The organism is Vallitalea sp., assembly GCF_025211055.1.
GTDB lineage: Bacteria > Bacillota > Clostridia > Lachnospirales > Vallitaleaceae > Vallitalea.
Window position 1 is genome coordinate 57,672 of the sequence record NZ_JAOARO010000059.1, and the last position, 57,671, is coordinate 115,342.

62 protein-coding genes (1 of these 62 only partly in view) are annotated in these 57,671 nt (G+C 29.9%); 56 read left to right on the forward strand and 6 right to left on the reverse strand.

Features of this window, described 5'->3' with window-relative positions:
• Window positions 1-76: 76 nt before the first annotated feature.
• The 15 genes from N4A55_RS08650 to N4A55_RS08720 all read left to right on the forward strand — a co-directional run bounded on the left by N4A55_RS08650 (window position 77) and on the right by N4A55_RS08720 (window position 14,140).
• Window positions 77-952, forward strand: coding sequence for a YicC/YloC family endoribonuclease (locus tag N4A55_RS08650; protein WP_293755208.1), 876 nt, complete (start codon window positions 77-79; stop codon window positions 950-952).
• Between the two features lie 89 nt (window positions 953-1,041).
• Window positions 1,042-1,320: an extracellular matrix/biofilm regulator RemA gene (gene remA / locus N4A55_RS08655; protein ID WP_443083827.1), complete on the forward strand. Its 279-nt coding sequence runs from the start codon at window positions 1,042-1,044 to the stop codon at window positions 1,318-1,320.
• A gap of 49 nt (window positions 1,321-1,369) precedes the next feature.
• Entirely contained in the window at window positions 1,370-2,002 is a 633-nt protein-coding gene (gene gmk / locus N4A55_RS08660; RefSeq protein ID WP_293755209.1) for a guanylate kinase, read from the forward strand.
• Complete coding sequence (gene rpoZ, locus N4A55_RS08665; RefSeq protein WP_293755210.1) at window positions 2,003-2,248, forward strand: DNA-directed RNA polymerase subunit omega; 246 nt, start codon at window positions 2,003-2,005, stop codon at window positions 2,246-2,248.
• A 161-nt stretch (window positions 2,249-2,409) separates the two neighbouring features.
• Complete coding sequence (priA, locus tag N4A55_RS08670) at window positions 2,410-4,641, forward strand: replication restart helicase PriA (protein ID WP_293755211.1); 2,232 nt, start codon at window positions 2,410-2,412, stop codon at window positions 4,639-4,641.
• 51 nt (window positions 4,642-4,692) lie between these two features.
• The gene (def, locus tag N4A55_RS08675; RefSeq protein ID WP_293755212.1) at window positions 4,693-5,145 is read left to right on the forward strand and encodes a peptide deformylase; all 453 of its coding nucleotides are present in this window, start codon (window positions 4,693-4,695) and stop codon (window positions 5,143-5,145) included.
• Between the two features lie 15 nt (window positions 5,146-5,160).
• On the forward strand, window positions 5,161-6,096 hold the full coding sequence (gene fmt, locus N4A55_RS08680; protein WP_293755213.1) for a methionyl-tRNA formyltransferase: 936 nt from the start codon (window positions 5,161-5,163) through the stop codon (window positions 6,094-6,096).
• 4 nt (window positions 6,097-6,100) lie between these two features.
• On the forward strand, window positions 6,101-6,802 hold the full coding sequence (locus N4A55_RS08685; RefSeq protein ID WP_293755214.1) for a zinc metallopeptidase: 702 nt from the start codon (window positions 6,101-6,103) through the stop codon (window positions 6,800-6,802).
• A gap of 24 nt (window positions 6,803-6,826) precedes the next feature.
• Window positions 6,827-8,200, forward strand: a complete 1,374-nt coding sequence (rsmB, locus tag N4A55_RS08690; RefSeq protein ID WP_293755215.1) for a 16S rRNA (cytosine(967)-C(5))-methyltransferase RsmB — start codon at window positions 6,827-6,829, stop codon at window positions 8,198-8,200.
• A gap of 25 nt (window positions 8,201-8,225) precedes the next feature.
• Window positions 8,226-9,275 carry a 23S rRNA (adenine(2503)-C(2))-methyltransferase RlmN gene (rlmN, locus tag N4A55_RS08695; RefSeq protein WP_293755216.1) on the forward strand — a complete coding sequence of 350 codons (1,050 nt, stop codon included), beginning with the start codon at window positions 8,226-8,228 and terminating at the stop codon, window positions 9,273-9,275.
• 37 nt (window positions 9,276-9,312) lie between these two features.
• Entirely contained in the window at window positions 9,313-10,035 is a 723-nt protein-coding gene (locus N4A55_RS08700; RefSeq protein ID WP_293755217.1) for a Stp1/IreP family PP2C-type Ser/Thr phosphatase, read from the forward strand.
• Between the two features lie 11 nt (window positions 10,036-10,046).
• Window positions 10,047-11,960, forward strand: coding sequence for a Stk1 family PASTA domain-containing Ser/Thr kinase (gene pknB / locus N4A55_RS08705; protein ID WP_293755218.1), 1,914 nt, complete (start codon window positions 10,047-10,049; stop codon window positions 11,958-11,960).
• Window positions 11,960-12,838 (forward strand): ribosome small subunit-dependent GTPase A, encoded by an 879-nt coding sequence (gene rsgA / locus N4A55_RS08710; RefSeq protein ID WP_293755219.1) that lies wholly within the window; start codon window positions 11,960-11,962, stop codon window positions 12,836-12,838. Before pknB ends, rsgA begins: the two co-directional genes overlap by 1 nt.
• 1 nt (window position 12,839) lies before the next feature.
• Window positions 12,840-13,496 (forward strand): ribulose-phosphate 3-epimerase, encoded by a 657-nt coding sequence (rpe, locus tag N4A55_RS08715; protein WP_293755220.1) that lies wholly within the window; start codon window positions 12,840-12,842, stop codon window positions 13,494-13,496.
• 2 nt (window positions 13,497-13,498) lie between these two features.
• Window positions 13,499-14,140: a thiamine diphosphokinase gene (locus N4A55_RS08720; RefSeq protein ID WP_293755221.1), complete on the forward strand. Its 642-nt coding sequence runs from the start codon at window positions 13,499-13,501 to the stop codon at window positions 14,138-14,140.
• Window positions 14,141-14,447: 307 nt separating this feature from the next.
• On the opposite strand, the gene rpmB is transcribed toward N4A55_RS08720, so the two are convergent.
• Window positions 14,448-14,633 carry a 50S ribosomal protein L28 gene (gene rpmB, locus N4A55_RS08725; protein WP_293755222.1) on the reverse strand — a complete coding sequence of 62 codons (186 nt, stop codon included), beginning with the start codon at window positions 14,631-14,633 and terminating at the stop codon, window positions 14,448-14,450.
• A 278-nt stretch (window positions 14,634-14,911) separates the two neighbouring features.
• Here rpmB and N4A55_RS08730 point away from each other — a divergent pair, with 278 nt between their 5' ends.
• The 7 genes from N4A55_RS08730 to N4A55_RS08760 all read left to right on the forward strand — a co-directional run bounded on the left by N4A55_RS08730 (window position 14,912) and on the right by N4A55_RS08760 (window position 21,448).
• Window positions 14,912-15,265, forward strand: a complete 354-nt coding sequence (locus tag N4A55_RS08730; RefSeq protein ID WP_293755223.1) for an Asp23/Gls24 family envelope stress response protein — start codon at window positions 14,912-14,914, stop codon at window positions 15,263-15,265.
• Window positions 15,266-15,300: 35 nt separating this feature from the next.
• Window positions 15,301-16,977 (forward strand): DAK2 domain-containing protein, encoded by a 1,677-nt coding sequence (locus tag N4A55_RS08735; protein ID WP_293755224.1) that lies wholly within the window; start codon window positions 15,301-15,303, stop codon window positions 16,975-16,977.
• A gap of 205 nt (window positions 16,978-17,182) precedes the next feature.
• Window positions 17,183-19,237: an ATP-dependent DNA helicase RecG gene (recG, locus tag N4A55_RS08740; protein WP_293755225.1), complete on the forward strand. Its 2,055-nt coding sequence runs from the start codon at window positions 17,183-17,185 to the stop codon at window positions 19,235-19,237.
• Window positions 19,238-19,420: 183 nt separating this feature from the next.
• Complete coding sequence (locus N4A55_RS08745; protein ID WP_293755226.1) at window positions 19,421-19,609, forward strand: alpha/beta-type small acid-soluble spore protein; 189 nt, start codon at window positions 19,421-19,423, stop codon at window positions 19,607-19,609.
• 209 nt (window positions 19,610-19,818) lie between these two features.
• Complete coding sequence (gene rsmD / locus N4A55_RS08750) at window positions 19,819-20,385, forward strand: 16S rRNA (guanine(966)-N(2))-methyltransferase RsmD (protein WP_293755227.1); 567 nt, start codon at window positions 19,819-19,821, stop codon at window positions 20,383-20,385.
• Window positions 20,386-20,411: 26 nt separating this feature from the next.
• Complete coding sequence (coaD, locus tag N4A55_RS08755) at window positions 20,412-20,894, forward strand: pantetheine-phosphate adenylyltransferase (protein WP_293755228.1); 483 nt, start codon at window positions 20,412-20,414, stop codon at window positions 20,892-20,894.
• A gap of 32 nt (window positions 20,895-20,926) precedes the next feature.
• Complete coding sequence (locus N4A55_RS08760) at window positions 20,927-21,448, forward strand: ATPase (RefSeq protein ID WP_293755229.1); 522 nt, start codon at window positions 20,927-20,929, stop codon at window positions 21,446-21,448.
• 6 nt (window positions 21,449-21,454) lie between these two features.
• Here N4A55_RS08760 and N4A55_RS08765 read toward each other — a convergent pair whose 3' ends face one another.
• The gene (locus N4A55_RS08765) at window positions 21,455-22,408 is read right to left on the reverse strand and encodes a hypothetical protein (RefSeq protein WP_293755230.1); all 954 of its coding nucleotides are present in this window, start codon (window positions 22,406-22,408) and stop codon (window positions 21,455-21,457) included.
• Between the two features lie 85 nt (window positions 22,409-22,493).
• Window positions 22,494-23,756, reverse strand: coding sequence for a nucleotidyltransferase (locus N4A55_RS08770; protein ID WP_293755231.1), 1,263 nt, complete (start codon window positions 23,754-23,756; stop codon window positions 22,494-22,496).
• Between the two features lie 269 nt (window positions 23,757-24,025).
• Here N4A55_RS08770 and pta point away from each other — a divergent pair, with 269 nt between their 5' ends.
• The 28 genes from pta (at window position 24,026) to N4A55_RS08910 (ending at window position 49,407) form a co-directional block, all read left to right on the forward strand.
• Entirely contained in the window at window positions 24,026-25,018 is a 993-nt protein-coding gene (gene pta / locus N4A55_RS08775; RefSeq protein ID WP_293755232.1) for a phosphate acetyltransferase, read from the forward strand.
• A gap of 42 nt (window positions 25,019-25,060) precedes the next feature.
• Window positions 25,061-26,251 (forward strand): acetate/propionate family kinase, encoded by a 1,191-nt coding sequence (locus N4A55_RS08780; RefSeq protein WP_293755233.1) that lies wholly within the window; start codon window positions 25,061-25,063, stop codon window positions 26,249-26,251.
• Between the two features lie 133 nt (window positions 26,252-26,384).
• Window positions 26,385-26,885, forward strand: coding sequence for a YceD family protein (locus N4A55_RS08785; RefSeq protein WP_293755234.1), 501 nt, complete (start codon window positions 26,385-26,387; stop codon window positions 26,883-26,885).
• A gap of 12 nt (window positions 26,886-26,897) precedes the next feature.
• Entirely contained in the window at window positions 26,898-27,074 is a 177-nt protein-coding gene (rpmF, locus tag N4A55_RS08790; RefSeq protein ID WP_113674763.1) for a 50S ribosomal protein L32, read from the forward strand.
• Window positions 27,075-27,266: 192 nt separating this feature from the next.
• Window positions 27,267-28,268 (forward strand): phosphate acyltransferase PlsX, encoded by a 1,002-nt coding sequence (gene plsX / locus N4A55_RS08795; RefSeq protein WP_293755359.1) that lies wholly within the window; start codon window positions 27,267-27,269, stop codon window positions 28,266-28,268.
• Window positions 28,269-28,288: 20 nt separating this feature from the next.
• On the forward strand, window positions 28,289-28,525 hold the full coding sequence (acpP, locus tag N4A55_RS08800) for an acyl carrier protein (protein ID WP_293755235.1): 237 nt from the start codon (window positions 28,289-28,291) through the stop codon (window positions 28,523-28,525).
• An 87-nt stretch (window positions 28,526-28,612) separates the two neighbouring features.
• A complete protein-coding gene (gene rnc, locus N4A55_RS08805; RefSeq protein WP_293755236.1) occupies window positions 28,613-29,299 on the forward strand; it encodes a ribonuclease III in 687 nt (228 codons plus the stop codon).
• A gap of 175 nt (window positions 29,300-29,474) precedes the next feature.
• A complete protein-coding gene (gene smc / locus N4A55_RS08810; protein WP_293755237.1) occupies window positions 29,475-33,035 on the forward strand; it encodes a chromosome segregation protein SMC in 3,561 nt (1,186 codons plus the stop codon).
• Window positions 33,036-33,316: 281 nt separating this feature from the next.
• Complete coding sequence (ftsY, locus tag N4A55_RS08815) at window positions 33,317-34,279, forward strand: signal recognition particle-docking protein FtsY (protein ID WP_293755361.1); 963 nt, start codon at window positions 33,317-33,319, stop codon at window positions 34,277-34,279.
• Window positions 34,280-34,415: 136 nt separating this feature from the next.
• Entirely contained in the window at window positions 34,416-34,787 is a 372-nt protein-coding gene (gene ylxM / locus N4A55_RS08820) for a YlxM family DNA-binding protein (RefSeq protein WP_293755238.1), read from the forward strand.
• Between the two features lie 27 nt (window positions 34,788-34,814).
• Window positions 34,815-36,158: a signal recognition particle protein gene (ffh, locus tag N4A55_RS08825; RefSeq protein ID WP_293755239.1), complete on the forward strand. Its 1,344-nt coding sequence runs from the start codon at window positions 34,815-34,817 to the stop codon at window positions 36,156-36,158.
• A 64-nt stretch (window positions 36,159-36,222) separates the two neighbouring features.
• Window positions 36,223-36,468 carry a 30S ribosomal protein S16 gene (gene rpsP / locus N4A55_RS08830; protein WP_293755240.1) on the forward strand — a complete coding sequence of 82 codons (246 nt, stop codon included), beginning with the start codon at window positions 36,223-36,225 and terminating at the stop codon, window positions 36,466-36,468.
• A gap of 18 nt (window positions 36,469-36,486) precedes the next feature.
• On the forward strand, window positions 36,487-36,717 hold the full coding sequence (locus N4A55_RS08835; RefSeq protein ID WP_113674772.1) for a KH domain-containing protein: 231 nt from the start codon (window positions 36,487-36,489) through the stop codon (window positions 36,715-36,717).
• Window positions 36,718-36,780: 63 nt separating this feature from the next.
• Complete coding sequence (rimM, locus tag N4A55_RS08840; RefSeq protein ID WP_293755241.1) at window positions 36,781-37,290, forward strand: ribosome maturation factor RimM; 510 nt, start codon at window positions 36,781-36,783, stop codon at window positions 37,288-37,290.
• Window positions 37,287-38,018 carry a tRNA (guanosine(37)-N1)-methyltransferase TrmD gene (trmD, locus tag N4A55_RS08845; RefSeq protein ID WP_293755242.1) on the forward strand — a complete coding sequence of 244 codons (732 nt, stop codon included), beginning with the start codon at window positions 37,287-37,289 and terminating at the stop codon, window positions 38,016-38,018. Before rimM ends, trmD begins: the two co-directional genes overlap by 4 nt.
• 89 nt (window positions 38,019-38,107) lie before the next feature.
• Entirely contained in the window at window positions 38,108-38,458 is a 351-nt protein-coding gene (gene rplS, locus N4A55_RS08850; protein WP_293755243.1) for a 50S ribosomal protein L19, read from the forward strand.
• Between the two features lie 208 nt (window positions 38,459-38,666).
• On the forward strand, window positions 38,667-39,203 hold the full coding sequence (gene lepB / locus N4A55_RS08855; RefSeq protein WP_293755244.1) for a signal peptidase I: 537 nt from the start codon (window positions 38,667-38,669) through the stop codon (window positions 39,201-39,203).
• 98 nt (window positions 39,204-39,301) lie between these two features.
• Window positions 39,302-40,153, forward strand: coding sequence for a ribosome biogenesis GTPase YlqF (ylqF, locus tag N4A55_RS08860; protein ID WP_293755245.1), 852 nt, complete (start codon window positions 39,302-39,304; stop codon window positions 40,151-40,153).
• 124 nt (window positions 40,154-40,277) lie between these two features.
• Window positions 40,278-40,982, forward strand: a complete 705-nt coding sequence (locus tag N4A55_RS08865) for an HD domain-containing protein (protein WP_293755246.1) — start codon at window positions 40,278-40,280, stop codon at window positions 40,980-40,982.
• 74 nt (window positions 40,983-41,056) lie between these two features.
• Complete coding sequence (locus N4A55_RS08870) at window positions 41,057-41,818, forward strand: ribonuclease HII (RefSeq protein ID WP_293755247.1); 762 nt, start codon at window positions 41,057-41,059, stop codon at window positions 41,816-41,818.
• Between the two features lie 44 nt (window positions 41,819-41,862).
• Entirely contained in the window at window positions 41,863-43,428 is a 1,566-nt protein-coding gene (locus N4A55_RS08875; protein WP_293755248.1) for a hypothetical protein, read from the forward strand.
• Window positions 43,429-43,450: 22 nt separating this feature from the next.
• Window positions 43,451-43,723 carry an EscU/YscU/HrcU family type III secretion system export apparatus switch protein gene (locus tag N4A55_RS08880; protein WP_293755249.1) on the forward strand — a complete coding sequence of 91 codons (273 nt, stop codon included), beginning with the start codon at window positions 43,451-43,453 and terminating at the stop codon, window positions 43,721-43,723.
• A gap of 51 nt (window positions 43,724-43,774) precedes the next feature.
• Window positions 43,775-44,131, forward strand: coding sequence for a YraN family protein (locus N4A55_RS08885; protein ID WP_293755250.1), 357 nt, complete (start codon window positions 43,775-43,777; stop codon window positions 44,129-44,131).
• Between the two features lie 122 nt (window positions 44,132-44,253).
• Window positions 44,254-45,081 carry a peptidoglycan editing factor PgeF gene (gene pgeF / locus N4A55_RS08890; RefSeq protein ID WP_293755251.1) on the forward strand — a complete coding sequence of 276 codons (828 nt, stop codon included), beginning with the start codon at window positions 44,254-44,256 and terminating at the stop codon, window positions 45,079-45,081.
• Between the two features lie 26 nt (window positions 45,082-45,107).
• Window positions 45,108-46,421, forward strand: coding sequence for a DUF512 domain-containing protein (locus N4A55_RS08895; protein ID WP_293755252.1), 1,314 nt, complete (start codon window positions 45,108-45,110; stop codon window positions 46,419-46,421).
• Window positions 46,422-46,434: 13 nt separating this feature from the next.
• A complete protein-coding gene (der, locus tag N4A55_RS08900; RefSeq protein ID WP_293755253.1) occupies window positions 46,435-47,766 on the forward strand; it encodes a ribosome biogenesis GTPase Der in 1,332 nt (443 codons plus the stop codon).
• Window positions 47,767-48,378 (forward strand): glycerol-3-phosphate 1-O-acyltransferase PlsY, encoded by a 612-nt coding sequence (gene plsY, locus N4A55_RS08905; RefSeq protein WP_293755254.1) that lies wholly within the window; start codon window positions 47,767-47,769, stop codon window positions 48,376-48,378.
• Window positions 48,379-48,408: 30 nt separating this feature from the next.
• The gene (locus N4A55_RS08910) at window positions 48,409-49,407 is read left to right on the forward strand and encodes an NAD(P)H-dependent glycerol-3-phosphate dehydrogenase (RefSeq protein ID WP_293755255.1); all 999 of its coding nucleotides are present in this window, start codon (window positions 48,409-48,411) and stop codon (window positions 49,405-49,407) included.
• Window position 49,408: 1 nt separating this feature from the next.
• Here the strand turns inward: N4A55_RS08910 and N4A55_RS08915 are convergent, their stop codons facing one another.
• From N4A55_RS08915 to N4A55_RS08925, 3 genes are all read right to left on the reverse strand, one after another.
• Window positions 49,409-49,744, reverse strand: coding sequence for a hypothetical protein (locus N4A55_RS08915; protein WP_293755256.1), 336 nt, complete (start codon window positions 49,742-49,744; stop codon window positions 49,409-49,411).
• Window positions 49,745-49,826: 82 nt separating this feature from the next.
• Entirely contained in the window at window positions 49,827-52,184 is a 2,358-nt protein-coding gene (locus N4A55_RS08920) for a DUF3160 domain-containing protein (RefSeq protein ID WP_293755257.1), read from the reverse strand.
• Between the two features lie 41 nt (window positions 52,185-52,225).
• A complete protein-coding gene (locus N4A55_RS08925; RefSeq protein ID WP_293755258.1) occupies window positions 52,226-53,371 on the reverse strand; it encodes a BlaI/MecI/CopY family transcriptional regulator in 1,146 nt (381 codons plus the stop codon).
• A 202-nt stretch (window positions 53,372-53,573) separates the two neighbouring features.
• Here N4A55_RS08925 and spoIVA point away from each other — a divergent pair, with 202 nt between their 5' ends.
• From spoIVA to infB, 6 genes are all read left to right on the forward strand, one after another.
• Window positions 53,574-55,055 (forward strand): stage IV sporulation protein A, encoded by a 1,482-nt coding sequence (spoIVA, locus tag N4A55_RS08930; protein WP_293755259.1) that lies wholly within the window; start codon window positions 53,574-53,576, stop codon window positions 55,053-55,055.
• Between the two features lie 232 nt (window positions 55,056-55,287).
• Window positions 55,288-55,755: a ribosome maturation factor RimP gene (rimP, locus tag N4A55_RS08935; RefSeq protein ID WP_293755260.1), complete on the forward strand. Its 468-nt coding sequence runs from the start codon at window positions 55,288-55,290 to the stop codon at window positions 55,753-55,755.
• 84 nt (window positions 55,756-55,839) lie between these two features.
• The gene (nusA, locus tag N4A55_RS08940) at window positions 55,840-56,952 is read left to right on the forward strand and encodes a transcription termination factor NusA (RefSeq protein ID WP_293755262.1); all 1,113 of its coding nucleotides are present in this window, start codon (window positions 55,840-55,842) and stop codon (window positions 56,950-56,952) included.
• A gap of 57 nt (window positions 56,953-57,009) precedes the next feature.
• Window positions 57,010-57,279: an RNase P modulator RnpM gene (gene rnpM, locus N4A55_RS08945; RefSeq protein WP_113675667.1), complete on the forward strand. Its 270-nt coding sequence runs from the start codon at window positions 57,010-57,012 to the stop codon at window positions 57,277-57,279.
• Entirely contained in the window at window positions 57,272-57,580 is a 309-nt protein-coding gene (locus N4A55_RS08950; protein WP_293755265.1) for a L7Ae/L30e/S12e/Gadd45 family ribosomal protein, read from the forward strand. Before rnpM ends, N4A55_RS08950 begins: the two co-directional genes overlap by 8 nt.
• Window positions 57,581-57,598: 18 nt before the next feature.
• Window positions 57,599-57,671, forward strand: the start of a protein-coding gene (infB, locus tag N4A55_RS08955; RefSeq protein WP_293755267.1) for a translation initiation factor IF-2. Its footprint extends 1,910 nt past the window's final position; the window shows 73 of its 1,983 coding nt (coding positions 1-73); its start codon is at window positions 57,599-57,601; its stop codon lies off the right edge, out of view.

The following is a 57,671-nucleotide window of genomic DNA, read 5'->3' on the forward strand; positions in this document are numbered from 1 at the left end:
ATACCATATAAATGATATCAATAAATATGAATTAAAATATTAGATTTTAGCTCATATCTAAGAAATGAGTGATTATATGGTAAAAAGTATGACAGGCTTTGGTAGAGGAGAATATGTATCTAATGATAGAAAAATGACGATTGAAATTAAATCTGTTAATCATAGATATTGTGATATTAATGTTAGAATGCCAAAGAAAATAAGCTTTCTAGAAAATAGTATTAGAAACTTTGTCAAGAAAAAAGTATCTAGAGGAAAGGTCGATATATTTATTTCTTATGAAGATAATTCTGAAGGGAATGAATGTATAAAACTTAATGAAGATTTGATAGGACAATACCTAAAGTACTTTGATATCATCAGTAAGAAATTTAAACTTGATAATGATATAAAAGTATCTAATATTACTAGGTATCCTGAAGTCATAGCAATAGAAGAACAGGATGTTGATGAAGAGCTATTATGGAACCTAATGAAGAGGGCATTGACAATAGCTATAGAGAATCTTATTTCTACTAGAACGACAGAAGGGGAATTATTAAAAAAGGATATAATACAGAAGCTTGACACTATTAATAACTTAGTTTCCAATATCAAAACTAGAGCACCATATGTTATTGAAGAGTACAAAGTTAAATTAGAAAATAGAATAAGTGATTTATTAAATAGCTCTATTGACGAAGCAAGACTTGCTGTAGAAGTTGCTATATTTGCTGATAAATGTTGTGTGGATGAAGAAATTGTTAGACTGGAGAGTCATATTGAACATATGAGACGTACTTTGGAAAAAGGTATTCCTATTGGTAGAAAACTTGATTTTCTTTTGCAAGAAATGAATAGGGAATCAAATACAATTTTATCAAAATCAAATGACATTGAAGTTTCTACTAATGGATTAGAACTAAAAACAGAAATAGAAAAAATTCGTGAACAAATCCAAAATATTGAATAAGTATACTATACTCTATAATTATGTTGAGTTAGATAACCTAATCATATTAAATATTTAATTCAGTATATATAGTAAGGGAGATTAAAATAATGATTCAAATGGTTAATATTGGTTTTGGAAATATTATATCTGCTAATAGAATAATTGCAATTATTAGTCCAGAATCCGCACCTATAAAAAGAGTTATCCAGAATGGCAGGGATGATGGGAAATTAATAGATGCAACATATGGCAGAAAAACCAGAGCTGTTATTATAATGGATAGTGGTCATGTTATATTATCTGCTATTCTACCAGAAACAGTAGGACAAAGACTTATAAAAGATAATTCGGATTTAATTGAAGAGGATAAAAAAAGTATGCTATAGCATATATAGAACTAAAATAATAACAAAAAACATAATTAAAGGTGATTAGATGAATAAAAAGGGTATACTCATAATTATATCAGGTTTTTCAGGCGCTGGAAAAGGTTCTGTAGTTAAAGAACTTTTATCAAAAGGAGATTATATTCTTTCAATATCTTCTACTACTAGAAAACCACGTGAGTATGAAGAAAATGGAAGAGAGTATTTTTTTGATACTAGAGATGACTTTGAAAAAATGATAGATAATAATGAACTTATAGAGTGGGCATCCTATTGCGATAATTATTATGGTACACCTAGAAGATTTGTTGAAAATAATCTTGAGCAAGGCAAGAATGTGATTCTTGAGATTGAAATGCAGGGAGCTCTTGATGTGAAAGCGCAATATGACGATGCAGTATTAATATTCATAACAGCACCAAGTGTAGCTGAATTGAAAGCAAGATTAGAAAAAAGAGGAACAGAAAGTTCTGATATTATTAATAAAAGGCTTAAGAGATCATATGAAGAAGCAGAAGTTATCAATCAATATGATTATATAGTTATTAATGATGATTTGCAAAAATGTGCAAAAGATATTAATTCAATTATTAATGCAGAGCACAAAAGAGCTAATAGAAATGGTGAACTAAAAGAAAGATTAAAAGATGAATTTGCAGAGCTTTTGAAAGGAGAGATATAGATGTTACATCCATCTTATACAGATTTAATGACAACAATCAATGACAGAATGAGTAGTGATGAAGAAAAACTAAAAAGCAGATACTCAATTGTTATTGCTTCAGCAAAGAGAGCTAGGGAGATTATTGGTGGGGACGAAGTATTATCAACTAATAATTATACTAAGCCCTTATCAAATGCAGTTAATGAACTTTATGAAGGTAAAATTGATATAGTATCACATGATATAGCTGAGGATGATCAATAAAAAGGGGGATACCCCCTTTTTTTATGCACTTGTAGAGATTTTTTATACTATATATAAGTTCTTTTTTTAAGAAGGCTATTACGTTGTTATATGGTTATTCATATGTTATAATAACTAAATAATGATTATTTTATATGAGTTTTACATAAAAGGAAGATTATATGAATAAATATGCAGATATTATTGTTGATATATCTCATTCAAAATTAGATAAAGTTTTTCAATACCATGTTCCCGACAATCTGACGCAAAAGATTGTAATTGGAACTGTTGTTAATATACCTTTTGGTAAAGGAAATAAAAATTTGAAAGGATATGTAATAGGGTTTACTGATAAACCTAACTTTGACGTGGATAAGATTAAAGACATTACAGGTGTAGCGTCAATGAACATGTCCATAGAAGCTCATCTAATCAAATTAGCTGTTTGGATGAAAGAACGATATGCATGCACCATAATATCAGCTCTTAGAACATTAGTTCCAATCAATAAAAAAGTGAATGAAAAGACACAAAAAGAAATTATTAGAATAATAGATACTGACGAGCTGAAATCATATATAAAAATGTGGGATAGCAAAAATTATAAGGCTTTAAGTAGAGCTTCAAATCACTTGCTTACTTGTGAAAGATGTAAGCAAAGTGCTATAATTAAAAAAGCTGATGTATCTCCTACAGTACTTTTGAACTTAGAGAAAAAAGGAATCATAAAAATTAATTCAGAACGTATTTATAGAGAACCATATAATGTTAATAATATAAGAAGAAGTAAAAACAAATTACCTAATATGGAGCAGCAAATAGTTATTAACAAGGTATTGAGTAATTTGAATAAGGAGAGTCAGGTACATTTAATTCATGGTATTACAGGTAGTGGAAAAACCGAAGTATACATGCAGATAATAGATAAAGTTCTAGAGAAAGGGCAACAGGCTATAGTATTGATACCCGAAATAGCTTTAACTCCTCAAACAGTTAGGAATTTTATATCAAGATTTGGTAATCAGGTGGGTGTAATGCATAGTAAGCTATCCGCTGGTGAAAAATATGATGGTTGGAGAAGAGCAAGAGACGGTGATATATCTATTATGATAGGTCCGAGATCGGCGGTTTTTACTCCATTTAAAAATCTTGGCATGATAATTATTGACGAAGAACACGAAATGAGTTATAAGTCAGAGGTATCACCCAAATATCATGCAAGAGAAGTAGCCATCAAAAGAGGTGAGATGACTGGTGCTCATGTTGTACTTGGTTCGGCTACACCATCTCTGGAATCATATTATTTAGCTAAGGATGGTAAATATACTTTATTGGAATTAAAAGAGAAAGCAGCTTCAACTAATAAGTTGGATGTTAGGGTTATTGATATGCGTGAAGAATTGATTAATGGAAATAAATCAATATTTAGTGATACCCTAAGAAATGAAATACAGAGTAAATTATTCAATAAAGAACAGATCATTTTGTTCTTAAATAGAAGAGGTTATTCAAGATTTATATCTTGCAGACAATGTGGGTATGTAATTAAATGTGATAGTTGTGATATACCATATACATATCATGCTTTTGGGGATAAACTCATATGTCACTATTGTGGTAAAACAATTAGTATGGTTAGTAAATGCCCTTCATGCAATTCAAAATACATCAAGCAGTTTGGAATAGGTACAGAGAAAGTAGAATCTTATGTAAAAAAGGAGTTTCCTACAGCAAGGGTCTTAAGAATGGACCTTGATACGACTACAAGAAAAAAAAGTTATGATACAATATTAGGGAAGTTTAGAAATGGTGAAGCAGATATACTTATAGGTACTCAAATGGTTGCAAAAGGTCATGATTTCCCTGATGTGACACTAGTTGGTGTTATAGCAGCTGATTTATCTCTTTATATGAGTGATTTCAGAGCTTCGGAGAGGACATTTCAATTATTGACACAGGTAACAGGCAGAGCAGGTAGAAGCAACCTACAGGGAACAGCTATTATTCAGTCCTATACTCCAGAACATTATAGTATAGCCAAGTCAAAGGAACAAGATTACATTGGATTTTATGAAGCGGAGATTCAGTATAGGCAAGTTATGAAGTATCCACCATTCTCGAATTTGTTAGTGTTGTTAATTCAATCCACTAATGAAAAAGAGTTAATTAGAAGATCTTATGAATTAAAAAATGATATATTATTAGTTGCACCTAGACTGGGGCTGGAAGTTATTGGTCCATCACCAGCTAATGTATCTAAAATTAAAAATAATTATAGAAGAGTAATTTTGTTAAGAAGTATAGGATATAAGGAGTTGATGCAATTCATTAATAGATATATGGAAAGACTTAGTATTAAATACAAAGACATTTCAATACAAATGGATATTAACCCATTGATTTCATATTAGATAATATAACTGAATAAATATTTATAAAAATATTAAAGGAGTGTTTTTATAATGGCTTTAAGACAAATAAGAATTGAAGGCGACGAGATTCTAAGGAAAAATTGTAAAGAGATTAAAGAAATCACAAAAAATATAAAAGTGTTAGCTGAAGATATGATAGAAACTATGAAAAGCGCTAATGGAGTTGGTTTAGCTGGGCCACAAGTAGGAATTTTAAAACAAATAGTGGTTATTGATATTGGAGAGGGTCCAATGGTTCTAATTAACCCTAAGATTGTTAAAACAAAAGGTGAACAAATAAATGCAGAAGGTTGTTTGAGTATTCCAGGAAAATCCGGAGAAGTTAAAAGACCTGTATATGTTAAAGCAGAAGCTTTGAATTTAGATGGAGAAAAGATTGTTATTGAAGGAAGAGATTTATTGGCTATAGCATTATGTCATGAAACAGATCATTTAAAAGGCAGATTATTTATTGATATAGCAGAAAATATATTACAAGATTAAAAAGAGGGTGAGAATTTGAAAGTAGTATTTATGGGAACTCCTGATTTTTCAGTACCTACTTTACAGGAGTTAATCAATTCAGAACATGAAGTAGTCGCAGTTGTAACTAAACCAGATAAACCAAAAGGAAGAGGTAATAAAGTTCTTTTTACACCTATAAAAGAAGTAGCTATCAGCAATGACATAGATGTCTATCAGCCACAAAAACTAAGTGAGAAAGACTTTGTCGAAGCTATGGAACATATTAATCCAGATGTGATAGTTGTTATAGCTTTTGGTAAAATATTGCCTAAGCGTATTCTTGATTTACCTAAGTATGGCTGTATTAATGTTCATGCTTCCTTATTACCTAAATATAGAGGTGCAGGACCTATTCAATGGTCTATAATCAACGGTGAAGCTGAAACTGGAATAACAACTATGTATATGGATGTTGGACTAGATACAGGCGATATGCTATTAAAAGAAGCTGTTAAAATAGAAGACACAGATACAGGCGGTTCATTACATGATAAATTATCGAATATTGGTGCAAAATTATTGATTAAAACTTTAAAAGAAGTACAAAATAATACTATAAATAGAGTAAAACAAAATTCAGATGAATCAACATATGCACCTATGCTTGAAAAAAGCTTAGGAAATATTAATTGGGAGAACGAAGCATATAAGATAGAATTGCTTATTAGAGGCTTGAATCCATGGCCTAGTGCTTATACTTATCTAGGTAATAAGATACTTAAGATATGGGCAGGTAAAATAATAGAGCATTCATATGACGGTAAACATGGAGAGATTGTTGATATTCTAAAAGATGGATTTATTGTAAAATGTAAAAAACAATGTATACTGATAAAAGAAGTACAGCTACAAGGTAAAAAAAGAATGTCAGCTGACGCTTTTTTAAGAGGGTATAAGCTAGAAGTAGGAGAAATTCTAGGAAGGAGATGATAGCATGAGAGGAATTGGCACATATGGTCTTTTTTATGACCCTACATTCGTTATATTGATACCTGCTATGCTTTTGTCTTTGTATGCTCAATCAAAGGTAGCATCTACATTCAAAAAATACTCTGGTTATAGAAATTCACGAGGGTATACAGGTAAGGATGTTGCAGAAATGATATTGAGGCAAGCAGGAATTTATGATGTAAGAGTAGAACATGTGAGAGGTAGATTAACTGATCACTACGATCCAAGATCAAAAGTATTAAAATTATCAGATGCAGTATATAATAACCAATCTATTGCTGCAGTTGGAGTTGCGGCACATGAATGTGGTCATGCTATTCAACATAATACAGGATATACTTTTTTGAAGATAAGACATGCAATTTTCCCTGTTGTTAACATATCATCAAAACTAGCGTTTCCTATAATATTAGTTGGTTTGATTGCGAACATATTTTTCCTGAAATTAGGTATTATATTATTTGCAGCAGTAGTATTGTTTCAATTGGTTACTTTACCAGTTGAATTCAATGCTTCCAATCGTGCAATAGGAATATTGGAGTCTAGTGCTTATCTTTCTCATGAAGAGATAGTACCAGCAAAAAAAGTATTATCAGCAGCAGCCCTCACTTATGTTGCTGCAGCAGCAGCTTCAATATCTAGTTTGTTAAGATTACTGCTAATAGCAGGTAGAAGAAATGACTAAAAAGATGAGTACTCGGGGGTAGAAATGACAAAAGTGAGTAATGATAAGACAAATAAGATTAATGCTAGGAATGTAGCGTTAGAGATTATCACAAGCATATTTGAAGATAAAGCATACACTAATATTGCTATTGATAAGTATTTCAAGAATCATAATAATATATCAAAGATAGATAGAGCGTTTATAACTAGAATCGTAGAAGGTACAGTTGAACATGTAATAACTATAGATTATATAATCAATAGATTTTCTAAGACAAAAACTAGAAAAATGAAAAAAATCATATTATATATTTTAAGACTATCTGTTTATCAGATAAAATACATGGATAAAGTACCAGTATCAGCTGTCTGTAATGAAGCTGTCAAATTAGCTAAGAAAAGAAAATTAAGTGGTCTATCTGGATTTGTTAATGGTGTATCAAGGAATATAGCACGAAATATAGATTCTATACAATATCCTAATGAAAATAATGAACCAGTTAAATATCTATCCATAGTGTATTCTTTTCCAATGTGGATTATTGAATTATGGTTAGAACATTATGATTATGAAACCGTTAAAGTAATGTGTATCAATAGTAATAAAGCTGTTAAAACCAATATTAGATGTAATCTAACAAAGACTAATAAACAAGAGTTAAAGAAGCAATTACAGGATTCTAATGTAGATGTAGAAGAAGGGAAGTTGCTTAATTATGCCATGAAGATTAGTAATTATAACAATATTAGAGGTCTGGAAGCTTTTACTCAAGGTAGATTTACCATACAGGATGAAAGTTCTATGTTAGTGGCTCAGTTGGCAGATCCAAAAGAGAATAACTTAGTCATTGATGTATGTGCTGCACCAGGAGGGAAAACAACTCATTTTGCAGAAAAGATGAATAATACTGGAAGGGTTGTTTCTAGAGATATTTATCCTAAGAAATTACAGTTGATTGATGAAAATGTAAGAAGATTACAGCTATATAATGTTGATATAGAAGAGTATAATGCATTAGAGATTGATAGTTCAATGATAGATCAAGCTGATATAGTAATAGCAGATGTACCATGTTCAGGACTTGGAATAATAAGAAAAAAACCTGATATTAAATATAATGTAGAAAAAAAAGATATAGATAATTTGATCAATATTCAAAGGAGTATATTAAAAGTTGTTTGCAAATATGTAAAAACAGGTGGTATACTTATGTATAGCACATGTACTGTTAATCCAGAGGAAAATATTGAGAATATTAAGTGGTTCATTGATAATTTCCCTTTTGAATTAGTTGATTTTAAGGATAATTTCCCTAATATAATTAATAATAATAACAAAGGGTATATTCAATTATTACCTGGATTCTATGATACAGATGGTTTCTTCATAGCTAAACTGAAAAGAATAGGGAATTAGAACATAATGGAAGGAATAGTAGAATTTGAATGATAAGATTGATATTTTATCAATGTCCATGGATGAATTGATAGAATTTTTGGAAAAAATAGGTGAAAAGAAATTTAGAGCTAAACAGATATATGGGTGGTTACATGAAAAAAGAGTATCCTCTTTCTCTGAGATGACCAATATATCTAAAGTATTACAAGATAAATTAGCTGTTAATTGTAATATAGTGACACTTCGTGAAGTTAAAAAATTAGAGTCAAAAGACGGAACTAGAAAGTATTTGTTTGAATTAAATGACCATCATGTAGTTGAGAGTGTTTTCATGTCTTATAAGCATGGTAATTCAGTATGTATATCTTCTCAGGTTGGATGTAGGATGGGATGTAAATTCTGTGCATCCACTATCGGGGGATTGAAAAGGAATTTGACAGTTTCTGAGATGCTGGGACAAGTATATGAAATAAACAGAATAAGTGGTAAGAGAATATCTAATATAGTTATTATGGGGACTGGTGAGCCTTTAGATAATTATGATGTTCTGATAAAGTTTATTAAGATTATTAACTCAGAGGAAGGAATGAATATTAGTCAAAGAAATATTACTGTATCTACTTGTGGTATCATTGAAAAGATAAATGAGATAGCTGATGAAAATCTTAAGATTACTTTGGCTATATCATTACATGCTCCCAATAATTCAATTAGAAAAACTATGATGCCTATTGCTAATGCATATGACTATGATTTATTAATTAAGGCATGTAAAGATTATGTTAAGAAAACTAAGAGAAGGATTACATTTGAATATAGTTTAGTAAAAGGTGTTAATGATGGGATAGAATGTGCTAAGGAATTATCAAAAGTGTTAAAAGGAATTTTATGTCATGTTAATCTAATACCAGTTAATCAGGTAGAAGAAAGAAGTTATAGACATAGTAGCAAAGACACTATACTTGCGTTCAAAAATATATTGGAAAAACATAAAATACCTACTACTATTAGACGAGAATTGGGAAGTGACATTGACGCAGCTTGTGGACAACTTAGAAGAAGTTACACCAAAGACAAAAATATGAAAGTATAATTATTTTAATAAACTGGTAATACTTATAGGAGGTTATATGAAAGCTATAGGGAAAACCCATAAAGGGAAAATAAGGAATATAAATCAAGATAGTTTTTACATTTCTAATGAAAAAATTGGAAACCTTCCTAATCTTTATATAATTGCTGATGGGATGGGAGGACATAAAGCAGGAGAGTATGCTTCAATGTATGCTGTTGAAGAATTTGTTAGTTATGTTAAGACAAATGAATACCCACATATTTCAGATACTTTTATTAATGGTATAAATTACATAAATGAAATAATTCATAATAAATCATTGGCAGATGAGAATTTTTTAGGTATGGGTACAACATTTATTGTTTGCTCAGTTGAAGATAATAAATTATTTGTTGCTAATGTAGGAGATAGTAGATTATATTTAATCAATAATGCAATTATTCAAATTACAGAAGATCATTCATTAGTTGAAGAAATGATTAAATGTGGTAAGCTTTCAAGAGGTCAAAGTAAAAATCATCCAAATAAAAATATTATTACTAGAGCTGTTGGTGCAGATGAAACTGTAAAATGTGATATATTTACCTTGAACATAACTAGTGAGGAATTTATCCTAATGTGTTCAGATGGTTTGACCAATATGTTAGAAGATGATACAATTCTCCAAGTGGTTGGTTCTGATAAAAAACTTGATGAAAAGCTTGATGAACTGATTGAACTTGCCCTTCATAATGGAGGAACTGATAATATAGCAGCTGTATTAATAAAAGGGGAATGAGGTGACATGGTATGTTGCAGCCAGGAGTAATTTTAAGTGGTAGATATGAAATAATTGAAAAAGTTGGTTCAGGCGGTATGTCTATTGTATATAAAGCTAAATGTAATAAACTAGAGAGATTTGTAGCCATAAAAGTTTTGAGAGATGAATTTTGCTTGGATGAAGAATTCGTTAGAAGATTCAAAGTGGAGGCTCAATCAGCAGCTAGTTTATCACATAACAATATTGTGAATATATATGACGTAGGAAATGATAAAAACATTTATTATATAGTAATGGAATTATTAGAAGGAATTACTCTAAAGGAGTATATTAAGAATAATGCGCCATTGACTGATGCTGAAACTATCAAAATTGCTGCATCTATTGCTTCAGCGTTAGAACATGCACATGAAAATCATATTATACATAGGGATATCAAGCCTCAAAATATCATCATTACAAAAGATGGTATTGCAAAAGTAGCTGATTTTGGTATTGCCAGAGTAGCTACAGATAAGACTATTGTAGCCCCTACTAATGCAAGTGGTTCAGTTCACTATATATCGCCAGAACAAGCTAGAGGTGGTTTTTGTGATGAAAAAAGTGACTTGTATTCCCTAGGTATCACTATGTATGAAATGGCTACAGGAACATTACCTTATCAAGCTGAAAGTCCAGTTTCAGTAGCTCTTCTTCATATAAATGAGGATCTACCAAGTCCAAGAGAGAAAAATCCTAATATTACTAAATGTCTTGAATCAATAATAATCAAGTCTACTTTGAAGAAAACTGAATTTAGATATTCCAGTGCAGATGAGTTAATGGAGGATCTAAAAAAAGCGAATATATCACCCAAAGAAGATTTTGTTGACATAAAGATTGTTGATGATTCACCTACTCTCTTTATGTCTGATAATGATATGAAAAAGATATGGAAAGAAAAAGATAATAATACTGTTACCGAGAAAAAATCCAAACTTGAGAAAGTTGTAGTGTTTCTAGGGGTGGTTTCGGCTATTGTTTTGGTGTCAATAGTTTCATATTTTGTGTTTAATAGTATAAAAGCAAAACTACAGCCAGTAGAAGTGTTAATACCTGATGTACAAGGTATGTTGCTGTCCGATGCAAAGAAATTGTTAGAAGAGAAGCATTTAACAATTGATGTTACAGAAAGAATATATGATGATACTTATGATATGGATAAAATTATTTCACAGATTCCAGAAGAAAATACAGTTGCTGAAAAAAATCAGATTGTTAAATTAACTGTAAGCAAAGGAATCCAGACTTTTGAAGTACCTGATGTTCGGAGTGTAAAATTTACTACAGCACAAAGTATTATACAGGGAAGACATCTTACTTATAAGATAGAAAGAGAATATCATGACTCTATACCTCTTGGTATTGTTATCAGGCAATATCCGGACACTGGAACCAAATTGAAGAAAGGTGAAGTTGTCACTATCTTTGTAAGTAAAGGAAAAGAAGAAAAAACAGTTATTGTACCTAATTTGAAAGAGTTAACTGAACAACAAGCTGTAAATAAGTTAAACAAGACTAATCTAGAATTGGGAAATGTAACTAGGATTAATCATGATACAGTAGCTAAAGGTAAGATCATTAATCAGACTGTTGATCCTGGAGAAGAGGTAAAAGAAAATTATGTTATAGATATTGCTATTAGTTTAGGTAGAAAGATTAGTATTATCCATACTGAAACTATAAATAATATATTTGACCCTAATCAGACTGAAGGTCAGTTGAAAGCGGTTCTAGTTAATAAAGGCAAGGAAAGTGTTGTGTTCAACAAATTGGTTAAAAGTGAAGATTTCCCATTGCCAATTATTGTTTCTGGTGAGGGAGATGCAATCATTAAGATTTATCTTAACGATGTGTATCAGTATGAAAACCCTTTTGTTTTTACTAAAGAGGAGGCTAATTAATGGTAGGTAAAATCATTAAAGGAATTGCAGGATTTTACTATATACACGTACCTGGGAAGGGTATATTTGAATGTAAGGCCAGAGGTATTTTTAGAAATAAGAAGATAAAGCCTCTTATTGGCGATAACGTGGAGATTAGTATATTAGAAAATGAAGATATGAAGGGAAATATATTAGAGATTCTACCTAGAAAAAATAGCTTGATTAGACCTACAGTCGCTAATATTGATCAAGTTGTTATTGTTTTCGCAGTGGAGAATCCAAAACCCAACTTTAATTTACTTGATAAGTTTTTAATAACGGCAGAAAGAGAAAATATATGTGTAGTCATATGTTTTAATAAAGTTGACACTATATCTGATGAAGATTTAGATGAGATAAAAAATATCTATAAAGATACAGGATATGATGTGTTGTTGACTAGCGCAACAAAAGATATAGGAATATCACCACTCAGAGAAATATTGTATGATAAAACTACAGTGTTTGCAGGACCTTCAGGTGTAGGAAAATCATCTATACTTAATCTAATTCAATCAGTGGAGATGCTTGAAACTGGTGAAGTCAGTGAAAAAATCAAAAGAGGTAAGCATACTACCAGACATGCGACCCTTTTAGCTTTTGATAAGGATAGTTATGTTGTGGATACACCTGGTTTTAGTTCTTTATATATTGACGAGATTCAAAAAGAAGATCTAAAGAATTATTTCATTGAATTTAAAAAGTATGAAGATAACTGTAAATTCTATGGGTGTAATCATATAAGTGAACCTGATTGTGCAGTTAAACATGCACTTAAAAATGGTGAAATCAGTAAACTTAGATATGAAAGTTATAAAATGCTATATGATGAATTAAAAGATATTAGGAGATGGTAAAATGATTAAGATTGCACCTTCAATTTTAGCAGCAGATTTTGCGAATTTAGGACATGATATTAAAAGAATTGATGAAGCAGGATGTGAGTATGTTCACATCGATGTTATGGATGGGTCATTTGTTCCTAATATTTCATTTGGAGTACCTATTATTAAGAGTATAAGAGAGTATACAGATAAAGTATTTGATGTTCATTTGATGATTGATGAACCAAGCAGATATATAAAAGATTTTAAAGAAGCAGGAGCAGATATAATAACAGTACATGCAGAAGCTTGTAAACATCTTCATAGTACTATTGCTTTAATAAAGAGTTATGGTCTTAAGGCAGCTGTATCACTTAATCCTGCTACTTCTATCAGTACATTAGAATATATTATCGATGAGCTTGATATGGTGTTGGTTATGTCAGTAAATCCAGGTTTTGGTGGTCAGAAATTCATAGAATCATCATTACATAAAATAAGTACCATCAAAGATGTTATTTGTGGTAGAGGATTAAAATGTGATATTCAGGTAGATGGTGGAATATCATTGGATAATGTAAAAAAAGTTGTTAATGCTGGAGCTAATGTGATTGTTGCAGGTTCAGCAATATATAATTCAGAAGATATAAATAGTACGATTAAAGCTTTTAGAGAGGTTTGTGAGAATTAAATATGAAAACACTAATTGTTACAGGGGGAACTATAGATTTAACTTTTCTGAAGAATTGTATCACTAGTAACCAATATGATTATATAATAGGTGTAGATAAAGGGGCCCAGTACTTATTTAATGCAGGGATACAACCTAATCTAATAGTTGGAGATTTTGATTCAATTAGTCAGGAAGTTATTAATGAATTGACTAAGGAGCCTAGTATAAAAGTGAATAGATTTATTGCTGAAAAGGATGAAACCGATACACATCTAGCAATAATGGAAGCAATTCATATAGGTAGTACCCATATTGATTTGTTTGGTGGAATTGGTACTAGAATGGACCATACTATAGCAAATATTCATATTTTAATGATACCTCTTGAAAAAAGAATCAAATGCAGGATAATAAATAATAATAACATCATAAGTCTTATTGACAAGACTACTTATTTCTTTAAAAATGATTATAAATACATATCTTTGATTCCGTTAACTAATACAGTTATAGGAATTTCTACAAAAGGATTAAAGTATGAACTTAATGGCTATACTATGAAACAAGGAATTTCAATAGGTATTAGTAATGAATTTATTAAGGATAAAGCTACAGTCAGTCTTACTAATGGTATCCTAATTGTAATACGTTCAAGAGATTAATAATATATAATTACTATAGTGACTGTTGTTTCTATAGATAATTGAGAAGTTATTATAGTATTTAGTTATCAAATATATAATCTAAACATATAATGTAATAATAAGTTATGTATGGTGAAAGTAATGTGCTTCAGAACTAAATTGATAGGAGTAATCCTAGTATCTATATCTTTAGGAATGCTTTTAATATCTATATTACCTAAAGGAGCTGTAGGTGTCATTCTTTCACTTACTAGTTTATGTATAGGTATTTGGTTGTTGAAATGTTAGAATAAAATAAAAAAATAATCCCCTATCGGGGATTGTTTTATGCACGTTCTACCGCACCAGATTTTAAACACTTAGAACAAACATTAAGTCTTTTTGTTTGACCATTAACAATTGCTCTAACTCTTCTAATATTAGGTTTCCACATTTTATTAGCTCTTTTATGGGAATGGCTCACTTGAATTCCAAAAGAAACGCCTTTATCACAAATATCACACTTAGCCATACTTGCACCTCCTTATTTACGTACATGTTTACAACAAAACAATTTTAACAAAAAAGTGGACATAATGCAAGCATTAGATTATAATTATTTAAAGAAAAGAAAATAATATTGTAATAATAGTATAAAAAATGGTATAATGCTTAGTGATTTAATTAATGGATTAATTAATAATTATATTATGTGAAAGCATGTTTTAGGTTATTATTTAACTATAAAAATACTTTATGAAGATTAATAAGGGAAATTAAAATATATAATATAAAAAGGAGGTTTATTTTATGACAGGGAGATTTGGAACGAATATTGGTGATATTACCATTGATAACGAAGTAGTAGCTAAAGTTGCTGGGTTAACAGCTATTGAATGCTATGGGATAGTTGGTATGGCTTCAATAAATGTAACCAATGGCTTTGTTAGATTACTTAAGAGAGAGAGTTTGACAAAAGGTATAAAAGTAGATATAGAAAATAATGTTATTACAATAGATTTTCATATAATTATTGAATATGGAATTAATATAAGAGCAGTTGCAGATAATTTAATTAGTACTGTAAAATATAAAATCGAAAAATTTACTGGAATGGATGTTCAAAAGATTAATATCTTTGTAGAAGGCGTTAGAGTTGATTAAGCCTTATGGAAGTATTATATTAAGGAGGAAAAGTTGTGGCTATAGAATATATTGATTCAAGTACTTTAAAGAAAATGTTTGTTTCTGGAGCTAAACATTTAGAATCTAAGAAAGCATATGTAGATAAATTAAATGTTTTTCCAGTTCCAGATGGAGATACAGGTACAAACATGTCTTTAACAATATTATCAGCAGCTAAAGAAGTAAGTAATTCTAATTATAATAATATGGAAGAGGTAGCTAGGGCAATTTCATCTGGTTCATTAAGAGGAGCTAGAGGTAACTCAGGGGTTATTTTATCACAATTACTAAGAGGCTTTTCTAAAGTAATTGCAGAACACGATAAGATAGATACCCTAATACTTGCCAAGTCTTTCCAAAAAGGCGTTGAAACAGCATATAGGGCTGTTATGAAACCTAAAGAGGGTACTATCTTAACAGTAGCAAGAGAGACTGCAGAAAGAGCTGCTATGTTGGCAGTTGATTCTAATGATATTGAATTTGTTATTAGAGAGAGTATCAATTATGCAAAAGAAGTTCTTGAGAAGACCCCAGATATGTTAGATGTGTTAAAACAAGCAGGTGTTGTTGATGCAGGTGGTCAAGGATTATTATATATTTTTGAAGGTGCATTCATGTCACTTCAAGCTGGAGAAGAATTAGATTTTGATGTAGTTACTGATATTGATACAGATGATGAAGTAGATAATTCAAATCTAGCAAAAATCCCAACAGAAAATATAAAATTCGGTTATTGCACAGAATTTATTATAAACGTTAATAATCCAGATACTACTGAAGAAGATAGTTTGGTTTTTAGAAATTACTTAGAGACTATTGGTGATTCGATTGTTGTAGCAGGTTATGATGAGATTATTAAAGTCCATGTACATACTAATGACCCAGGACTTGCAATTCAGAAAGCTTTAGAGCTTGGAGAATTAGTAAACATGAAAATTGATAATATGAGACAACAACATACATCAAAGGTTATTTCAGAACAGGAAACTGTTAATGTGGAAAATAACAAAGATGTATCAGAGGAACCAAGAAAAGAAGTTGGTTTTGTAGCTGTTTCCATTGGTGATGGCTTAAAAGATATTTTTAAGAGCCTTGGTGTAGATTATATAATACAAGGTGGACAAACAATGAATCCTAGTACAGAGGATGTATTGAATGCAATAAAACAAGTAAATGCTGATAATGTATTTGTTCTTCCGAATAATAAAAATATTATATTAGCTGCTAAACAAGCAAGCGAATTATGTGAAGATAAAAATGTAATAGTTATCCCTTCAAAATCAATTCCTCAAGGTATATCAGCTATGATTAGCTATGAACACGAAAAAAGTGCCTGCGATAATATAGCCAATATGGAAGATTCAATGACGGATGTTTCCACGGGTCAACTTACTTTTGCTGTAAGAGATACCAGCATTGATGAGAAAGAGATAAAAGAAGGAGATATACTTGGAATAGGTAATGATAAAATCCTCACTGTAGAAAAAGAATTAGATACAGCTGCAAAAGAATTGGTGGAGCAGTTAGTTGATGATGATAGTGAATTAGTTATTATTTATTACGGTAAAGAAGTTGATGAAAACGTAGCAGATAATTTTGGTAAATATATAGAGGAAAAATTTGAAGACTGTGATGTTGAAGTGCATTATGGTGGTCAACCTTTATATTACTATATTTTATCAGTTGAGTAGAAGTAGAACTATTAAAGATTATAATTTAGTTAATTACAGATGGCTGTCTCACAATAAAATTTTTACAGCAATCGATTTCCATAAGATAGCAATCTATCTTACTGGCTATTGAAGTAAAATGTATTGTGGAACAGTCTCTTTTATTTAATTATAAAACTTATTCAAGTCCTATAGGATAAAAAAAGAAATTAAAGGGTGGCTTTTTATGAATACTAACTTACCTGTTGTTGTTTTGAAAGGTATAGGAGATAAAAAAAGTAAATTATTAGATAAAATGGGGATAAGAACTATAGAAAATCTATTAAACTATTATCCAAGAGATTATGAAAGAAACATGCCAATAACAAAAATATCAGAAATAATAATGGACGAGATTAATGTTATAGAGGGAACTGTATGTTTTTCTACACAAAATATTAGAAAAAGTAATATGGTATTGACTAAGACTAAGATCAGGGATAATACAGGAGAAATATTCGCAATTTGGTTTTCACAGCCTTATCTTAAAAACAAACTAAAAATAGGGGCTAAATATGTTTTCAAGGGTAAGATACAATACAAATATAATATAGTTCAGATAAGTTCTCCAGAAATTATAGAGATTAATAAATACAGTGAAAGAATTAATCATTTAAAACCCATTTACCCTCTTATAAAAGACATATCAATGAATTTTATGACTAGTAGTATTAAACAAGCCATTGATTATACAAAAAATCAATTAAAAGAATTTTTACCAAATGAAGTTCGGGAGAAATATAATCTGGCAGAATATAATTATTCTATTAGGCAAATTCATAATCCAGATAATTACGAATCATTAGAGACAGCCAAAAAAAGACTTATTTTTGATGAATTTCTATTATTTGCTTTAGGGATAAATCTGATAAAAGAGCATACTAATGAGGTAATTAATGAATTTAATATTAATGATATACCTAACGAAAAAAAACTCATTGAATCATTACCTTATAATTTAACAGGTGCTCAGCAAAAAGTCTGGAAAGAGATAAAGGATGAGCTAAAATCCAATAAAGCCATGAATAGATTAGTGCAAGGTGATGTTGGTTCAGGTAAGACAATAATAGCAGCTCTAGCACTTTTATACGTAGCAGATAATAATTATCAAGCATGTATGATGGCACCTACTGAGGTATTAGCTAAACAACATTATAATTCAATAACTAAGATATTAAATCCTATGGGTGTGAGTGTTGAGCTTTTAGTGGGTTCAATGACTAAAAAACAAAAAGATGAAATTTATAAAAAATTAAAAAATGGTGAAATAAGTATACTAATTGGTACACATACTCTGATACAAGAAAAAGTTGAATTTAATAATCTGGCACTAGCTATTACTGATGAACAACATAGATTCGGTGTGAAGCAAAGAGAAAATCTATCAGATAAAGGGAAATATCCTCATATACTTGTTATGAGTGCAACACCCATTCCACGAACTCTTGCACTAATAATATATTCAGATATGGATGTTTCAATCATAGATGAAATGCCACCAGGTAGGCAGAAAATAGAAACTTATGCAGTAAATACTTCTTATAGACAACGCATATATTCTTTTATTGAAGGAGAAATTAATAATGGTAGACAAGTTTATATTATTTGTCCTATGGTTGAAGATTCCGAAACACTAGAACTTGAATCAGTTATTTCATATACTGAAAAGATAAAAGAAAGAATTGATAATAAAATAAATGTAGAGTATATGCATGGTAAAATGAAAGCCAAAGAAAAAAATGATATAATGGAAAGATTTAGTAATAATGAAATTGATATCTTGGTTTCAACTACTGTAATAGAAGTAGGAGTTAATGTACCTAATGCTACTTTGATGATTATTGAAAATGCTGAAAGGTTTGGTTTGGCTGGGTTACATCAATTAAGAGGAAGAGTAGGTAGAGGAAAGTACAAATCATATTGTATATTGATTACTGATTCTAAGAATACGGTAACTAAGAAAAGAATGGATATAATGTGCAATTATACAGATGGTTTTGTCATATCTGAATATGATCTTAAATTAAGAGGACCAGGAGATGTGTTTGGATTAAAACAACATGGCCTGCCAGAGTTCATTATCGGAGATATATTTAGGGACATAAATATTTTAAAAGAAGCCAATGGACTAGCAAAACAGATATTGTCCAGTGATAAATATTTGGAATCAGAAAATAATAAATATCTAAACCATAAAATGAAGAGATATTTTACAAAAAGAATAGAACAAGTATCTTTATAATAGAAATTTTTTGCAATAATATAATATTATAGATAATAGATTGTTAGAAAAGATTAGATTTAAAAACAATATTTTCTAGGGTATTATTATTAAATATACACATAATAATATCGTAACCTAATTAAACAACTCTTCGAAGAGGCGTTACAAAAAACAACATTGTAAGAATTGGAGGGTCTAGTAATGGCTAAAAACGTAGTTCCAGAAGCAAGAGAAGCATTATCAAAATTTAAATATGAAGTAGCAAACGAAATAGGAGTACCTTTAAAACAAGGATATAATGGTGACTTAACATCTTACCAAAATGGTTCAGTTGGTGGATACATGGTTAAAAAAATGATCGAAAAAGCTGAACAAAATTTAATGGGTTAATAATAACAAATATTTAATATTAATCTACAATATATGAAAGATGGGCTAGTGCTCATCTTTTTGTTTTAACTTATTTTGATGAAAATTTTATTAAGACATAATACTTATTGACAATTATTGTTAATAGGGTAAAATAATAATGTGTAACTTGTTTTATAAGATAATTCCCTTTGGGGAACGAGGTACAGCCTCATTAGGAAGGATTACATATGAGAGTAATAGCAGGAAAAGCAAGAAGAATTAGTTTAATGACTCCAAAAGGTTTTGATGTTAGACCAACTACTGATAGAACAAAAGAAACTTTATTCAATATAATTAATGTTGATGTATATGATAGTAAATTTCTAGATTTGTTCAGTGGGAGTGGAGCTATTGGTATAGAAGCTCTAAGTAGGGGAGCTAGCAGTGTATCTTTTGTTGAAAAAAGTATTGATTCATTGAAATGTATAAAAGATAATTTGGAAAAGACGAGATTAAGTGATATGGCTCACATTTATAAAATTGATGTAATACATGCACTTAACAAATTTTATTCTAATAAAGAAAAATTTGATATAATTTTTTTGGACCCGCCTTATGATAAAGGTTGGGAGAGTAAAGTGATTTCACTAATAGAGCAAAATGATTTACTTGACAGAAATGGTATGATAATATGTGAAAGTTCTATAGGTACTACATTTGATTTTATTGATGATACAAAGTATGAAATATCAAAGGAAAAACTTTTTAGAACTAATAAATTTACATTTATTAAATTTAGTCATGAAGTAAATTAGAAATTATTTTAAGGAGTGGTCTAATAGTGAGAATTGCAGTATACCCAGGAAGTTTCGATCCTACAACCAATGGACATCTAGATATAATAAAAAGAAGTGCTAAACTAGTTGATAAGCTTATAGTTGGAGTTTTAAAAAATAATTCTAAACAACCTTTGTTTTCAACTGATGAAAGAGTAGAGTTATTGAAAAAATTAACAAAAGATATGGAAAATGTAGAAGTTGATAGTTTTTCAGGACTTTTAGTAGATTTTTTGAAGGAAAAGAATGCTACAATTATTGTAAGAGGTTTTAGAGCTGTATCAGATTTTGAATATGAGTTGCAAATTGCTCAGACTAATTACAGCCTAGATAACAATATAGAAACAATATGTTTAATTACCAGAGTAGAATATTCATTTTTGAGTGCTAGTATTGTAAAAGAAGTTGCTATGTATGGTGGTGATATAAGCAAAATGGTTCCAGAAGAAACAGCTGTTTATATGAATAAAAAATATAAAGGCAAATAAGTATTGATTTATATAATAGGGGGGATGATGAAGTGAGTAGTATAATGGATTTAATAAACGAGATGGAAGATTATTTTGAAAGTTGTAGTAAAGTACCTTTTTCTAATAAAATAATGGTGAATCCAGAAGTCATATATGAATTGATGACGGATATGAGATTAAAGTTACCAGAGGAAATTAAACGCTGTCAGAGAGTCATAGATGAAAAAGATAAGATAATCATGGATGCTAAGAAGAATGCTGAAAATGTTGAAAAAGAAACTGAGAATAAGATGCTTGAATTGATTAATGAGCATGAAATAATGCAGCAGGCTTATTCTGAAGCAGAAATCATACTTAGTGAAGCAAAGAATACTTCTAGAGAATTAAAACTAGGTGCTTATGAATATGCAGATGAAATAATTAGTAAGATTGAAGAAACCACGAAAGAAACATTATTTGAAACACATAAAGCATATGAACAGTTGGAAGAGTTCATGAAGATTCAGCTAGAAACATTAAATGGAAATAGACAAGATCTTCAAAATAGAAAAGTAAAGAAAAAAAGTACATAATATAAGTTAGATTATTAATGGAGTTATTAAAAGTGACAAAATAAATGTTATTATAGCATTTATTGTTTTGGATAAGATATATTTATCTATATTTAATTTTGTATCAGCAAGAACACTTGCTGTTTGAGCATGAACAGAGAAAGAACCGAAGGATACTAATGTACATAATAAAACAAAGGTAACTTGTATTGAAGAATTACAATTTACTAATATTTTAGATCCATTAGATAGTTCTATTAAACTAAACAAAAAGTCTTTAACTATGCTGTTTTTTATAGGAATAAGGTAAAAACAATTTAATATTATTGAAAAAAATATTATATAACCGCCAATTTTAACTATAAGGTTTATTGCATTCATTATACAATCATCAAAAAGAGAAAAATTTATTGATTTCTTAGCTTTTAATAATAAGGTAGATTTATTTATTATAGGTAAGCTTTTTCCATAAATTACTCTATAAATAAAAGCAGTTATTAGGTTTGCTGTATATATAGTTATCAACATAAAAATTCCAATACGAGAATTATCCAACAAACCTGTAGCTATGAATCCAATAATAAACATTGGGCTTGCATTATTACAAAAAGTTAACATATACTGTGCTTGAGTTAGAGTTATCACTTTTTTATTTAACAAGTCGGCAGTTATTTTAGCTCCTACTGGATAACCCGACAATAATCCTGTAATTAAAGCATAGCCTGCTACTCCAGGTAAATTGAACAATCTAGCCATTATTCTAGTAAATATATAGTTTATATAATTAATTATATTAGTATTTATTATCAAGTTAGATAAAAGAATGAATGGAAACAAAGTTGGGATTATAACATTAAACCATAATAATAAACCATTTTTAGCAGCTTCCATAGAGGTTTTTGGAAGTACTAGAATGGTCAATAGTAGTATTATAAGTATCATATTTATTATAAAACTTTTTGATGCTTTTTTGATTTTCATATATTACCCTTTATAATACAGTATTAATACAAATATATTTACAATATATATTTTTTAGAATAAAAATTCTCGTAAAGATTATATCTTATATTATTATTATTGGATGAGAATAATCATTATTGCATGACTTACCATATTTATCACCGATTATGATATTATATATATCGCTACACTTGATTTCATCTTTTAACATCTTAAGACCAGTATTGTTAAGAACATTAATGCTATCCTTTACATTAGAGATGATAGGCAGATTACAATTGGTCTTTAATGATTTCAATAAATCACTGCTATCTTTTCTAAAACCAAGTATTTTTACATATTGGGCAAAACCATTTTCAACAAATTCCCAAAAATCTTCTTTGTGAAGAGATAATAAAATGTGAAGTAACGTTCTTTGTATTCTGGATATTGGGTATCTCCTAGTACGTGTATAACCAATAATATCACTTATTGTACTATAATTAATAACAGCTTTCTTGAATCTGTTTTGGATTCCTTCGCTTACATCAATACAATTTTCCATCTGAGTTTTAGTTGAAACTTTAAGTTTGTAATTAATTAACGAGGAACAATCATCAAAAAATATAGGACCTTCTTGAGCACTTATTGAGCTTTCTAGTAGTTCATAAGCTGATGAAGGCATATATTTAGTAAGTGTATTTAAGTCGCCAAGTGATTTTTTCAATATTTTTCTGATAGCAGAAGCAGAAGATAAATTATCACTTATATTATCTCCATGATATGAAGCGCCAACTCTTTTAATGGCATAGGGTCTTATTTTGCTGTCTAATTTTAATAATGATTTCATATATTCAATACCCAATATATTATTCGGGGATTTGATTATTTGTGTTAATTCATCTTTTGTTAAATCTAATATATGATGGTCAGTCAGATAATCAGTTAAGGCATGAGAACGTGCAGTTGCAAAACTAAATCCTTCTTTCAGATAATTACTTAATTTTTCTTTGAAATACATTGGCTCATTGCATAGTATTGATGCTATTTCTCCTAACTCATAAGTGTTTCCAAGTTCACTTCCAAAACATAGATTATCAATGATGCCAAGATCATTTAATAATTTTACTGAAGCAAAAGAAAAGAATTCAGCACTAGATGTAGAAAAATGAACGGGTAATTCAATTACAAGATCTGCTCCATTTATAAGAGCCATTCTAGTTCTTGTCCATTTATCTACAATGGAAGGTTCTCCTCTTTGAACAAAGTTCCCGCTCATTATGATAATTGAGTATTGGGAATTGGTTATTTTTTTTGCCTGTTCTAATTGATAAAGATGACCATTATGAAATGGATTATATTCTGCGATAATACCTACTGTATTCATATATAATATCACCTACTTTTATTTTGTAATGAGAGTACTATATATAAATGAACACAAATTTTTTAAGTACTCATTTTTATATTAAAGTAAAATATGTGTTAAATCAAGCCTAATACAAAAATTAAATTGTTCACTTTCATAAGTTTTTAAGAAAAAAGCAAAAAAACTTGAAAAAACACAAAAAACATATTGTATACAATGAACAATAATATTATAATAGAATAAAGTAGATAATTTTTTAGTTAGAGAACTGAAAGGAGTTTATTAAATTGAGTTTTATAAACAACATTAAAAACAGAGCAAAAAGTCTAAATCAAACAATTGTATTGCCTGAATCATTAGAGAGAAGAACAGTAGAGGCTACAGCAAAGATTCTTGGCGAAGAAATAGCAAATGTAATTCTTATTGGTAATAAAGGAGAAATAGAAAAAGTAGCAGAAGGATTGGATATTTCAAGAGCTATTTTTGTTGATCCTGATTCATTCGAAAAAATGGATAAATACGTTGGCGATTTAGTAGAACTTCGTAAAAATAAAGGAATGACTGAAGAAAAAGCTGAAGAATTATTAAAAAGTGATCCATTATATCTAGGTGTCATGATGGTTAAAGAAGGGATGGCTGATGGTATGGTTGCTGGAGCAGTTAATGCAACAGCAAATGTTCTAAGACCATCTTTACAAATATTAAAAACAGCTCCAGGAACAAAATTGGTTTCTGCATTCTTTGTTATGGTAGTACCTAATTGCGAATATGGTGCAAATGGAACGTTCTTATTTGCTGATTCTGGATTAAATCAAAATCCTAATTCAGAAGAACTAGCATCTATAGCACTTAGCTCAGCTAAATCATTTAAAGATTTAGTACAAGTAGAACCTGTAGTAGGTATGTTATCACACTCAACAATGGGTAGTGCAAAACATGCTGATGTTGATAAAGTAGTAGAAGCAGTTAAGATTGCTAAGGAACAAAACCCAGATGTCAAGTTAGATGGAGAATTTCAATTAGATGCTGCTATAGTACCAAGTGTTGGAGCTTCTAAAGCACCAGGTAGTGAAGTTGCTGGAAAAGTTAATGTACTTGTATTCCCTGATCTTGATTCAGGAAACATTGGGTATAAGCTCACTCAAAGACTAGCTAAGGCAGAAGCTTATGGACCAATTACACAAGGTATCGCAAAGCCTGTTAATGATTTATCTAGAGGATGTACTGCGGATGATATCGTAGGAGTAGTTGCTATTACAGCGGTACAAGCATCATTATAATAACAAAAACAAAAAAATTACAATTAAAAGGAGATTGTTAAGGTGAATATATTAGTATTAAATTGTGGTAGCTCATCACTTAAGTACCAATTAATAAGTATGGAGAATGAAGAAGTATTAGCAAAAGGTATCTGTGAAAGAATTGGAATCGACGGTTCAAGAATTAAGCATACAAAAATTGGTTGTGATACTATAATAATCGAAGGGGATATGCCAAGCCATAAAGATGCAGTTAAATATGTTGTTGATGCTTTAGTATCTAAAGAACATGGTGTAATTGAAAGCATGAGTGAAATAAACGCAGTTGGACATAGAATTGTACATGGTGGAGAAGAATTCGCAAGTTCAACAGTGATTAATGATGATGTAATAGAAGCAGTTAAAAAATGTTCTGATTTAGCTCCATTACATAATCCAGCTAATTTAATTGGTATAGATGCATGTAAACAAATTATGCCTAATGTTCCAATGGTAGGGGTATTTGATACAGCTTTCCATCAAACAATGCCTGCTAAAACATACTTATATGCGTTACCATATGAATATTATAGAAAATATAAATTAAGAAGATATGGATTCCATGGTACATCTCATAATTACGTATCTAATAGAACTGCTAAGTTCTTAGGCAGAGATATTAAAGATATGAAAATAGTGGTTTGTCACTTAGGTAATGGTGCTAGTGTTTGTGCTGTTGATGGTGGAAAATCAATCGACACTAGTATGGGACTTACACCATTAGAAGGATTAGTAATGGGAACAAGATCAGGTGATATGGACCCAGCTATCGTACAATTTTTAGCTGATAAAGAAGGATTATCAATTGATGAAATTAATACTATATTGAATAAAGAATCAGGTGTTCTTGGTATATCTGAAATATCAAGCGACTTTAGAGATTTAGAAAATGCAATAGAAGAAGGTAATGAAAAAGCTAGACTTACAATGGATGTATTTTCATATAGAGTTGCAAAATATGTTGGTGCTTATGCTGCTGCAATGAATGGAATTGATGCTATAGCATTTACTGCTGGACTTGGTGAAAATAATGCAGAGGTAAGAGCAGATATTTGTTCATATCTTACGTTCTTAGGAGTTGAAATTGACGAAGAAGCCAATAAGTGCAGAGGTATTGAAAAAGATTTTTCAGCTAAAGGTGCAAAAGTTAAGACAGTTGTAATTCCTACAGATGAAGAAATGACAATAGCTAGAGAAACAGCAAGACTTATATAATTAAACTTAATTAATGAATATTCTACCATAAATTTGTTAAAAATGTTGACAAAAGTATATTTGATATGTATAATTACATGTGGTTATTTTATACGTTTCCCTTTCAAAATAAAATTGTGATTGGGGTGTTAATATGGAGTTTAATTTAACTGATTTATTATCCAATGATGGGATGAATAAAAAAATATCTACTGATGTAAGCATCAAACAATTTAATTTTGGTGGAATTACTTACCGAATAGATGACATTATTCATATTGATCTGGAGTTAACGAATCTTGGTCATAGAAAAGTCAATTTAGAGGGTTTGGTTAAAGGAACACTTAAGATTCCTTGTGATAGATGCATGGAAGAAGTAGATTATAAAATCGAAACTAATTTTTCTAAAGACATTAATTTTGATGATGTTAATGAAGAAAAAGTTCAGTATATTGATGGATATAATCTTGATTTAGAGAAATTAGCTTTAAATGAATTAATCATTGATTTACCTATGAAAGTATTATGTAGTGATATTTGCAAAGGAATTTGTAATCAATGTGGAGCTAATCTTAATAAGGTTACTTGTAGCTGTGATAACAGTGATATTGACCCTAGATTAGCAGTATTTAAAGATTTATTTAAAGAGTTTTAAGGAGGTGTCAATATGGCAGTACCAAAAAGAAAAACATCACAAGCTAGAAGAGACAAACGTAGAGCTAACTGGAAATTAACTGCTCCTAATTTAGTGAAATGTAGTAAGTGTGGGGAATTAATTATGCCTCATAGAGTTTGTAAGTCATGTGGAACATACAAGAATAAAGTAGTTATAGAAACTGAATAATTAGAAGGCAGCGTATGCTGCCTTTAATTATTTAGGTTGCTTTAGTTAAATTAGAATGAGTGAATATTACAAAAATTATATATAGAGTTTCCTCAAATACTATAAGCTATTCTAGAAATTTTAAAATATATATTGAAAATATGGTAAAAATTTAGTATAGTATTTTTAGAATGTAGATTAGAGGGTGTAATGATGCAAGAAATGATAACTGTTGCAGTGGATGCAATGGGTGGCGATAATGCCCCAAATGAAATAATTAAAGGTTGTATTGAATCAATTAATGATGATAATAACATAAAGATTTATTTAGTTGGTAATAATATTATCATAAATGAACAACTTACTAAGTACACATATAATAAAGAACAACTAGAGGTAGTGGATGCAAAAGAAACTATTGATACTTGCGAGTCTCCAGTAATGGCTATAAGAAGGAAAAAAGACTCCTCATTAGTAAAAGGTCTTAATCTAGTAAAAGAAAAAAAAGCCAATGCTTTTGTTTCTGCTGGTAGTACTGGTGCAATACTAGCTGGAGGAACTTTTATCGTAGGAAGAATCAAAGGTATTGAAAGACCAGCTCTCGCCCCACTTATCCCTCATAAAAAAGGTGTATCATTATTAATAGATTGTGGTGCTAATGTAGATTCAAAAGCAAGTTATTTAGTTCAATATGCGAAGATGGGTTCTATTTATTTTGAAAATGTATTAGGTGTTAAGAATCCTAAGGTTGCACTAATTAATATTGGGGAAGAAAAGTCCAAAGGCAATAACTTAGTAAAAGAGACTTATTCATTACTACAAAATGAGGACATTAATTTCATCGGTAATATTGAGGCTAGAGATATACCAGAGGGTAAAGCAGATATACTTGTTTGTGATGCATTTGTAGGTAATATCATTTTAAAGTATACTGAAGGTTTTGCTTTGACTATGTTCAGTATGCTCAAGAAGTATTTACTACAGAATATTAGATCTAAGATAGGGACATTTTTATTAAAACCAGCATTGAAGAATTTTAAGAAAAGCTTTGACTATACTGAGTATGGAGGGGCTCCATTGCTTGGGTTAGAAGGCTTGGTTGTTAAAACACATGGTAGTTCAGACGCAAAAGCTATTAAAAATACCATACTCCAGTGTAAGAAATTTTCAGACCAAAAAATAAATAAAAAGATAAAAGAAAACATAAAAATATAAGTAAAAGGGGGCATTTTAAAATGGAATTTGAAAAATTAGTTTCAATTATATCTGAATTTACAAATGAGGATGAGTCACAAATTACAAAAGACACTAAATTTGTAGATGATTTGAACGTTGATTCTTTAGACTTAGTTCAAATAATTATGGCTCTTGAAGAAGAATTTGATATTGAGATTGATAATGAGCAGGCAGAAAATATTGTAACAGTTAATGATGCAATTGAAGCAATAAACTCAAGGATTAATAATGACTAATAGGAGCCCTTACATTTAAGGGCTTTGCTTTTAGGAAGATAAGGTTTTTCGATTTTATTGTAAACCTTAACGAAGGAGGGGAACATATTGAGAAATAAATACAAAAATTTAAACGAATTCCAAAAGATTATTAACTACAAGTTTAAAAATGTAAAGTTATTATCTCAAGCATTAACACATAGTTCATATGCTAATGAACATAAGATGTCTAAGTTTGAAAATAATGAAAGACTAGAATTTTTAGGTGATGCAGTTCTTGAAATTGTAACTAGTGACTTTTTATTTATAAATTATACAGATATGCTTGAAGGAGAGTTAACTAAATTTCGGGCAAGTATTGTATGCGAACCAACACTTGCAAATTTTTCTAACGAAATAAAATTAGGGGATTTCATTAGACTTGGTAAGGGTGAAGAAAATTCAGGCGGTAGATTTAGAGCTTCAGTACTATCAGATGCTGTTGAAGCTTTGATTGGATCTATTTATCTAGATGGTGGTTTAGAGGCTTCAAGACAATTCATTTTGAATACATTATTAAAAGATGTAGAAAAAAGAAAATTATTTATTGATAGTAAAACACACTTACAAGAGATTATACAGAAGACAAGTGAAGAACCAATAGAGTACATAATTGTTAAGGAAAAAGGACCTGACCACAACAAATTGTTTATGGTAGAGGTAAGACATGAAGGGAAAGTAATAGGTTATGGAAGAGGTAGAAGCAAAAAATCTGCCGAACAAGATGGAGCGTATGATGCAATTAAGAATATCTAGTTATATTCAATTGACAGTGTACAATTGACAACTATCAAAAATAATAGATTTGAATTAATAATTGTCCATTGTTCATTGCCAATCATTTTTACAGTATAGATTAGAGAAATTTATCTTATTGAATAAATCTTTGGGACAAAAAGTTTAATGATTTTGTACAAAGTAAGGAGATAGTATGTACTTAAAAAATATAGAATTACAAGGGTTCAAATCCTTTGCTAATAAGATTAATTTTGAATTTAATGAAGGGATAACTGGGATTGTTGGACCTAATGGTAGTGGTAAAAGTAATATTGCAGATGCAGTACGATGGGTTCTAGGGGCTCAGAGTGCTAAACAACTTAGAGGTTCTAAGATGGAAGATGTCATTTTTGCTGGTACCGAAAACAGACGTCCTGTTGGTTATTCACAAGTAGATATTACCATTGATAACCATGATAAAAAGATGGCTATTGATTATCTTGAGGTGACTATATCAAGACGTGTTTATCGTTCAGGAGAAAGTGAATTCTACATAAATAAAACTCCTTGCAGACTAAAAGATATTCATGAATTGTTCTTAGATACAGGAGTAGGTAAAGAAGGTTATTCAATAATTGGACAAGGTCAAATAGATAAGATATTAAGTACTAAACCAGAAGATAGAAGAGATCTATTTGATGAAGCGGCTGGTATTGTCAAGTTCAAAAGAAGAAAATCAGAAGCTTATAAGAAATTAGAGCAGGAAAAACAGAATCTGCTTAGGATAAATGACATAATTAAAGAATTAGAAGGACAAAAAGGTAACCTACAAGGACAAGCGGAAGTAGCTAAAAAATACCTATTATTAAAAGAAGAAATGAAAAAATATGAGGTCAACATTTTTATTACAGAATATGAAAAACTTGATAAAAATGTAGAAGATATAAGTAAGAAAGAAAAAGATACCAATGAAGAAATTGTATTAGTTAATAATAAGTATGAAGAAATCAAATTAAAATATAATGAATTGAATAATGATTCTCAGGATATAGGTACTAAGATAGATAATAAAAAAGATGAAATATCCACAAATAATCTTGAAAAGGAAAGAATAGAAAATAATATTAAGATCAATAATGAACGAATTAGTTCTATTAAGGTAACTAATGAACGAATAGAACGAAATATTAATGAGATAAATTCTAAACATGATATTAACCTTACGGGTGTTAAAGTCATAGAAGAAGAAATTGTTAACCTAAAATCAAGTATAGAACTATTAACATCACAACTCAAGGAAAAAGAAGAACACCTAGTATCAATTTCTGAAGAAATAAGTACTGGTGAAACAACTATTGAAGAAATCAAAACCAACATAATTGAAAGACTCAATGAAATAACAGTTGTTAAGAGTAAGATACAAAGATATAGCACTATGCTTGAAAATATTGAGAACAGACAGAATTTCTTAATTGATAAAATTAACAAAGTACATAATGAATCGATTATACTTAACAATAAAAAAGAACAATTAGAAAAAAAAATTACTTATGTTGAAGAAGATCTGCAACAAACAAAGAGCGAGACTATTAGTACCACTAATAAGATAAAAGAAATTAATGAGTCAAAACATGATATTCAAGAAAAATTGAATATCTATAATCAACAAATAAATCAATACAAGTCTAAATATAATGCGTTGAATGACATAACTGAACATTATGAAGGTTATAATTATAGCATAAGAAAAGTTATGGAGTTGAAGACAAAAAATAGTATTGATTCAGTATTAGGTGTTGTTGCAGATATAATAAAAGTAGATAAGAAATATGAAATTGCCATAGAGACAGCTCTTGGTGGCGGTGTGCAGAATATTATTACCAAAGAAGAAGAAACTGCAAAAAAAATGATTAACTACCTGAAAACCAACAAATTTGGTAGAGCCACTTTTTTACCGTTAACCAGTATTAGAATAAATAAGAAATATAATCCAATCAGCAATGAAAAGGGTTTTATTGGATATGGAAATGATTTAGTTATATATGATCATATGTATGATAACATTATCAAATATCTTCTTGGCAGAGTTGTTATAGTTGATAAAATTGATAATGCAGTAACGTTAGCGAGAAAATACAATTATAAGTTAAAGATAGTTACTCTATCTGGTGAAGTATTAAATCCAGGAGGTTCTTTAACTGGAGGTAGCTATAAGAATAAAGCAAATAATTTTCTTTCTAGGAAAAGGGAATTAGATGAATACAAGAACAAGATACAACAAATAGTAGAAGAAATCAAAATAGCTACAGATAAAAGAACTAAGATAGTTGAAGAAAGAAACAACCTATCTTATAAGTCCGAGGAATTAATCTCAAAAGAACATAATCTTAATATTGAAATGAATTCGTTACAAATTAATATGAATCAAATTATTAAGGATATAAACCAAAAACAACAAGAAATAAATGACAGTAAAGTCGAATTAAATGAATTAGATAATCAAAATGCTGAGTTAATGGCTACTACAGAAAAATATAATGAAGAACTTAGTGGAACTGAAAGTGAAAACACAGATGCAGAAGACGAAGTTTTAAGCCTTACTGAAGCAATACAAAAAAAGAGGGTAACTAAAAATACTTTAAATGAAGAAATTACTAATCTGAAAATAACAATGACATCAACTAAACAAAAATTAAATAGTTCTAATCAGAATATAGAGAGATTAGATAATGAGCTTCAAGATATTAATAAGCAAAAAGAAAAACTAAATGAAGAACTGCAAAATAATAAAAATGATATAGGACTAAAAATCAGTATAATAAACAAATACCAGAAGGATGTTAAAGGAGTTCTTGATGGTATTGGAGTTATGCATACTGAATTAGAAATATTGAATAAGAATAAAGAAGAGATTTCATTAAAACAAAATGCTATATTTGAAGAGAGAGAAAGTCTAAGTGAAAAATCTAATCTCTTAGAAAAAGAAATCATGAGACTTCAGAATGTTAAAATGAAATATGAACTGCAAAAAGAGAATATTACTAATTACATGTGGGATGAGTATGAGTTAACGTTCAATATGGTAGCTGAATATAAAGATGATTTAGGTACTACCCTACAGCTTAAGAATAAGGTCAAGGAATTAAAGGAAACAATAAAAGCATTAGGTGATGTTAACGTTAATGCTATTGAAGAATACAAAGAAATTATTACTAGATATGATTTTCTATCAGAACAAAAAGAAGATTTGATAGTGGCTAAAGAAAAATTAATAGGAATTATTAATGAACTTGATAAAGAAATGATTAAACAATTCAAAATTAAGTTTAAAGAAATCAAGCTCCAATTCGACTTAGTTTTCAAAGAGTTATTTGGAGGAGGCAAAGGGTTACTCTATTTAGTGAACGAGGAAAATGTATTGGAATCAGGGATTAACATTGTAGCACAACCACCTGGGAAGAAATTACAGAGTATGATGCTGTTATCTGGTGGAGAGCGAGCTTTTACTGCAATAGCTTTACTATTTGCAATACAGAGATTAAAACCTTCTCCATTCTGTGTTCTTGATGAGATAGAGGCAGCTCTTGATGATGCTAATGTGGAAAGATTTGCTAAGTACTTACAAAAGCTATCGGGTAATACCCAATTTATTATTATCACTCATAGAAGAGGAACTATGGAAGTTGCAGATGCATTATATGGTATTACTATGCAAGAAAAAGGTATATCAACAAGAGTTTCAGTAAAATTAATTGAAAATGAATTAACAGGATAAATAGACATACGTATGTGAAACTAGAGTTTGACATATGGATAGGAGGAAATATAACAATGGGCTTATTTAGTTGGAAGAAAAACAAAACAAAAGAAGAACAAAAAGAAAATACTTCAGAGAATGAACAAGAATTGGTTGATGCCAAAGAACCAGAAATACAAGCACCAGAAATAGAAGAGGATGTAATAAAAGAAGATAATGATATTAATCAACAAGAAAATAATAGTAATGAAAATACTGATATAACAAGTGAAGAGGAAGTTATTGAAGATATTAATGAGATGGAAGAAGAATACGAGATTCCACAAGAACAAGAAGAAGGTAAGAAAAAAAGAGGATTTTTTGGTAAATTAGTTAAAGGACTTACTAAAACGAGAAATAATATACTTGGTGGAGTAGATCAAGTACTAAGTTCATTTACTAAGATAGATGAAGATTTCTATGAAGAACTTGAAGAGGCATTGATAGTTGCTGATTTAGGTGTTAATACAGCTATGACAATTATTGAAGACCTAAGAGAAAAGGTGAAAGAAAACAAAATTAAAGACACAGCTAGTGTTAGAGAGCTATTGATGGAAGAACTAAAAGAACTTATGAAAAATGAAGGTAATCTCTATGAATTTACCGAGAGAAAATCAGTAGTCCTTGTAATTGGGGTAAATGGTGTGGGTAAGACTACTACTATTGGTAAATTAGCTAATCAATATAAGCAAAAAGGTAAAAAAGTAATCCTTGCAGCTGCTGATACTTTTAGAGCAGCTGCTATAGATCAATTAGCTGAATGGTCCAACAGAGCAGGAGTAGAACTTATATCTCAACAAGAGAATTCAGATCCTGGAGCAGTTGTATTCGACGCTGTTCAAGCTGCTAAAGCAAGAGAAGCAGATCTATTAATATGTGATACAGCAGGAAGACTTCACAATAAAAAGAATCTGATGGAAGAATTAAGAAAGATATTTAAAATCATTAATAGAGAATATCCTGAAGCACATAAGGAGGTACTATTAGTCCTTGATAGTACAACAGGTCAAAATGCATTACAACAGGCTAAGCAATTCAAAGACATAGCAGATATCACAGGTATTGTTCTTACTAAGCTTGATGGTACAGCAAAAGGTGGTATCGCAGTTGCAATTCAAACAGAACTTAATATTCCAGTTAAATATATTGGTGTTGGTGAAGGAATAGATGATATGCAGCAGTTCGATTCAGAAGAATTTGTTAGTGCTTTATTTGAAGGATAGGATATCAAATATGTCTCTTGGTCATGTTATAATCAAGAATTTTTAGCATATCAAGTAAAAAAGCTTGACAAACATATTAAAGTATCATATAATACCACCTGTAAAGCAAATAACCTTTACAGGTGGTGATTTAATTTTGAGTAATATTTTTAAGAAAACATTACTGTACGATTTCTACGGTGAGTTATTAACAAATCACCAGAAAGAAATATATGAATTATATCATTTGAATGATTTTTCTCTAGGAGAAATATCTGAACAGTTGAAGATTAGTAGACAAGGTGTTCATGATACGTTGAAGAGATGTGAGAAACAGCTTGAAAATTATGAGAACAAATTACAATTGGTAGATAAATTTCTAATAAATAAGCAGAACGTAGAAAAGATTTATAATTATGCAAGTGAAATTTTAGATAGTTTTAATGAAGACAAACAAAGCCAAGAGATAGTGGCTAATAGAATAGTTGGTATACAGGAAACTTGCAATAGAATATTAGAAGATTTATAGAAGAGTTTATGAGTGGGAGGTTAGTGTATGGCATTTGAAAGTTTGACAGATAAGTTTCAGAATATATTTTCTACCCTTAAGAAAAAAGGAAAACTTAGCGAACAAGATGTAAAACTAGCGTTAAGAGAAGTTAAACTAGCATTGCTTGAAGCAGATGTTAACTTCAAAGTAGTTAAAAAATTTGTTAAAGATATAAGAGAAAGAGCTGTTGGACATGAGGTAATGGAAAGTTTGACACCAGGTCAACAGGTTATTAAGATTGTTAATGAGGAATTAGTTAAATTAATGGGTGAAGAAAAATCTGATTTAACTTTTTCAAAAGAATCTCCAACAGTATACATGATGGTTGGTTTGCAAGGGGCAGGTAAGACGACCACTACTGCAAAACTTGCAGGTAATCTTAAGAAAAGTGGTAAGAAGCCTCTATTAGTTGCTTGTGATGTATATAGACCAGCAGCTATTAAACAGTTGCAGGTTGTAGGTGGGCAGATTGATGTACCAGTATTTACAATGGGAGATAAGAACAAACCAGTTGATATAGCTAAAGCAGCTATCGAATCAGCAGGGAAGAATGGCAATAATGTAGTTATAATTGATACAGCTGGTAGACTTCACATAGATGAAAATATGATGGGCGAACTTATAGAAATAAAAGAAAACATAAATCCTCAAGAAATATTGTTGGTAGTTGATGCTATGACAGGACAAGATGCTGTAAACGTGGCAGAAAACTTCAACGAAAAAATAGGTATTGATGGTGTAATCTTAACTAAGTTAGATGGTGATACTAGAGGTGGTTCTGCACTTTCTGTAAGAGCAGTAACCAATAAGCCTATCAAATTTGCATGTATAGGAGAAAAACTTACAGATATTGAAGTATTCCATCCAGAAAGAATGGCATCAAGAATTCTTGGAATGGGTGATGTTCTTACACTCATTGAAAAAGCTTCTGAAGCTATTGATGCAAAAAAAGCTGCTGAAATGGAAAGAAAGTTTAGAAAAGCTGAATTTACTTTTGATGATTTTCTTGAGCAAATGCAGCAAGTTAAGAAATTAGGTTCCATTGGTGATATCATGTCAATGATTCCTGGTATGAATAAGCAAATGAAAGATGTTGAAATAGATGATAAAGAGCTATCAAAAGTAGAATCAATGATATATTCCATGACACTTGAAGAAAGAGCTAATCCAGCACTTATCAATCCTTCAAGAAAAAGAAGAATAGCTAATGGTTCAGGTAATCATATCCAAGATGTAAATAGGTTCATTAAACAATTTGAACAATCCAAGAAAATGATGAAACAGTTTAGTGGTATGATGAAAGGCAAAGGTAAAAAAGGATTATTTAATAAATTTCCTTTTATGGGCTAGTTAGAATTTAGATTCTTGATTAGTCTAATATAGATAATAATTAACTATGGGAGGTGAAACACAAATGGCAGTAAGAATGAGATTAAAAAGACTGGGTGCAAAAAAAGCTCCTTTTTATAGAATTGTAGTTGCTGATTCTAGATCACCAAGAGATGGTAAATTCATAGAGCAAGTTGGCTACTATAATCCAACAAAAAATCCTATTGATTTAAAGATAAATGAAGAAGTTGCTAACAAATGGTTAAGTAACGGAGCTCAGCCTTCTAATACAGTCAAAAGATTGTTAAAGCAAGCTGGAGTTGTAAAGTAATTGTTGGAGGTGTACAACATGAAAGAATTAGTGGAAGTTATCGCTAAAGCATTAGTTGATAATCCAGATGATGTTAAAGTAAATGAAATTGAGGGAGAGCGCTCAATTATATTAGAGTTAAAAGTTGCACCTGACGATATGGGAAAAGTAATTGGAAAACAAGGTAGAATTGCTAAAGCTATAAGAACTGTAGTTAAGGCTGCGGCAACTAAGGAAGAGAAAAGAGTTGTTGTAGAAATTCTACAATAAGGTTAGGGATTCCCTAGCCTTTTTTTATCTTATGTTTATAAAAAAATATTTGTAGGTGAGTGTATGGATTACTTTAATATTGGAAAAATAGTTAATACACATGGTATTAGGGGTGAAGTTAAGATAATACCGTTAACTGATGAACCTAAGAGATTTGAATTACTGGAATATGTGTATATTGATAATAATAGAACAATAGAAAAATATACTATTAATAGTATTAGGTATTTTAAGAATATGATTATTATAAAGTTTGACGAATTGAAAGATATGACTAGTGCAGAGAAGTTGAAACAATCTATTATTAAAATACCAAGAGAGTTAGCATTACCTTTAGAAGATGACGAATATTATGTACAAGACTTGATAGGCATAGATGTAAGTACTGATGCTGGTAGAGATCTAGGTACTATAAAAGATATTATATTTACCGGTAGTAATGACGTATATGTCATTGAAACTGATGATAAAAAAGAAATTTTGATACCTGCTATAAAACAATGTATAAAACAAGTAGATATGAAAAATAAGACCATGATAGTTTTGTTACTGGAAGGATTGATTGATGAGTGAAATTTAACATAATGACGTTATTTCCAGACATGATTAAGCAAGGACTTGGTTCAAGTATTATTGGTAAAGCTCAGGAAAAAAACTTGATTGAAATAGATACGATTAATATTAGGGATTATGCTTACAACAAGCATAAACAAGTAGATGATTATCCTTATGGTGGCGGTGCAGGTATGGTTATGCAGCCAGAACCTATATACGAGGCATATAAGAGTGTTACAAGCAAACTTAGTAATAAACCTAGGGTCATATATCTAACCCCACAAGGAAAGACATTTAACCAAGAAATGGCTATGGAATTATCTAAGGAAGAAGAATTAATTTTTTTATGTGGACATTATGAAGGTATAGATGAAAGAGTAATTGATATGATAGTTACAGATGAAGTATCCATAGGAGATTATATATTGACTGGTGGAGAACTAGCTGTAATGGTCATGGTAGATGCCATATCAAGATTAATACCTAATGTGCTATCTAATGGAGTATCTGCTACGACAGAATCATTTGATGATAATTTATTAGAATATCCTCAATATACTAGACCAGCTGTTTTTATGGATAAAAAAGTTCCTGACATATTATTGTCTGGACATCATAAAAATATTGACCAGTGGAGAAGGGAACAATCATTAATAAGAACATACAATAAGAGACCTGATCTGTTAGAGAAAGCAGAACTATCAGAAAAGGATAAAAAAACTATAGATAAATATTGCAAATTGTGATGAAATATGATATAGTAATTTAATGTGAGTACGGATGGTCCTCTGTTACAATAATGTATTAAGAACATCTAGATATTAGGAGGAAACACATGAACGATATAATACGTAAAATTGAACAAGAACAATTAAGAGAAAATGCATTAACAGATTTTAACGTTGGTGATACTATTAGAGTATATGCTAAAGTTAAAGAAGGAAACCGTGAAAGATTACAGATGTTTGAAGGAGTAGTTATCAAAAGACAAAACGGAAGTAATCGTGAGACATTTACAGCTAGAAGAATTTCTTATGGTGTAGGTGTTGAAAAAACTTGGCCATTACATTCACCAATTATCGATCATATCGATGTCGTAAGACGTGGTAAAGTTAGAAGAGCTAAACTTAACTACTTAAGAGACAGAATTGGTAAAGCTGCTAAAGTTAAAGAGTTAATTAGATAATTAAGTTAATTATAATACGCAGTTTTAACTAAAAATTAACTATAAAAGTTACATGGTGTAGTTTACAAATGGCTGTTGTGATGATTAATTTGACTAGTGAGGGACTTAGTACTATGTATTAGTCCCTTTTTGTTTATTTAGTACGTTATATGCATATGATAAAACAACTTTATGCAATGTATTTAGTCTTATGAAAGAAGGGTTAAGCATGAAGAACACAACTTTAGGAAGAGAAATATTAAGTTGGGTACTTGATATAGGAATTGTATTAGTTGCAGTATTACTTATAACAACATTTGTATTTCAGAAAACAAATGTTATTGGACAATCTATGGAACCGACACTTCATAATGGCGACCATGTAATTATAGACAAAATAAGCTATAGATTTACAAAACCACAGCAATATGATATTGTCGTTTTTCCTTATAAGAAGAATCCATCACAAAATTATATTAAGAGAATTATTGGACTACCTGGCGATGAGGTTAATATAATTGATGGACAAGTATATATTAATAAAGAAAAATTAGAAGAAGAATTTGATATAATTGATGACGGTAAGTTAGGTAACAGAGAATTTCCATTTGTTGTTCCAGAAGGTGAATATTTTGTAATGGGTGATAATAGAAATAACAGTTCAGATAGTCGTTATACTGATGTTGGAACAATTAGTAAGAAAGATATAATCGGTAAAGCTGGACTTAGAATATGGCCACTCAAAGATTTTGGATTTGTTAAATAATCTACTCAAAGAAGAAATACATAAGGAGGGTATTACCTCCTTATTTTCCTATAAGAGAAAGTTAGTCTTAATTAATGACAATGAAAGGAAAGAATAATATGAATATACAATGGTACCCAGGACATATGACAAAAGCTAAACGTATGATGCAAGAAAATATTAAGCTTGTAGACGTCATAATTGAGTTAATTGATTCAAGAGTACCAATAAGCAGTAGAAATCCTGATATGGACAAAATAGCTAATAATAAGCCTAGAATAATTGTATTCAACAAAATTGATTTAGCAGATAGAAACAAAACAGAAGAATTTATAAAATGGTATGAAAATAGAGGTATAAGTGTTGTATTGGTTAATTCTAAAAATGGAAAAGGAATTAATCAAGTAATTAATAAAGCATATGAACTTTGCAAGGAAAAAATTGAAAGAAATAAAAAACGAGGTTTGATAAATAAACCTATAAGAGCAATGGTAGCAGGTATACCTAATGTTGGTAAGTCTACTTTCATTAATAAATTGGTAGGAAAAGCAAGTGCCAAGACAGGAAATAGACCGGGAGTTACAAAAGGAAAACAATGGATTAAGTTAAAGAAGGATATGGAACTTCTTGATACACCAGGAATTCTCTGGCCGAAATTTGAAGATCAGCAAGTAGGGATTAATCTAGCTCTGATTGGGTCCATAAAAGATGAAATTCTTAATATTGAAGAATTGGCACTGATTCTAATAGATTGTTTGAGAAATAATTACTTGGAGAGTCTACTTACTAGATACAAATTATCCGATACAGATAATCTAGAATCTATCCAAATATTAGAGAATATTGCAAAAAACAGAAATCTGATAAAAGCTGGTAATGAATTAGATTTGAATAAAGCAGCAATAATTCTAATGGATGAATTTAGGAACGGAATACTTGGTAAAATTACTTTAGAAACAGTTGGATTATGAAATCTAGCTGTTTTTAAAGTTTAATATTTATGAATATAATATCAATCTTATTTTATATGAATTTACTTAATAATATATTTAAATTAGGTAAAAATATTAATAATACATTATAGGGGTTGATTTCATGAATAATCTTATAGAGCTATTTGAAGAGTTTGACTTACATTTATTGAATGATAAAAGACCATCAGAATATTTTGACGGTTTGTTGTTGCATGAGAAAAAGTATAGTAATACTTATCCTTTAAAGATTCTATTAGATATAAAAAAGGTTGAACAAAATCCCATGTATCATCCGGAAGGCAATGTATATAATCATACTATGGAAGTTGTGGATAGAGCTGCTGAAATAAAAGAATTAAGCAAAGATAAAAAAGTATTTATGTGGGCTGCTCTACTACATGATGTTGGTAAAATAACTACAACAAAAATTAGAAAAGGTAGAATAACTTCATATGACCATGATAAATATGGGGAGGAAATTGCAAGAAATTATTTATTAACATTTATGGAAGATAATTTGTTTGTAAATGAAGTTGTTAAATTAGTTAGATGGCATATGCAGCCATTATTTGTGTGTAAACAACTGCCTTTTTCACAAGTTGGTAAAATGATTAATGAAACTTCTATAACTGAAATAGCTTTATTATCATTATGTGATAGGACAGGCAGAGGTAAAATATCTAAAGATGAAAAAGATAAGCAGATGCTTTTTATTATAAAATTTTTATCTATATGTAGAAAGAAAGTTAACGAAAAACAAGAAATAGATAGAATAGACAAAATTAAGAGCTACTTAATTAGTGAAGTTGATAGAAATAAAGAATAATAGTGATAGATAATTTGGATAGAGTTATGGTAGAATAAAGTAATAGTTTTCGGTTAAAAGGAGAATAAGGTATAATGACAAATATGACAATTTCCGATATAAAAGATATGTTGAGTAATGTTCCCGTATGTTATTTAGAAGACAAACTTAATGAATTAAAGTCTGATGAAAGATTAGGAGTAAAAAAATTAATAGATAAGTATGAAAAAAAAATAGAAGCTTATGAAAAAGAAGTTGAACGTATTATTCAAATGAAAGCTTATGAAAATAAGTATCCTAATAAAAAATACATATGCGGAATAGATGAAGTTGGTAGAGGACCTCTATCTGGACCAGTTGTTAGTGCCGCAGTAATTCTCCCCAAAGACGCTAATATATTATATATAAATGATTCAAAAAAATTAACAGAATCTAAAAGAGAAGAATTATACGATATTATAATGGAAAAGGCTATAGCTGTAAGTATAGGTATGGCTAATGTAGACGTTATTGATGATATTAATATTCTTAATGCTACTTATGAATCTATGATATCTGCTATTAATAGTCTAGAGATAAAACCAGATATGATATTAGTTGATGCAGTAACAATTCCAAGAGTTAAAATACCTCAAGAGCCTATTATAAAAGGTGATGCCAAAAGTATTTCAATTGCAGCTGCAAGTATAATTGCTAAAGTGTATAGAGATAGATTAATGAAAGATTATGCTAAGCTTTTCCCAGAATACAAATTTGCTAAAAACAAAGGGTATGGTACGCAAGAACATATAGAAGCCCTAAAAACACACGGACCTTGTCCAATACATAGAAAGTCTTTTATTAAGTCTATATTATAAATAACATGCTGCAAAACCACTTTTATGTGAGAGGATGAGTGACCTTGCGGATTAATTATAATAAACAAATAAACAAAAGGATAGATATTTCTAAAATCTCTAAAGTAAATAATAGAGATTTTAACAAAGGTCAAACACTAAAAGGAGAAATACTTGATATAAAACAAAAGAATATAATTATTAAGTTAGCAAGCGGTGCTGAACTTACAGCAAAATTAACTGACCAGATGGAGTTTAATATTGGTCAGAAGGTTTTATTTCAAGTAAAGGAATCCAATCTGGAACAAGTTCTTCTAAAGCCTTTATTAGATGAAGGCTTTAGTCCTAAGAGTAATAAATTAAATCAGATATTAGAAGAAGCAGGTGTACCAATAAATGAAAAAAACACTGAAATAGTAGAAAAACTTTTAAATAACAATATGCCAGTTGATAAAGAATTCATAAATAAAATTCTAACATTATCAAGGCAATTTAAAGATACTAGCCCCTATAAGTTAATACTACTTGTAAAAAATAATATACCTGTTACTAGTGAAAATATTAATCAGCTAGATAACTATTCAAATAATAATAATTCTATTAAGCAAGAGATAATTAGTTTAGCTAATCAAATAATTGATAATAAAGGTCTAGATATTAATATCAAACATAGATTAATTAATATTCTAATGAATAATGAATCGGATAATTTTAGTAATGATAAGGTTAATAATGTAATAGAAAATAACAATTCAAGAGAACAGGAATTAACAGTTGCCAATTCTGTGGCTAAAGAGAATACTAATAATGAAGTTGATTTCAGGTTAGGTGATATTTTATCAAGAGAGAGAATTGAAGAATTAAAAAAAGAACTAGATAATACATATTTGTTAAAAGATAACAATACACTGAATCTATCAAAAGATTTATCATTACAGAAATTACTTGGGGATATATTTTCCCTTGAAATAGGGGTAAAAGATAAAGAAATTCTTAGTAATATTATCACAAACAAATTATTAAAAAGCTCAGTAGATAAAAACATCTTTCTTGATAGAGGAGCATTAGAAAATCCCAAATTTATAAATGATTATTTTAACGATGTATATGAAAAGATTATTAGCATAATTAAACTGACTCAAGGATTAACTGAAGGTAAACAAAGCAGTATCTCAAAAGATGCTACGAAAGTAAAAAATAATATTGAGTTTATTAATAATCTTAATAATAATTTTAATTATGTTCAATTACCTTTCAAATTTGGAAATAAGTTATTAAATAGTGAATTGTACATTTTCGAGAATAAGAAAGAATTAAGAAAAAGAAGTAACGCTAACGCTATATCAGCATTACTTAGACTTGATTATGTTAATCTCGGTCATATTGATGTCTACATTAATAAACAGGTGAATAATGTTGAATGTAAGTTCTATGTTGAAGACAAAGAAAAGAAAAAGATTATTGATGATTATATTATCAATTTACATAAGAGATTAAGGAGTTTCGATATAAATGTAACTGGACTTATTGTTATTAATAATAAAAAAGATTTTAATTTTGTTGAAGATTTCTTACAAAGAAAAAATAATTCTAATAGTGTTAAAAGATATTCATTTGATATGAGAGTGTAGAAGGAATTGAGGTTGGTTGTAAGTGGATAGAAGAAGAATTAAAAAAGCGGCTGCCATAAAATATGATATTAATGAAACTGCTCCAACAGTTATTGCTAAGGGTAAAGGAATAGTAGCTGATAAAATTCTTGAAAAAGCTAATGAACAAGAATTACCTATCTATAAAGATGAGAAATTAGTTGAAAGTCTGACTAAATTAGATATAGGGGATATGATACCACCTGAACTCTATCAAATAGTAGCAGAAATTTTAGTGTTTGTAAGTGATCTAGATGATATTTATAAATCTATTTAATCTATATAGAACGTGCATAGCCACTTTCGTATAGTTAGTTAGGTGGTTTTTATGGAGAAGAGTAATAATAGAGCTATTGGTAGTAAAGGAGAAGAAATTGCTACAAAATTTTTAGAAAAACAAGGTTATAAAATTATTGATAGAAATTATAGATGTAGATTCGGTGAAATAGATATAATTGGAATGGATTTAGATTATCTGACATTCATTGAGGTTAAGTATCGAAGAAACATCAATACAGGATATCCCATAGAGGCAGTTGGATACTACAAACAGAAACGGATAATAAAAACAGCTATATATTATACAAAAGCCAAAGGGTTGTATAATATGGATATCAGGTTTGATATAGTTGAAATAGTTAATAATAAGATAAGGGTAGTCAAAGATGCATTTAAATGTAATTAAGATAATATAAGGCGAGATATAGTTAACTAATTATCAAGTATCTTAATTGAATCAACTTATGAAATTAAGGATTATGCCGGATTAACATTTTAATTCGGTATATGAATGAAAGGTTGTATGAGATGAAATCAAAAGTTTTTAAAGTTAATAGAATAGATGATTTAGAGTATTTGACAGTTCCTGCTTTTGAAAGGGCAGGAATCACTAACCATTGTTTTAGTACTAGATTAGGCGGTGTTAGTAAAGGAATATATGAAAGTATGAATCTTGGGTTTAATAGAGGAGACTTAGACGAAAACGTTAAAAAGAACTTTGAGATATTGTGTAGTAGTGTAGGTATTAATTATAAAGACTTGGTTTTTTCTGACCAAGTACATAGAGATGTTATTAAAGTTGTTACAAGTAAGGATAGAGGCAAAGGTATTTTTAGAGAGAGTGATATTGAAGGTGTTGATGGATTAATAACTAACGAGTCTAAGGTTCCTCTAGTAACTTTTTATGCTGATTGTGTACCTATTTATTTTTTGGATCCAGTTAAAAAAGTAATAGCATTGTCACATTCAGGATGGAGAGGCACAGTACAAAAGATAGCATCTAAAACAGTTGGAAAAATGGTTAGTGAATTTAGTTCAAATGTTAATGATATACTTTGCTGTATAGGTCCATCTATTGGACCTTGTTGCTTTGAAGTAGAAAATGAAGTGGTTGATGAGTTCAAAAAGATATTTAATACTCAAGAACAAGATAAAATTATTATGAAAAAAATAAAAAATAAATATTTAATTGACTTATGGACAGCAAATAAGTTAATATTACTAGATGTAGGTATCAATATAGAAAATATCACTATTACAGATATATGTACCAATTGCAACCAAGAACAGATGTTTTCTCATAGAGGGACTGGCGGTAAAAGAGGTAGTTTAGCGGCCATAATGGAACTGAAGTAGTGCTATGACTGAAGGGAATGTTTTTAATGAAAGATAAATTTCATAAGGTTATGCATGTGAAAGACGGTAGCATAGCTTATGAACTTGGAATACAGCAAGGAGATCAATTGATCTCAATAAATAATCAATTCGTGGAAGATGCTCTTGATTATCATTTTCTTGTGGACGATGATTACTTAGAGGTTTTAATCTTAAAAGATAATGGAGAAGAATGGCTTCTTGAAATAGAAAAAGACTATGATGAGGAGCTTGGTATAGAATTTGAAAATGATTTAATGGATGAGTATAAATCTTGTAGCAATAAATGTATATTTTGTTTTATTGACCAGTTACCAAAAGGTATGAGAGATACACTATATTTCAAAGACGATGATTCTAGGTTGTCATTTTTACAAGGCAATTATATAACTCTAACCAATATGAAAGATAGAGATGTTAACAGATTGATTAAGTACCATTTATCTCCAATTAATATTTCTGTGCATTCAATGAATATGGAACTTAGAAAGAAAATGCTCCATAACCGTTTTGCTGATAGATTAGTTGGGTATATGAAGAAATTTTATGATGCTGGTATTACAATGAATGGGCAGATTGTACTTTGCAAAGGAATAAATGATGGTAAAGAACTTGATTACTCCATAGATAATCTAAGAAAATTCATTCCACATATGCAAAGTGTTTCAGTAGTTCCAGTAGGTTTGTCTAAATATAGAGAAGGACTTTTTAAGCTTGAATTATTTACTAAGGAAGATGCGGTAGAAGTACTTGATATTATTCATAAATGGCAAGATATTATCTATGAAGAGACAGGTACACATTTTATTCATGCAGGTGATGAATTTTATCTGTTAGCAGATAGACCATTTCCAGATGAAGATAATTATGACGGATATGTGCAATTAGAAAATGGTGTAGGTATGTCAAGGTTATTGCTTGATGAGTTTATGTTATGTTATAATGAAATAAATACCAATGAAAAATTGGTAAGAAATGTATCTATAGTTACTGGGACATTAGCGTATAGCATGATTAAGAATATGATAGATAAATTAAAAGAAAAATTTCCTAATGTAAAAGTAAATATTTATTCAATCATTAATAATTTCTTTGGGCATAATATAACTGTATCAGGACTACTTACAGGAAAAGATATTATTGAACAGCTAAAAGATAAAGAATTGGGAGAGGAATTACTTTTACCTTGTAATTTACTTAGAAGCGGAGAAGAAACTTTACTTGATGATATTACTGTAACTGATATTGAAAATACTTTACAAGTAAAAGTTACTGTTGTAAAATCAACTGGACAAGAATTTATTAGAAATATATTAGGATAAGGAGTACTTATTTATGAGTAGAGAAGTAGTAGCCATAGTAGGAAGACCCAATGTAGGAAAATCTACTTTATTTAACAAACTAGCAGGAGCTAAGATTTCTATTGTAGAAGATACACCAGGTGTTACAAGAGACAGAATATATGCTGATGTAGAGTGGCTAAATCATAACTTTACTATAATAGATACAGGAGGTATTGAGCCTACTACTGATGATAAAATGCTTTCCTATATGAGAAAACAAGCTGAAGTAGCTATTGATACTGCTAACGTTATTGTTTTTGTAGTTGATGTAAAATCTGGTCTTACTGATGCAGATTATAAAGTTGCAGATATGCTTAGACGTGCACATAAGCCTGTTGTATTATGTGTTAACAAAGTTGACAATAGAGAAAAATTACAATATGATGTATTTGAATTTTATAATCTTGGACTAGGTGAACCTTATGCTATATCTTCAGCACAGTCAACAGGTATAGGTGATATGTTAGATGAGGTTGTATCTCATTTTAATGAAGAGAATGCTGATAATATAGAGCTTGATTTACCTAGAATAGCTGTAATCGGTAAGCCTAACGTAGGTAAGTCTTCATTAATCAATAAGCTTCTAGGAGAAGAACGTGTTATAGTTAGTGATATAGCAGGAACAACAAGAGATGCAGTAGATACAGTTGTCAAATACAACGGAAATGAATATATTTTTGTTGATACTGCTGGGCTTAGAAGGAAGAACAAAATTGAAAAAGAAGGACTAGAGAGATACAGTATAATAAGAACGGTATCAGCTATTGAAAAATGTGATATTGTTGTATTACTCATTGATGCTGTTGAAGGTATAACAGAACAAGATGCAAAGATTGCAGGTATAGCCCATGAAAGAGGTAAAGGTGCTATTATAGCTGTAAATAAGTGGGATGCCATAGAAAAAGACGATAAAACTATGTACAAGTATCTGGGTAATGTAGATACAACACTAAGCTATATGACTTATGCTCCAAAAATTTTTATTTCAGCATTGACTGGCTTAAGGATTAATAAACTATTTGAAAATATTGATATTGTAATTCAAAATCATGCTCTTAGAGTTTCAACTGGTGTCCTTAATGACGTTTTATATGATGCAACTGCAATGAATCAACCTCCTTCTGATAAAGGTAAGAGATTGAAATTATATTATATGACTCAAGTTTCTATCAAACCACCTACTTTTATCATATTTGTGAATGACAAGAGCTTAATGCATTTTTCGTATAAGCGATATATTGAAAATAGGATAAGGGAATCATTTGGTTTTAGAGGGACGCCTATTCATTTTATTATAAGAGAGAGAAAGGAAAAGGGTAAATAGATGAAGATAATTGCTAGCTTATTAATAGGTTATCTTATTGGATGTTTTCAATCAGCTTATATCATTAGCCGTATAAAAGGGCGACTAGATATAAGAAAATATGGAAGCGGTAATGCAGGAACCACTAATGTTATTAGAGTTATGGGCTGGAAAGCAGGCATAATTACATTCTTTATGGATGTATTTAAAGCTGCTATTGGAGTATTAGTTTGCTCCATTATCTTTGATGATATCCTAATGGGATATTATGCAGGTGTGGGTGTTGTTATTGGTCATAATTGGCCTGTTTTCTTAGGGTTTAGAGGTGGAAAAGGAATAGCTGCCACTATTGGATTATTAACTGCAGTTGATATAAGGATAGGTCTTATTGTTATTGGAATAATGGCTATAGTAATTTTTATATCAAGATATGTTTCACTTGGTTCAATCTTAATGGCAATTTCTATTCCTATACTAATGGCAATATTTTATACTGACAGACCACAATATATTGTATTAGGTGTTATACTGATGATTTTTGCACTGTATAATCATAGAGCCAATATTAAAAGATTACTTAATGGTACAGAAAATAAGCTAGGACACAAAAAGAATTTATCTAAAAATGAATAATAACTATCTAATTTATGTGAGGTGATAAATATGGCAGCTGTATCTGTTTTAGGTGCAGGAAGCTGGGGAACTGCTTTAGCTATATTACTTAATAATAATGGTCATGAAGTTGCTCTTTGGTCAATTATAGAAGCTGAAGTTAATTTATTGAATGACACAAGAGAAAATAAATCAAAACTTCCAGGAATACATATTCCAGATGAGATTAATATAACCAATAATCTTAAGGAAGCTATTTTGGGTAAAGATATGCTTGTTATGGCAGTTCCATCAAAATTCGTAAGGAATACAGCAAATTTAATGAAAGAATATGTTGCAAAAGATCAAATAATTGTTAATGTAGCAAAAGGCTTGGAAGATGATTCCCTATATACATTAGCTCATGTAATAAATGATGAGATGCCAGATAATCCTGTGGCAGTATTATCTGGACCAAGCCATGCTGAAGAAGTATCAAGGAATATACCTACAACTTGTGTTGCAGGTTCGCAAGATCATGCTATAGCCAAAAAAGTTCAAGATATATTTATGAACTCTGATTTCAGAGTATATACTAGTTCTGATGTAACAGGAATAGAAATGGGAGGAGCTCTGAAAAATGTTATTGCTCTAGCAGCTGGTATCTCAGATGGCATTGGGTTTGGAGATAATACTAAGGCAGCAATTATGACAAGAGGTATAACAGAAATAAGCAGACTTGGCGTTGCTATGGGAGCTGAGACACAAACTTTTGCAGGATTATCAGGTATTGGTGATCTAATAGTAACATGCACAAGTATGCATAGTCGTAATAGAAGAGCCGGTATCTTAATTGGTAAAGGTTATAGTTTGCAGGAAGCTCTTGATGAGGTAAAGATGGTGGTTGAAGGTGTGTATACAGCAAAGGCAGCCCTAGATTTATCTGAAAAATATAAAGTTGAAATGCCTATTATAAGAGAAGTGAATGAGGTCTTATTTGAAGGTAAAGATACAAAAAAAGCTGTAGAGGATTTAATGATACGAGATAAAAAGATTGAGTATAAAAAGTGATTTATATTAAAGAATAAAATAAATATTGAAAAAAGAGATTTTTATTGTAAGAAATATTAATTAAGCTCAAGCTGTCTTTATTATCGATAGCCTGAGCTTTTTGTAATAAAATAAATATCTTTACTTTATAGGATATGTTCAATACTCTTTTTTTGATGTATTTTTTATTGTTTATGAAGCTGACTGCCTGAATTGGTAATGGAAAATCTTTATCATATGATGCTAAATCTATTATTAGATTTCCATAAACAATATTATCGTCTGAGCTAATAAAATTAACAACTTCATTATCACAGTATAATTCACCATCTTCATCTAACTTTTCAGTCCTAACCATATTTATGTATTAGTTTCAGGTTGAAAATTAAATAGTATAAAGTTATATGATAAATCCTATAAACCAAAGAACATATATCACCTTATTCCCAATTTACTTCTTGTTGCTTACACTCAACGTTATTTTTTTCTTTTGATTTGAAGGAATAAACCCACTCAGGTTGTTTTGGTAGAGAGGGGGATGGTTCGCCAGTATTAAGCATATAAAAATCTATAGAATCTTCTCCATATTGTTCTTTTATTATACCTAGTTTTTCCTGCCATTCATCATCTGTAAGTCTAGTATCGCTTAAAAATTCATGATATCCATATACTGAACCTCTTGATAGGTATAATTCTTCACCGTCTTTGATGACAACATAAATTTCATTTGGCAGTTCAGTTCCAATTTCAAGACAGCTATTTTCAACTGTTGCTATATCAGCAATTATTGCTGAACAGCTTAATTCACTACCGCCAGTTTGGTTTAATATAGCATAGTTTATAGAATCTATTTTTCCACCTATAGTATTTAACTTGCATTTTATGTCTTTAGACAGAATTTCATTATTAAGCTCTTTTATTGAGCAATCTCTTAGTAATTCTAATAACTCAATTATTTTTATTGAAATTTGTTCAAATTCCGGTGACAATAATCCTCTTTCTTTAAGATTAGTAGAAGAATACTCAGTAAGCCATAATAATTTAGAGTAAACTTCAATATTAGGTTCTACATAATGGTGGTATATAAAATCAGCTCCTCCGCATTCAGCAACTGGTTGTTTAACATATAATATTGTATCATGTTTTAATTCTGTATAACTTCCTAGAGCAGAGCTGATAGATTTATCTGTCCAAGCTTTATTTTTCATGAACATTGGAGCACCTTCTACATCTTCAAAAGGTTTTTGTACTGAGGATATGGTATCCAGCCACCCATTATACATATTTGATTTCCAGTCTTTATCGTCTACTTTTGATATTTTTTCTTTCATTGCCTTAAATTTATTTTTATATTCTGGCCAAGCTTTTTGTGGTTCGTAATATTTATCTAATAATGTTTTGGCACGTTTGCTACCTAATACAGCTGCAACATCTAGTCCAGAGGGTACAGGTCTTTTGTAAGGTTCCATTAACTCTTGGAGTATTTCTCCATCAAAAGTATATCTCTGTCCCATAAATCTAAATTGTTTTCCCACATGAACATTTTGTAAGCTTATTTTATTTTTGATACCAGGATCAGGCATTTTTTTTGCTTCTTCCAATAACTTATCATGGTATTTCTCATTTCTAAAATCATTCAAATTCACGTTTTCTCCAAAAACATTAAGAATTAAAGCTTTGTACTGAAATAAATTAAGATCATCTGATTGACCAACATAAAAATTAGTTGGCATATAAATTTTATCCCATGATTTTAGGTCATTATCATTATTACTTTGCATAAAAGCAGTATATGTCATGATTAAAGCTTTTACAGTTTCATCTTCGCATAATACTTCTTCTTCATTAACTACTTCAGTAAGTGGAAGTGCAATTTGTCCATACCACATCATTGCTCTAAAATAAGATTCAAGTTTATCATCATTGGTATAGTGACCTCTTACTTTATATTGACTGTAATCAATATCCCGTGGGGCTAATAGAGCAGATTTTTTATAACCATCTGCCTTTAGAATGTTTGCGACTTCTTCATCCGCAATTACTTTTAATTCTTCTGGTAATGCTCCATATTCATTAGTTAATAGTTTTTTTGCAACAGCAAAGAAGATTACGTTGAATTTCAAATCTTCTTTAATTGGTTCATAGCTATTATCATTATATAGATAAATAGTTTTCTCCAACATACTATTTGTAAGTTTAATAAGTTCGTCATATAAACGATCTCTTTCTAAAATCTTCAATGAACTATTGAAGAAGTTATGATACACGTGCATAACACTGTCAACAGTAACAAAATTAGGGATACCTTTGTATTCATTAACTTCATAGATAGTATTCATTTTCAAAAATGCATTATTACTGTTACTAGGTAATACTACAAATCCATTATCAACGATTTTGTTTAGTTGTTCATTAGTAAAACCAGAAAAGCTATCCATATTTTTGATATTTGATAAATCAGCTTTTATAGTATAATTAGGTACCTTATAATTAACTTCTGGTATTATGTAAGGTATGTCAATTGGTGAAATTTCATTTTTGTCTTGCCATACAAGGTTATAGTTGGTATTGTTATTAATACCTTTTTTCACATCTTGATCTTCAGGGGTAGTAGTAGATTCTGCCTGTAGAATACAGTCGTTATCATCAGTCTTATTTTTGTCACTTGGATTAGTTGTTTCATCCTCCGTTATATCAGATTTGGCAACTTCTTCAGGTTTGTTATTACAACCAGATAATAGAACCACTATTATCATACTTATTCCAATACATCTAAAAATTATATTCTTATATTTCAATTTATACCCTCCTAATAAATTTCATTATATTGAATTATTGATTAGTCTAAACTAATGTTTTCAATGAATTTATTTCCCTCTAAATGTAATTTTATATGTTTCTTTCTACCTAGATTTAGTGATATATATTTTATGTCATCTTGTGTTGTTAAGCTAATATCTTCAATGTTATAGTAACTGTTACTTTCGGCAAATTTGATAAAACCGAAATTGAACCAATAATAAATACTAATAACCTCTTTGGTGTTCTCAAGTTTTTCTACAACTATCATTTCTTCCTTGGAATCGCCTATGATATCATAGAAATGTACGCTCTCTAAAGGATGCTCTAATTTTGAACCGGTCCATTTCTTTGTAAGTATTTTGCCATTCCAGTTAAAGAAAAAAGGTCTGTTTTCCACTTTGTCAAACATGGGTGTTGATTTGTATACTCCTACATATATATCTTTGTTATTATCACCATCCAGGTCGCATAATTTTATTTCCCAAGGCTTAACATTTGTAAAATCATTTTTGTAGATTTCATCATATTTAATTGTTTCATTTTCTATAACCATTGAATAGATTATTAAGTCATTGCCATACTTTTTCCCTTTTGCTGAAGAAAGCAGTAGTATTTCATCTGTGTCATCATCATCTAGATCACCTGTAGTCATACATAATATAGTTTTATCGTCAGGAATATTAATATTATCACTATAATGTTTATCTTCTTTTTCATCAGATAAAAAGATTGTATTATTTTCAAAACCATATTTATAAGACTTTTTATTTATTATAATTTCTGATTCTAGATTATTAGTAGGTTGCTTCATATTTAGACCAAGTAAGAAGATAAAAATTAAAATTAATATTCTCTGCATGTTTGACCTCCTGATATTACTTTTGTTCTTTAGGATTATTATTGATTTTAATTCAGCAATTTCTTCTTTAGACAGATGTTGATTCTTAACAAAGTTGGTTAGGAACATTTGTAGTGAACCATTATATACTTTTTCTAAAAAAGTTTTTGTTTCTTCTATTTGACAATCTGATTTTGAGATGCAAGGTGAATATTCATAGTATTTATTTTTGTTTGCTACATTCATAACACCTTTATTAGCGAGCCTGCTAATAAGTGTATGGACTGTTTTTCTGCTCCAATCATTTTCTTCTAAGACATAATCAACAATCTCTTTGGAAGTCATGGGACTTCATCTTATAACTGTAGTACGAATTTGTCAATTAAATATTTATTAATTAAGTATTAAATAATATTACAAAACAATGTGTAACCTATTTTTTATGATTTGTAAATTACTTTTAACATTAAATTAGATATATAGGCTGTCATATTCCAACATCTATGTCATATATTTATATATAAGAATACTTATAGGGAGGATATAGATGTTAGGAGAATACGATATTTATAAAGATATTAGAGCTAGAACAAACGGAGAAATTTATATGGGAGTGGTTGGACCCGTTAGAACAGGTAAATCTACATTCATTAAGAGATTCATGGATTTATTAGTGTTGCCTAATATAGAAAATGTACATAGTAAAGAAAGAACACTAGATGAGCTTCCTCAAAGTGCAGCAGGAAAGACAATAATGACAACTGAACCAAAATTCATACCTCAGGAAGCCGCAAGAGTAACATTATCAGAGGATGTAGAATTTGATGTTAGAATGATTGATTGTGTTGGTTATATGGTAGAAGGGGCTACAGGTCATCTAGAGAATGATGAAGAAAGAAAGGTAAAAACACCTTGGTTCAATTATGATATTCCATTCACTCAAGCAGCTGAGATAGGAACCAAGAAAGTTATTAATGACCATTCAACTATAGGGATTGTTGTGACAGCTGATGGCTCATTTGGTGAAATACCTAGGGAAAATTATATTGAAGCAGAAGAGAGGACAATAAATGAATTAAAGAAACTATCAAAACCATATGTAGTAATACTTAATTCACTTAGACCTTATTCTGACGATACAGTCTTAACTGCAACTGAATTAGAAGATAAATATAATGTTCCTGTTTTACCAGTGAACTGTGACCAGTTAAAAAAAGAAGATGTAATTAAGATTCTTGAGAGTGTATTACTAGAATTTCCATTATCAGTAGTTAATTTCAATGTACCAAAATGGATTGAGATGTTAGATAATGACCATTGGTTAAAATCATCATTGATTGATTCAGTAAAAGATATCATGGATTCAGTTGATGCTATTAGAGACCTTAAGAAAGAAGACACCTTAATAGTAGAAAATGAGCATATTACAAAAGTCAAATTAGATAAGATTGATCTCTCAACGGGTTGTGCTAATATTGATATTAATTTCAATGATGATTATTATTATGATATTCTAAGTGATCTCATGGGAACTGAAATAAAAGGCGAATATCAATTTATGTCACTAATCAAAAAACTTGGTAGAGTAAAAGAAGAATATGATAAAGTATCAGCAGCATTAAATGAAGTTAAGGCTAAAGGTTATGGTATTGTTACACCTATGGTAGATGAATTATCATTACAAGAACCAGAAATTGTAAAACAAGGTAATAAATATGGAGTTAAATTAAAAGCAAGTGCACCAACTATCCACATGATAAAGTGTGATATTCAGACAGAAGTATCTCCAATAGTGGGTACTGAAAAACAAAGTGAAGAACTTCTTAATTATTTGACAAGTGAGTTTGAAAGTGATCCAACAAAAATATGGGATACTAATGTATTTGGTAAATCATTACATGATTTAGTCAATGATGGACTTCAAAATAAGATATATAGAATGCCAGAGGATGCTAGAGATAAACTACAAGAAACATTACAAAAAATAGTTAATGATGCTAATGGAGGTCTTATCTGTATTATTATCTAAATTATGGGGTATAATAATAAAAACAATGTACTTATTAATCAATAAACACTTGAAACTTAAGGTGTCAAATTAAGAGAGATAGTTTAGCTGTTAATTTATAACAAGTATTTTCTTGCAAATTATAGTTTTAGGTGGTATAATAGTTTCAGAATTAATAATGAGTACTAGAAAGAGTGGACGAAAGTCCACTCTTGTTATGTATATAAGCTAATAGAAAGAAGGGTGATATAATTTGTCATTTAGAGAACACGTGGAAACACTAGCAGAAGAGATATTAATTCCAATTCTAGAAGAAAATAAATTCGAACTTGTAGATGTTGAATATGTGAAAGAAGCTTCCAATTGGTACTTAAGAATTTTTATTGATAAAGACGGTGGGGTTACAATAGATGATTGTGAACTTGTAAGTAGAGCTTTTGATAGTGAATTTGAAGATAAGGACCCAATTAAGGAACCATATATATTAGAAGTTAGTTCTCCTGGACTTGATAGACCATTAAAAAAAGATAAAGATTATGCTAGAAGTCTAGGTGAGAAAGTAGAAGTTAAATTATACAAATCTATCAATAAGAAAAAAGAATTTGTAGGTTTGTTAAAGAGTTATGACGATGATAGTATAACTCTTGAGTTAGAAGATGGTGAAGATTGGTCTATTGCAAGGACTGATATAGCAATTATTAGACTGGCAATATTATTTTAAATATATTTGAAATGAGAAGCTTTTATGTCATTTACTAGATTAAAGGGCTTTCCTATAAGATAAAAAATACTGAGGAGGATTAAAATGAATGCTGAATTTATTGAAGCATTGAACCAAATTGAGAAAGAAAAGGGTATTAGTAAGGATGTATTAATTGAGACAATTGAAGTTTCTTTAGTTACAGCATGTAAGAATAACTTTGGTACTGCACAAAATATAAAAGTTGAGATTGACCGTGATAGAGGCGATGTTGCGGTTTATGCCGAAAAAGAAGTTGTTGAAGAAGTAGAAGACAAACAACTTACTATCTCATTAGAAGATGCAAAAAAAATAAACGGAGCTTATAGATTAGGTGATATGATCAATATTGAGATAACACCTAAGAATTTTGGAAGAATAGCTGCTCAAAAAGCAAAACAAGTTGTTGTACAGAAAATAAGAGAAGCTGAAAGAGAAGTTATATTCAATCAATATATTACTAAAGAAAAAGATGTTATTACTGGCATTATCCAGAGACAAGTAAGAGATAATGTAATTATTAACTTAGGTAAAATTGATGCTATCTTAGCAGATAAAGAACAAGTGCCAGGTGAAAGATATTATCCTAATGAAAGATTTAAGGTCTATGTCCTAGAAGTAAAAGAAAGTACAAAAGGACCTAAGGTATATGTTTCACGAACTCATCCAGAACTTATCAAAAGATTATTTGAACAAGAAGTTCCAGAGGTTCATGATGGTGTTGTAGAGATAAAAGGCATTTCTAGGGAAGCAGGTTCTAGAACAAAGATAGCAGTTTACTCAACTAATAGAGACGTTGATCCAGTTGGTTCATGTGTAGGTCATAATGGTGCTAGAGTATCAATAATTGTAAATGAACTAAGAGGAGAAAAAATTGATATTATCCCTTGGGATGAAGACCCAGTGAAATTCATATCAGCAGCTCTTAGTCCTTCAAAAGTAGTGAAGGTCATTGTTAATGAACAAGATAAGAGTGCTAAGGTGGTTGTTCCAGATTATCAATTATCTCTAGCAATTGGAAAAGAAGGTCAGAATGCTAGACTGGCTGCGAAACTTACTGGTTACAGAATTGATATTAAAAGTGAAACACAAGCTAAACAGACTAATTTCATTACTGAAGAAGAGACACTTGGAGCACTACTATCAAGGAACTCTTTAGACGAAGAAGAACTTTACTAGTATTTACTTCTTTCATAACCATTCTTAATAAAAACAATGAAGAAGGGAATGATGAAAATGGCTAGAAAAATACCTTTGAGAAAATGCACAGGTTGCCAAGAAATGAAGGATAAGAGACAATTGATTAGAGTTGTCAGGACAAAAGAAGGTAATATATCCATTGATAGTACTGGTAAGAAAAATGGTAGAGGTGCATATATATGTCCATCTATAACATGTCTTGAAAAAGCTATTAAGAATAAAGGTTTAGAACGTTCTTTTAAAGCAAGTATTCCAAGCGATGTGTATAGTGCCCTTAAGGAGGAATTAAGTAAAATAAATGGATAAAAAAGTTTATTCTCTATTGGGACTATGTAAACGGGCTTCAATGCTTAGTTCAGGAGAATTCATGACTGAAAAAGCTGTAAAGAACAAAACTGCGAAGCTAGTAATTGTAGCAGCTGATTCTTCTAAAAATACAAAGAAACTATTTAACAATATATGTTTCACACATAATGTTAAGCTTATAGAGTTTGGTACTAAAGAAGAATTGGGTAGGGCTATTGGCAAAGACATTAGAGCATCCATATGTGTTCTAGATGAAGGATTTGCTAAAGCTATTGAAGAAAATACTAATTTCAAGACTTAAATTTGCGGAGGTGGTAATATGTCAAAAGTTCGCGTATATGAAATCGCTAAACAACTTGGATTAAGTAATAAAGAATTACTTAACACGTTAA

What these genes read in the sequence shown, in the direction of transcription:
- N4A55_RS08650 (WP_293755208.1), top strand. Translation starts at nt 77, where the DNA reads ATGGTAAAAAGTATGACAGGCTTTGGTAGAGGAGAATATGTATCTAAT.
- remA (WP_443083827.1), top strand. Translation starts at nt 1,042, where the DNA reads ATGATTCAAATGGTTAATATTGGTTTTGGAAATATTATATCTGCTAAT.
- gmk (WP_293755209.1), top strand. Translation starts at nt 1,370, where the DNA reads ATGAATAAAAAGGGTATACTCATAATTATATCAGGTTTTTCAGGCGCT.
- rpoZ (WP_293755210.1), top strand. Translation starts at nt 2,003, where the DNA reads ATGTTACATCCATCTTATACAGATTTAATGACAACAATCAATGACAGA.
- priA (WP_293755211.1), top strand. Translation starts at nt 2,410, where the DNA reads ATGAATAAATATGCAGATATTATTGTTGATATATCTCATTCAAAATTA.
- def (WP_293755212.1), top strand. Translation starts at nt 4,693, where the DNA reads ATGGCTTTAAGACAAATAAGAATTGAAGGCGACGAGATTCTAAGGAAA.
- N4A55_RS08685 (WP_293755214.1), top strand. Translation starts at nt 6,101, where the DNA reads ATGAGAGGAATTGGCACATATGGTCTTTTTTATGACCCTACATTCGTT.
- rsmB (WP_293755215.1), top strand. Translation starts at nt 6,827, where the DNA reads ATGACAAAAGTGAGTAATGATAAGACAAATAAGATTAATGCTAGGAAT.
- N4A55_RS08700 (WP_293755217.1), top strand. Translation starts at nt 9,313, where the DNA reads ATGAAAGCTATAGGGAAAACCCATAAAGGGAAAATAAGGAATATAAAT.
- pknB (WP_293755218.1), top strand. Translation starts at nt 10,047, where the DNA reads ATGTTGCAGCCAGGAGTAATTTTAAGTGGTAGATATGAAATAATTGAA.
- rsgA (WP_293755219.1), top strand. Translation starts at nt 11,960, where the DNA reads ATGGTAGGTAAAATCATTAAAGGAATTGCAGGATTTTACTATATACAC.
- rpe (WP_293755220.1), top strand. Translation starts at nt 12,840, where the DNA reads ATGATTAAGATTGCACCTTCAATTTTAGCAGCAGATTTTGCGAATTTA.
- N4A55_RS08720 (WP_293755221.1), top strand. Translation starts at nt 13,499, where the DNA reads ATGAAAACACTAATTGTTACAGGGGGAACTATAGATTTAACTTTTCTG.
- rpmB (WP_293755222.1), bottom strand. Translation starts at nt 14,633, where the DNA reads ATGGCTAAGTGTGATATTTGTGATAAAGGCGTTTCTTTTGGAATTCAA.
- N4A55_RS08730 (WP_293755223.1), top strand. Translation starts at nt 14,912, where the DNA reads ATGACAGGGAGATTTGGAACGAATATTGGTGATATTACCATTGATAAC.
- recG (WP_293755225.1), top strand. Translation starts at nt 17,183, where the DNA reads ATGAATACTAACTTACCTGTTGTTGTTTTGAAAGGTATAGGAGATAAA.
- N4A55_RS08745 (WP_293755226.1), top strand. Translation starts at nt 19,421, where the DNA reads ATGGCTAAAAACGTAGTTCCAGAAGCAAGAGAAGCATTATCAAAATTT.
- rsmD (WP_293755227.1), top strand. Translation starts at nt 19,819, where the DNA reads ATGAGAGTAATAGCAGGAAAAGCAAGAAGAATTAGTTTAATGACTCCA.
- N4A55_RS08765 (WP_293755230.1), bottom strand. Translation starts at nt 22,408, where the DNA reads ATGAAAATCAAAAAAGCATCAAAAAGTTTTATAATAAATATGATACTT.
- N4A55_RS08770 (WP_293755231.1), bottom strand. Translation starts at nt 23,756, where the DNA reads ATGAATACAGTAGGTATTATCGCAGAATATAATCCATTTCATAATGGT.
- N4A55_RS08785 (WP_293755234.1), top strand. Translation starts at nt 26,385, where the DNA reads ATGGAGTTTAATTTAACTGATTTATTATCCAATGATGGGATGAATAAA.
- rpmF (WP_113674763.1), top strand. Translation starts at nt 26,898, where the DNA reads ATGGCAGTACCAAAAAGAAAAACATCACAAGCTAGAAGAGACAAACGT.
- plsX (WP_293755359.1), top strand. Translation starts at nt 27,267, where the DNA reads ATGCAAGAAATGATAACTGTTGCAGTGGATGCAATGGGTGGCGATAAT.
- acpP (WP_293755235.1), top strand. Translation starts at nt 28,289, where the DNA reads ATGGAATTTGAAAAATTAGTTTCAATTATATCTGAATTTACAAATGAG.
- smc (WP_293755237.1), top strand. Translation starts at nt 29,475, where the DNA reads ATGTACTTAAAAAATATAGAATTACAAGGGTTCAAATCCTTTGCTAAT.
- ftsY (WP_293755361.1), top strand. Translation starts at nt 33,317, where the DNA reads ATGGAAGAAGAATACGAGATTCCACAAGAACAAGAAGAAGGTAAGAAA.
- ffh (WP_293755239.1), top strand. Translation starts at nt 34,815, where the DNA reads ATGGCATTTGAAAGTTTGACAGATAAGTTTCAGAATATATTTTCTACC.
- rpsP (WP_293755240.1), top strand. Translation starts at nt 36,223, where the DNA reads ATGGCAGTAAGAATGAGATTAAAAAGACTGGGTGCAAAAAAAGCTCCT.
- N4A55_RS08835 (WP_113674772.1), top strand. Translation starts at nt 36,487, where the DNA reads ATGAAAGAATTAGTGGAAGTTATCGCTAAAGCATTAGTTGATAATCCA.
- rimM (WP_293755241.1), top strand. Translation starts at nt 36,781, where the DNA reads ATGGATTACTTTAATATTGGAAAAATAGTTAATACACATGGTATTAGG.
- rplS (WP_293755243.1), top strand. Translation starts at nt 38,108, where the DNA reads ATGAACGATATAATACGTAAAATTGAACAAGAACAATTAAGAGAAAAT.
- lepB (WP_293755244.1), top strand. Translation starts at nt 38,667, where the DNA reads ATGAAGAACACAACTTTAGGAAGAGAAATATTAAGTTGGGTACTTGAT.
- ylqF (WP_293755245.1), top strand. Translation starts at nt 39,302, where the DNA reads ATGAATATACAATGGTACCCAGGACATATGACAAAAGCTAAACGTATG.
- N4A55_RS08865 (WP_293755246.1), top strand. Translation starts at nt 40,278, where the DNA reads ATGAATAATCTTATAGAGCTATTTGAAGAGTTTGACTTACATTTATTG.
- N4A55_RS08870 (WP_293755247.1), top strand. Translation starts at nt 41,057, where the DNA reads ATGACAAATATGACAATTTCCGATATAAAAGATATGTTGAGTAATGTT.
- N4A55_RS08885 (WP_293755250.1), top strand. Translation starts at nt 43,775, where the DNA reads ATGGAGAAGAGTAATAATAGAGCTATTGGTAGTAAAGGAGAAGAAATT.
- pgeF (WP_293755251.1), top strand. Translation starts at nt 44,254, where the DNA reads ATGAAATCAAAAGTTTTTAAAGTTAATAGAATAGATGATTTAGAGTAT.
- N4A55_RS08895 (WP_293755252.1), top strand. Translation starts at nt 45,108, where the DNA reads ATGAAAGATAAATTTCATAAGGTTATGCATGTGAAAGACGGTAGCATA.
- der (WP_293755253.1), top strand. Translation starts at nt 46,435, where the DNA reads ATGAGTAGAGAAGTAGTAGCCATAGTAGGAAGACCCAATGTAGGAAAA.
- plsY (WP_293755254.1), top strand. Translation starts at nt 47,767, where the DNA reads ATGAAGATAATTGCTAGCTTATTAATAGGTTATCTTATTGGATGTTTT.
- N4A55_RS08910 (WP_293755255.1), top strand. Translation starts at nt 48,409, where the DNA reads ATGGCAGCTGTATCTGTTTTAGGTGCAGGAAGCTGGGGAACTGCTTTA.
- N4A55_RS08915 (WP_293755256.1), bottom strand. Translation starts at nt 49,744, where the DNA reads ATGGTTAGGACTGAAAAGTTAGATGAAGATGGTGAATTATACTGTGAT.
- N4A55_RS08925 (WP_293755258.1), bottom strand. Translation starts at nt 53,371, where the DNA reads ATGACTTCCAAAGAGATTGTTGATTATGTCTTAGAAGAAAATGATTGG.
- spoIVA (WP_293755259.1), top strand. Translation starts at nt 53,574, where the DNA reads ATGTTAGGAGAATACGATATTTATAAAGATATTAGAGCTAGAACAAAC.
- nusA (WP_293755262.1), top strand. Translation starts at nt 55,840, where the DNA reads ATGAATGCTGAATTTATTGAAGCATTGAACCAAATTGAGAAAGAAAAG.
- rnpM (WP_113675667.1), top strand. Translation starts at nt 57,010, where the DNA reads ATGGCTAGAAAAATACCTTTGAGAAAATGCACAGGTTGCCAAGAAATG.
- N4A55_RS08950 (WP_293755265.1), top strand. Translation starts at nt 57,272, where the DNA reads ATGGATAAAAAAGTTTATTCTCTATTGGGACTATGTAAACGGGCTTCA.